Here is a 56,085-nt window from a genome sequence, read left to right as displayed (position 1 = left end):
TGCCGTGGCTTCCAGCGATGTCCGCATCCTTAGCCCCATCCCGGGCAAGTCCGCCATCGGTATCGAGATTCCGAACACAGACCGTGAGACTGTGTCCCTCGGCGACGTCCTCAGGAGCCAGAACGCGCGGCGCACGGACCACCCCATGGTCATGGGCGTGGGCAAGGACGTCGAGGGTGGCTACGTCGTGGCCAACCTTGCCAAGATGCCCCACCTCCTGGTCGCCGGTGCCACCGGTGCGGGTAAGTCGAGCTTCGTGAACTCCATGATCACTTCCATCCTTATGCGGGCCACGCCGGATGAAGTGCGGATGGTCATGGTGGATCCCAAGCGTGTGGAACTCACGGCCTACGAAGGCGTGCCACACCTCATCACGCCCATCATCACCAACCCCAAGAAAGCCGCAGAAGCATTGCAGTGGGTTGTCCGCGAGATGGACGCCCGCTACGACGACCTCGCCAATTACGGCTACAAACACATTGACGACTTCAACAAGGCCGTCCGCGCGGGCAAGGTAACGCCTCCGGTGGATTCGAAGAGGGTCATCAAGCCCTATCCGTATCTGCTGGTGATCGTGGACGAACTCGCCGACCTCATGATGGTGGCACCGCGCGACGTCGAAGACTCGATCGTCCGCATCACCCAGCTGGCCCGCGCTGCTGGTATCCACCTTGTACTGGCCACCCAGCGACCGTCCGTGGACGTTGTCACAGGTCTCATCAAGGCGAACGTGCCGTCGCGCATGGCTTTCGCCACGTCGTCGGTCACCGACTCCCGTGTTGTCCTGGACCAGCCGGGCGCCGAGAAGCTTATTGGCCAAGGTGACGCACTGTTCCTGCCGATGGGTGCCTCGAAGGCCATGCGTGTCCAAGGCGCGTGGGTTTCGGAATCGGAAATCCATAAGGTCGTGGAGCACGTCAAGGGGCAGCTGCAGGCTGTCTACCGTGACGATGTCGCGGCCGAAGCCCCCAAGAAGCAGATCGACGACGACATTGGAGACGACCTCGAAGTCCTCCTGCAGGCCACCGAGCTTGTGGTGACCACGCAGTTCGGCTCGACCTCAATGCTGCAACGCAAGCTGCGTGTTGGCTTCGCGAAGGCCGGCCGCCTCATGGACCTGTTGGAGTCCCGCGGCGTGGTGGGTCCGTCAGAGGGCTCCAAAGCCCGTGACGTCCTGGTCAAGCCGGATGACCTTGCCGCCGTCCTCGCTGCGATGAAGGGCCAGGAGTCACCCGCTGCTCCTGACGCCCATACGGCGGCATTGAGCGATAACGCGAACTCGAACATCGCCGTCGGCGGCTTTGCGGAGGACCTGGTGCAGGCCGACCTGGACAACCGGACGCAAGCCATTGACTACTACGACGGTGCGGACTCTTCCGGTGACGACGACGAGGGCGGCGAGGACGCCTGGTCGCTCACCGGGCGGTAGCCCCAAGAGCGTCACGCCGAGACGGTAGCCTAGAGGGGTGACTACAGCCGAGGGCGACAACGCTACTTCCAGCAGTTCCGACGTCTGGAACCTGCCCAACATCCTGACGATGCTGCGCATCGTCCTGGTGCCCTTTTTCGTATGGTTCCTGTTGGCCGACAACGGCGAGTACGGGATCTGGCGGTGGGCTGCGGTGGTGGCCTTTGCGGTTGCGATCTACACGGACAAGCTCGACGGCGACATCGCCCGGGCGCGCGGCCTCATCACGAACTTCGGCAAGATCGCCGACCCTATAGCGGACAAGCTGCTCATCGGCTCAGCGCTGGTGCTGCTGTCCATCCTGGGGGAGCTGCCATGGTGGGCCACCATCCTCATCCTGGTTCGCGAATGGGGCATCACGGCGCTGCGTTTCGTGGTGATCCGCTACGGCGTCATGCCTGCCTCGCGCGGCGGCAAACTCAAGACCGTGGTTCAAACCGTCGCAATCTTCCTCTACGTGCTTCCCCTCAAGGCCATTGCTCCCTGGCTGGGTGACATTGCGTTTTTGGTCATGATGGTGGCCCTGGCCATCACGCTGTGGACCGGCGTCGAATATGTCATCCAGGCCATGAGGCTTCGTGCTGCCGGGCGTCGTCGGTGATGGCCGGTGACGCCGCCTCCGGCATTGCGACGACGGCCGTAGGGATCGCTGTCAGCAACGGAATGACTGTTGCCACGGCCGAGTCGTTGACTGCCGGGCTTGTTGCAGCAACGCTCGCCAACACTCCTGGCGCCTCCGGCATGTTGCAGGGCGGCGTCATCGCCTACCAAAACTCCGTCAAGGCTGGAGTTTTGGGCGTTCCCGAAAAGCTTCTCGCGGAGGTCGGTTCAGTTGACGGTGGCGTCGCCGAGGCGATGGCCGACGGCGCCCGCCGCGCTTGCGCTGCCGACATCGGAATATCTACCACTGGCGTCGCCGGACCCGACCCGCACGACGGCAAGGCTGTAGGCACCGTGTTCGTGGGTGTCGCTTCGCCGTTGGGTGCGGCGTCGTTCGAGTACAGCTTTGCCGGCGACCGGCAGTCCATCCGCGAACAGGCCTGCGAGGCTGCCTTGGCGCGTCTGCTTGCTGCGCTGGCTGACGTTGGTTACCGTTCGTAAAGTAGTCGGGAACAAAAACTCATTGCCAATAGTTGTGTCATTGTGTCGCTTCGGAAGAGCCGAGGCGCCTAGGATGTAAAAACATACCCGGTCCGCCACCCAGCGAACCGGACCAACGAGGGAGCATGGCGATACAGATGGTAAAGCAGCCCGTATCCGTAAACGGCGTTGTCCGCTGGAAGGATGTGGGCTTGGCTGATCAGGCACAGAGCGAACAGAAGGAGCGCAAAATGGTTGTACTACGCCACGAGATCGGTGATGTACTGCGCGATGTCCGCCAGCGTCAAGGCCGTACTCTTCGCGAGGTTTCGCACAGCGCCCGCGTCTCACTTGGTTACTTGAGTGAAGTGGAACGTGGCCAGAAGGAGGCTTCCTCCGAGCTCCTGTCTTCTATCTGCACAGCCTTGGACGTTCCGTTGTCCCACATGCTTCGCGAAGTCAGCGACCGCGTGGCCGTCGCAGAAGGTGTTGCCGTTCCGGACACCGTCCCGCAGGAATTCTCGCAGCGCTACGGCCGCGATCTGGACCTCACGGACGACTTCCCCCAGGGAATGCTCTCCGGAGCCCGGTAGAACGCCCTTTTCAGGCAACGAAGAAGGTCCCCAGCCTCAGGCTGGGGACCTTTTTTCTTGGCGCAGATTTTCCGGGCGCCGACCACTTGGGTGGCTGATCGCTGGTCAGTCTCTGGCTGTTGTGTCCGCGTTGTCGACTCCGGCTTCCTTGGGGCCAAGGTCCTTTAGGGCACCGTCACCGTAGATGGCGTTGAGGCGTCCCATGTAGTCGGCCAATGTTTGAACATCTTCCAAGGGCCACTCGCCGAGCCGCTCCCGAAAGACCTGGCGGCGTGCATCCTGGACAAGGTGCATCTTTTCCTCGCCCTTGTCCGTCAGGCGGATGGCCTGCGCGCGGCCATCCTGGGGATCCGCCTCTTTGTAGACCAGACCGATGCTCTCCAGGAAGGCTATCTGGCGGCTTACGGAGGGCTTGCCCACGCCGATGCAGGTGGCCAGATCCGTCAGCCGGATCGGACCTTCCCTGCGGATGACTGTCAGCAGGCCGTAGGCAGCCGGCTCCATGTCCGGATGAACCTGGCGGGACAACTGATGGGAGATCGAACGGGCGCGGCGCCAGAGCAGGCTCAGCTGGTGTTCCACCTGCTGGAGGGCGTCGTCGACGTCGTCGCCTGGCACGGCAGAACCTGGCGTGCTCTGGAGAGGATTGCTCATGGCAACCATTCTAGAGTCGATAGCCATGAGAGACTCTATCCGTGAGGGCAAGTGACTTTTGGCGATTGATGGACGACGAATTCGGGGCAGGCTACTCCCGCGTCCTGGCCAACTCGCTGGTACTGGCAGGCGTCGGCGGCCGCACGGCCGTGGAGGCTTTGGCGGCCGGATACCACCCCCGCGAGGTATGGCTGGCCGTGTGCGAGGTGCAGGACGTGCCTCCCGAACGCAGGTTGGGAAGGGACATCAAGCCTGCTTCGAACTGAACTGGCAAGCCACATTGGCGTTGCCGGGAGCGAGGGACACGCCGCGGCGTTGTTCGAATATCTGTTCGGATAGGGATATGCTCCTGTGAGAGGAAAATTGATTCCGTAGGACGCATTCCCCAGCTTCCGGCAGCCAGGTTATCCACATAGCCGTAGCCGGCAACTAAAAATGTCAGGCCGTCGTAATAGCGTCTGAGATGACAGGAAAGCGGCCTATCGGGCCACTCCACAGCGAGAAAGCATCAGAGGTGTGAACCATGGCGGCAACCCCGGATCGTGAGAAGGCGCTCGAAGCAGCGCTTGCCCAGATCGACAAGCAGTTCGGCAAAGGCTCCATCATGCGCCTGGGTGATGACACCCGTGCGCCCATCGAAGTCATTCCCACCGGTTCCATTGCGCTGGACGTGGCCCTTGGCATTGGCGGCCTGCCCCGTGGCCGCGTCGTGGAAATCTACGGCCCGGAATCCTCGGGTAAGACCACCGTTGCGCTGCACGCCGTTGCCAACGCACAGCGCGCCGGCGGCATTGCGGCGTTCATTGACGCCGAGCACGCGCTTGACCCGGACTACGCAGCCAAGCTGGGTGTAGACACCGACGCGCTCCTCGTCTCCCAGCCGGATACGGGTGAGCAGGCCCTGGAAATCATGGACATGCTGGTGGGTTCCGGTTCGCTGGACATCATCGTCATCGACTCCGTGGCCGCCCTTGTTCCCCGGGCCGAAATCGAAGGCGAGATGGGCGACTCCCACGTTGGCCTTCAGGCCCGCCTCATGAGCCAGGCATTGCGTAAGATCACCGGTCGATTGAGCCAGACCAAGACCACCGCGATCTTCATCAACCAGCTGCGCGAGAAGATCGGCGTCTTCTTTGGATCGCCGGAGACCACCACCGGTGGTAAGGCCTTGAAGTTCTACGCATCAGTCCGCATCGACGTCCGCCGCATCCAGACCCTGAAAGAGGGCGCGGATTCCGTTGGTAACCGCACCAAGGCCAAGATCGTCAAAAACAAGATGGCTCCGCCCTTCAAGATCGCTGAATTCGACATCATCTACGGTCAGGGCATCTCCCGCGAGGGCGGCATCATCGACATGGGCGTTGAGCACGGCATCATCAAGAAATCGGGTTCATGGTTCACCTATGACGGCGATCAGCTTGGCCAAGGCATGGAAAACTCGCGGCGATTCCTGCGGGACAACCCCGAGCTTGCCCAGGAGCTGGAGCGCCTGATCAAGGAGAAGCTCGGCGTCGGCGTCAAGCCGGAGGAAGACTCCCCGAAGCTGAAGGCCGTTGACGGCTAGAACCGGGCCGGACCCGGAATCTGCAATAGCTGCAGATTCCGAGCCCGACCCCGAATCCGTGGCACGCGCCATCGTCCTTCGACAGTTGACGACGGCGCCACGGAGCCGGCTGCAGCTCTCCCGCAAACTGGCCGAGCGCAACGTTCCGGAAGAAGTCGCAGAGGCAGTGCTGGACCGCTTCGAAGAAGTTCAGCTCATTGATGACGCTGAGTTCGCCAGAATGTGGGTTCGAAGCCGTTCGCAGAGCAAGAAGCTTGCCAAGAGTGCGCTTCGGCGCGAACTGTCGGACAAGGGCATCGACCTCGAGTCGGCAGAAGATGCGCTCTCGCAGCTTAGTGACCAGGATGAAGAATCGGCAGCCCGCGACCTCGTGGAACGCAAGCTTCGCCCGGGCATGAACCTCTCGGATCGGGCTGAGCGGGACAAGCACACCCGCAGGCTGGCTTCGATGTTGGCGCGCAAAGGCTACGCCCCCTCTTTGGCGTTCAGGATCGTCGGTGAGGTGCTTGCAGAAGCCGGTACCCTTGAGTAGTGAGTTTGACCATTCCTTCCCCAACAGCAGCCACCAGTCCTTCTGCTGAGCCCAGGACCTACCAGGTCCGGACCTTCGGCTGCCAGATGAATGTCCATGATTCGGAGCGCATGGCGGGCCTGCTTGAGGACGCCGGCTACGTGCCTGCCGACGGCGACCTCGCCGACGTTGTGGTCTTCAACACCTGCGCCGTCCGCGAGAATGCGGACAACAAGCTCTACGGGAACCTGGGCCAACTGCGGCAGGTCAAGGAAGCCAACCCCGGTATGCAGATCGCCGTTGGGGGATGCCTGGCCCAGAAGGACCGCGAAACCATCGTCCGGAAGGCGCCATGGGTTGACGCTGTTTTTGGCACCCACAACGTTGGAGCGCTCCCGGCCCTCCTCAACCGCGCCCGGCACAACAATGAGGCCCAGCTCGAGATTCTGGAATCCCTGGACGTTTTTCCGTCCACGCTTCCTACCAAGCGCGAATCCGTGTATTCGGGGTGGGTTTCCATTTCCGTGGGATGCAACAACACGTGCACGTTCTGCATCGTGCCTTCCCTCCGCGGCAAGGAGAAGGACCGGCGTCCCGGCGAGATCCTTGCCGAGATCCAGGCCCTCGTTGACGACGGAGTAGTTGAAGTCACCCTTCTCGGACAGAACGTCAACTCGTACGGTGTCGAATTCGGCGACCGTCAGGCGTTCTCCAAACTGCTGCGTGCCTGTGGGGATATTGAAGGCCTTGAGCGGGTGCGTTTCACGAGTCCCCACCCCGCGGCGTTCACGGACGACGTCATTGAGGCCATGGCTGAGACCCCCAACGTTATGCCCCAGCTTCACATGCCCCTGCAGTCGGGATCTGACAAGGTACTCAAGGACATGCGCCGTTCGTACCGCTCCAGCCGGTTCCTGGGCATCCTGGACAAAGTGCGGGAGCGGATTCCGCACGCCGCCATTACAACAGACATCATCGTGGGCTTCCCGGGTGAGACCGAGGAAGACTTCCAGGCAACGTTGGACGTCGTAGAGAAATCCCGGTTCTCCTCGGCGTTCACGTTCCAGTACTCCAAGCGTCCGGGTACACCGGCAGCCGAACTGCCGGACCAGTTGCCCAAGGCGGTTGTCCAGGAGCGCTTTGAACGGCTCACGGCTTTGCAGGACCGCATCGCCGCCGAGGAGAATGCGGCACAGCTTGGACGCCAGGTCGAGGTGTTGGTGACAGCCCAGGCGGGCAGGAAAGCCGGGGAGACCCATCGTCTTTCCGGGCGATCGAAAGACCAGAGGCTCGTGCACTTTTCCGTGCCGAACGGTGCGGAGGCTCCGCGCCCCGGTGACTTTGTCACCGTGACCATCACGGAGGCTGCGGCGTTCCACTTGGTGGCCGACCCCGCAACAGCCAGTGATTATGTCCTGCGGCGTTCGCGTGCTGGAGATGCCTGGGACCGGTCCCAAGCCGACTCCTGCGGCGTCCCCACCCTCGGCGCTTCCAGCGGCAAGACCGGAGTGTCCTTGGGCATGCCGGCGCTGCCTGCCCGCCGCGCCTGACCGGGTCCGGAATCCATGTCGCATTCCCGGGACGCCCGGAACTCCAAGCACGCCCGGCCGGTCATCGCCGTCGTGGGGCCCACAGGTTCAGGCAAGTCGGATCTTGGCGTCAACCTAGCCCTGGCCCTCGATGGAGAAGTCATCAATGCCGATGCCCTGCAGTTCTACCGGGGCATGGACATTGGCACAGCCAAGATCAGCATGGAGGAGCGCAGGGGAGTTCCACATCATCTCCTGGACACCCTCGACGTGACTGAGGAGGCCAGCGTGGCTGACTTCCAGGCCGAATGCCGCGCAGCCATTGACGACGTACACTCCCGGGGAAAACGTGCCATCGTGGTGGGCGGGTCCGGCCTCTACGTGCGCGCTGCATTGGACATCCTTGAGTTTCCGGGCACGGATCCCGCTTTGAGGCAGAGCTTCGAGCAGGAGTACGAAGCAAAGGGACTTGCTCCACTGAGGGCCCGGCTGGAGGAAGTGGATCCGGTATCGGCCGCACGCCTTGGCGACGCGCGAAGGGTAATCCGCGCCCTCGAGGTTTTCGGACTCACGGGTCGCCCGTTCAGTTCCTTCATGCCCCAGCGCGAGTACTACCAGCCCGCCGTCCAGATCGGCTTGTCCGTGGACCGTGAAGAACTCAGGGAGCGCCTTGCCCACCGCGTGCACCGGATGGTGGAGGCAGGCCTCGCCGAAGAGGTGCAGCGCCTCGACGCCCAGGGTTTGCGACAGGGAAAAACGGCGTCGCGGGCTTTGGGCTATGCACAGTTCCTCCGGGTCCTGGACGGCGACATGGACGTGCCGGATGCAGTAGAGGAAACCATCGTCTCGACCAGGCAGTTTGCCCGCCGCCAGCTCACCTGGTTCCGCGCTGATCCGCGGATTTCCTGGCTGGACTGGAAGGACCCCGATATCGTCTCCAAGGCGGTGTCGCTGGTTCACACCCACGGCTAGCTTGGCAATTTCTGGCCGAACAGGCGTGGAAGGTAGCCTTGATTCCATGGATGCAAACGCCGCAGTTCCCACCCGCCAGCCCTCGGCTGCCGAGACAACCAATGCCACATCGAGCCTGGCCGGATTTGCGTTTTCCAAGGGGCATGGAACCGGCAACGACTTTGTCCTGATTGCAGATCCCGGGGACGCACACGAAATCACTGCCGAGCAGGTCGCTCAACTGTGCAACCGCCACACGGGCATCGGTGGCGATGGCCTGATCCGCGCCGTTCCTTCCCGGTTCCTCCCGGAAGGCCGGGCGTTGCTGGAGGTGGATCCCGCAGCAGAGTGGTTCATGGACTACCGCAACGGCGATGGCTCCCTGTCCGAGATGTGTGGCAATGGCGTGCGGGTCTTTGTCCACTTCCTCAGCGAACAGGGCCTGGTGGACCTTGGCCCGGGTGGGATCCTGACGATCGGCACCCGTGGAGGTGTCAAGAAGGTGGTTCGAACCGCCAACGGGTACGCCGTGGACATGGGTCCTTGGGAGTTCATCTTCCCTGACGAGGCAACGAGCAAGGCGATGGACGCCCTGGTCAGCGCCGACGGCCTCGAAGTGGCCAGGCCAGGCCTCTCGGTCAGCATGGGCAACCCGCACACGGTTGTGGCCTTGGCTGAACTCAGCGAGCTCTCGGCTACACAGCTGTTCAAAGCCCCCGTGGTCGATCCCAAACCGGTCAATGGCACGAATGTTGAATTCGTCGTCCCCGCCGAACCGCTGGTGGAGGACGGAGTGGGAACCATCACCATGCGCGTGCATGAGCGCGGCGTGGGGGAGACCCAGTCCTGCGGCACCGGAGCCTGTGCAGCGGCAGTGGCGATCCGTCACTGGGCGGGCAGCACGGCTCCCAACGATTGGCATGTAAAGGTGCCTGGCGGCGTCGTCGGTGTGAAATTCTTCCCCGGCGCAGGTGGCCGTGAACACGTAGAGCTCAGTGGCCCTGCCGTCATTGTGGCTAGCGGGACGCTTTCCTGACACGAAGGATCCGGAAGGACTTGGAGGTGCTTTCACGGGAAACCGTGAACGACTCGTCCAGTTCAGCTGCCAGCCAACGCTGCAGGGAGTCCGAACCCAGGTTCTTCTGAACCACCAGCCACGCGTTGCCGCCGGGAGCGAGGCGGGGCAGCCAGGTGAGCAGCAGGGAGTGCAGCTCGTCCTTGCCGATGCGGATCGGAGGATTGGACCAGATAGTGTCGAACTCGACGGCGGGGTCCACCTCATGCGGCAAGCTTGCCGTCACGTTGTCCAGGCCAAGGGCGGCGGCATTCTCGTTGGTAAGCACCACGCAGCGTTCATTGACATCCACGGCGTAGACACGGGCATTGGGTGCCTTCAGCCCGAGCGTCAGGGCAATAGGACCCCAACCGCAGCCGATGTCCAAAAGGTTGCCGCGGGGGGACGGTGGCGGGACATCCGACAGGAGGATCGCCGTACCCTTGTCGATACCGTCAGGACTGAAGATACCTGAGGAGGTCTGCAGGTGGCGGGTAGCACCGGCGAGCTCCACCGTGAGCGGCTTGCGGGTGAACGGTCCAGCCGGTTGGGCGGTGAAATAGTGTGCAGACTCCATAATTTGCCAGATTAGTTGGCTATCGGCGCCTTGGGAAACTGCCATTGACCGGGGGCCGGTTTGACAGGGCTGATAGTATTTAATCCATGTTCTTGATCTTTGAGTAATTCGCCGAATCCGCGCCTGGACTGCCAGGCGTTCGACGGCACCGCCCGCGATGCAGGCCCGGCTTGGCTCCAATGCCCGGCCCACGGCCTTTCCGCCAGGCAGGTCCCACCGGCAACAGTCCGCCACTACCACTTCGTGGTGCCGGACGCTCAGAAGATCACTCCCCGCCCTGCTTCCAGGATCACTTCGCCAGACGGCAGATCCTGTGGGGCAGTACCAGGACTTCCGACACGCCGAGGCCTTCCCGCGGATCCACCCGCCAGAACACCGACGCCAGAGCCCAGTGAGCCATCGGCGTCCAGCACACAGGAGACCATTTTGGCCCAAACCGGTCAGCCCAGCGCGAAGAGCGCCCCATCCAGCAACAAACAGCACTATTCTGGAATTGCCGAACAGTCTAAGGAGACCATGACCACCCAGAATCATTCCGGATCCGATTCCGACGCCCAGGACATGAGTCCTGAACAAATCCAGGCCGTCATCGACCGGATTCTTTCCAAGGATGTCCCCGCGCAGGCATCCGATGACAACGACGCCAATGGCGTGTTCGGCAAGGCACAGGCCATTTCGACCCTGGACCAAGAGCACAGCATTTTCGACGGCGACCAGGAAGACCTCGCCGAACGCCGCGCCCTGCGCCGTACCGCAGGATTGTCCACTGAACTCGAAGACGTCACCGAAGTTGAATACCGGCAGCTGCGCCTTGAGCGCGTCGTCCTGGCCGGCCTTTGGACAGAAGGCACGTTGGCCGACGCGGAGAACTCCCTGCGTGAACTGGCGGCCCTGGCAGAAACCGCAGGCTCGGAAGTCCTCGACGGTTTGGTTCAACGCCGCACGAAGCCTGACCCCGGAACGTTCCTCGGCTCCGGCAAGGCGCAGGAACTCAAGGACATCGTCGCCGCCACGGGTGCCGATACCGTCGTCGTCGACACCGAACTGGCCCCGTCACAGCGACGCGGGCTGGAGGACATTGTCAAGGTCAAGGTGGTCGACCGGACCACGCTCATCCTGGACATCTTCGCCCAGCACGCCAAGAGCCGTGAAGGCAAGGCACAAGTGGAGCTGGCCCAGCTGGAATACTTGCTTCCACGCCTGCGTGGTTGGGGTGAATCCATGTCCCGCCAGGCCGGTGGCCAGGTCGGTGGTGCCGGTGCCGGCATGGGCTCGCGTGGTCCCGGTGAAACGAAAATCGAACTGGACCGTCGTCGAATCCGTACACGCATGGCCAAACTGCGGCGTGAAATCGCCGCGATGAAGCCGGCCCGCGAGACCAAACGTGCCAACCGCCGTCGTAATGCTGTTCCGTCCGTCGCGATCGCCGGGTACACCAACGCCGGTAAGTCCTCGCTGTTGAACCGCCTGACCGACGCCGGTGTCCTGGTGGAGAACGCCCTGTTCGCCACGTTGGATCCGACCGTCCGCAAAGCGCAAACCCCCGACGGCATCGGCTACACCTTGGCCGACACCGTGGGCTTCGTGCGTTCCCTGCCCACCCAACTGGTAGAGGCCTTCCGGTCCACGCTGGAGGAAGTGGCTGACGCGGACCTCATCCTGCATGTCGTGGACGCTTCGCACCCGGACCCCGAGGGGCAGATCGCCGCAGTGCGCGCTGTCTTTTCCGAGGTGGATGCGCGCAAGGTTCCCGAAATCATCGTCCTGAACAAGGTTGATGTGGCAGACCCCTTCGTGGTCGAACGCCTCAAGCAGAAAGAACCCCGGCACGCCGTGGTTTCCACCCGTACGGGCGAGGGAATCGCTGAACTGCTGGAGGACATCAGCCAGTCCATTCCGCGCCCGGGTGTTCGGCTCGAGCTCCTGATTCCCTACGATCGCGGCGAGCTGATCAGCAAGCTGCACAGCTCCGATTCGGAGATCCTCAGCATTGACCACGAGGAACACGGCACACGGATCGTGGTCATGGTCCGTGAAGGACTGGCAGCCGAACTGGAGTCATTCGTCAGCAATGGTTGAGAAGGTGGCGGCGGACGCCGTCGAGTCGGTGGGGGAGAAGACCACCCTCGAACTGTTGGACCGGGCTGTGGCCGGCATGGGCGGGCAAAGCCGTGCCGGCCAGCACGAAATGGCCAAGCACGTAACCCGGGCCATCGAAAACGGGGAGCATCTGCTGGTCCAGGCGGGAACGGGAACAGGTAAGTCCTTGGCTTACCTGATTCCGCTGATCGCGCATTCCATGGACAGCGACAAACCGACGCTCGTGTCCACCGCCACCTTGGCTCTCCAGACCCAGATTGTCGGCAGGGACCTGCCGCGGTTGCTGGAGACCATCAACCCCGCACTCGAGCGGCCGGTCAACGTGGCGCTCGTGAAGGGCCGTGCCAACTACGTCTGCCTGCAGAAGCTGGAGGGCGGCTTTCCCAGTGAAGAGCCGTCGGAGGGCCAACTGTTCTCCCTGGGCGAGGACACCAGTGTTCCGCACTTCGCGGCATCCATGGGAGGACCGCAATCACAACTGGGCAAGGAAGTTGTCCGCCTTCGTGAATGGGCTGAAAAGACAGCCACAGGCGACCGCGATGAACTGATGCCCGGCGTCACGGACCGGGCCTGGCGACAGGTGTCCGTGACGTCCATGGAGTGCCTGGGGGCCCAGAAATGCCCTCTCGCGGAGGAGTGCTTCAGCGAGCTCGCCCGGGCCCGGGCCGCTGAGGCCGACGTCGTCGTCACCAACCACGCCATGCTGGCCGTCAGTGCCTTCGAGGGACTGGCCGTCCTGCCCGAATACGATGTCGTGGTGGTAGACGAAGCCCACGAACTGCAGGACCGCGTCACCGGCGCGGTTACCGGGCAGCTGTCCGTGGCCATGGTCCATGCCGCAGCATCGAGTGCACGCAAACACACGGCCATTACGGTCGATGCCCTGAACGCGGCCGCGGACCGCCTTGATATGGCTATCGCGGGAGTTCCCAACGGGCTGCTGCCCGGCGGGCTCAACGACGAACAGCTTGACTGCCTGGACCAGCTGCGCGACGCCACACGTGCCGCACTGTCCGACTCGAAGACCGATGCATCCAACGCGGCCGACGGCGGCCGCCAACTGGCGCGCTCCCGGCTCATGCTCATCCTTGAGCTGTGTGAGCGGATGCTTGCCGCCAAGGAGAACCGAGAAGTGGTGTGGTTCTCCCGAAACAGCACCTTTGATCCCCAGCAGGGCTACTCACAACCAGACGAGACTGCTCCGGCGCTCATCAACATCGCGCCCCTGAGCGTGGCGGGCCGGTTGCGCGAGGGTTTGTTTGCAGGACACACGGTGGTGCTGACATCGGCGACACTGGCCATCGGCTCCGCTTTTGAGCCCGCCGCGGGTGGGCTGGGACTGATCGGCGACGGCGCCCCGAGCTGGACGGGAATCGACGTCGGCTCGCCTTTCGATTACCCCAAACAGGGGGTGCTGTACGTGGCTAAGCACCTTCCCAAGCCAGGCCGGGGTACATCCCCTGAGGCCCTTGATGAACTGGAAGATTTGATCCGGGCATCGGGTGGGGGAGCCCTGTGCCTGTTCTCATCACGGCGGGCAGCCGAAGAAGCGGCCGACGCCATGCGCCTGCGCCTGGACGTGGACATTCTCTGCCAGGGTGAGTCCACTATGGCCGCCCTGGTCAAGCAATTCGCCGATGAGCCGGATACGTGCCTTTTCGGAACCATGTCCCTGTGGCAGGGCGTGGACGTGCCAGGCGGTTCATGCCGCCTGGTGGTCATTGACCGGATTCCGTTCCCGCGGCCCGATGACCCCCTCATGACTGCCCGCTCCCGTGCGGTGGCGCAGTCCGGCGGCAACGGATTCATGGCGGTTTCGGCCACCCACGCTGCCATCCGGCTGGCGCAGGGCGCGGGGCGCCTGATCCGTTCAACGGGGGACAAGGGGGTAGTGGCCGTCCTGGATTCACGGCTCTCGACAGAACGGTATGGAGGGTTCCTGCGGGCCGCTCTGCCTCCCTTCTGGGCCACGACGGACCGTTCGGTGGTACGTGGGGTCCTGGAGCGCCTGGAATCCGCCCGGAAGGCCTGAGAGGCTAGATGGAGCGAAGTACGGACACGACCTTGCCCATGATGGTGGCTTGGTCGCCGAGAATGGGTTCGTACTGGGTGTTCTGGGGCAGCAGCCAGGTGTGTCCGTCCCGCTGACGGAACGTTTTCACGGTGGCCTCATCATCGAGCAGCGCCGCCACGATGTCGCCGTTGATGGCATCGTTCTGACGGCGGACAACCACCCAGTCGCCGTCGCAGATGGCGGCATCGATCATTGAGTCTCCTGCCACTTTGAGCATGAAGAGCTCACCGTGTCCCACGAGTTGCCTGGGCAGCGGGAGCACGTCCTCAACGGTCTGGTCGGCGAGGATGGGACCACCTGCTGCAATGCGGCCGACCAACGGAACCATGGCGGTGTCGCTGGCGCTTACCAGTTCGGTGACGGCCATGCCGCCGGCGCTTCGCAGCGTTGCCGGAGCCTCGACGCCCGGGATCGGGCCGCCGTCGAGGGTCAGGGGCATCAACACTTCCATGGCGCGGGGTCGTTTGGGGTCCCGGCGGAGGTAGCCAAGTTTTTCCAGCTGTGACAGCTGGTGCGTCACGCTGGACAGGCTGGCCAGTCCTACGGTGTCGCCAATCTCGCGCATGCTGGGCGGATAACCGTTGTCATTGACTGACCGCTGGATGGTCTCCAGGATCTTCTTCTGACGTACGGTCAGGCTCTTGGGAGTCTTTTGAGGCTGTTGGCTTCGCAGGGGTGCCCCGCCGCCTGTGGCTTTTGCTGCCATGTTCGCCAATGCCTTTCCTTCCGCCCCGAAGAGAGCCGGGGATGCAGGGCCTGGAAAAAATGTCAGACCCTCCTGTTCCACTGAAACAGTGCTGTTTCTTCACTCAAACGTAGGGCAGGCACAGGCGTTTATCAAACATTTGTTCTAGCGAGTCTCGACACCGTTCGTTGATAAGTGCTAAAAATGTCATAGCAAGGTTCGAATATGTGTTCTATAAACCTCGCGCTGACGGTGGATGTTCGAACAAGCCGTTCGAACATCCGGCGCCGCCGGGAGGAACACAATGAATTGGCAGCGCTGATCCGGGACTTCCGGAGCGGCGCAATAGCTCAGAAGGGCTCAGCTCATGTCCGCAATCACTTCGTTCGCTGATTTCCGCACCGCTCCGGCGCCCGCACGTCTCCGCCTCACCCGCCGAGGCCGCATGGTCTTCTTTGGTATCCCGGCCATGCTACTGGTGGCTGCTCTCCTTAGCCTCGCAGGGGTTATCACCTCGCCGGCAAAGGCTTCCGACTCCCAGGCGCAGTTGCAGCCGCCCGTTGCGGTGTCCGTGACAGTGCAGCCCGGCCAGTCGCTGTGGGGTATTGCCGGCGCTGCGGCTCCGGAGCGGGACCCGCGTGAAGTCATTGCCGAAATCATCCAGCTGAACGACCTCCGTGGTGGCCGGATCCTTCCAGGGCAGCAGTTGTTCGTGCCGGCCCACTGATGCCCGCAATACGCGTGTCTTTCCTCTGCCCGTACGTCACAGTTACTCGGCAGTCGCGGTGGCCCCTTAAACTGTTGTAGTGAGTGAGCAGCTTGAGCGACTTGACCGACTTCCCCTCCGGACCAACCTGCGTGGATTGAGCCCCTACGGCGCACCGCAGCTCGATGTCCCCGTTTTGCTCAACGTCAACGAAAACACCCATGGCGTCCCTGCTGATGTGCAGGCGGCCATTACGGAGGCAGTGGCCGCCGCCGCCACTGGCTTGAACCGCTATCCGGACCGCGAATTCACCGACCTTCGGGTAGCCCTGGCGGAGTACCTCGGCCACGGCCTTTCTGCGGACAACATCTGGGCTGCCAACGGCTCCAACGAAGTCCTGCAGCAAATTCTCCAGGCATTCGGCGGCCCGGGGCGCAAAGCCCTTGGTTTCCCTCCCACGTACTCCATGTACCCGTTGCTCGCCAGCGGAACGGACACTGAGTACATCCGTGGCGTTCGTGCCGACGACTACGGACTGGATGCGCAGTCGGCAGCCCAACAGGTCCGTGAGACCGGGGCCAACGTCGTCTTTCTGTGCTCGCCGAACAATCCAACGGGCACAGGTTTGACTCTGGATGTGGTTGAGGCTGTGTATGAAGCCGGCGAAGCAAGTCAGGCCATCGTGATCGTGGATGAGGCCTACCACGAGTTTGCCCACGACAACACTCCCAGTGCCCTGACCCTCCTGCCCGGGCGCGAGCGTTTGATTGTCTCCCGAACCATGAGCAAGGCGTTCGCCTTGGCTGGAGCACGCCTTGGCTACATGGCTGCGGCCCCGGAGGTAACAGACGCGATCCGGCTGGTACGACTCCCGTACCACCTCTCAGCCATCACCCAGGCCACCGCCCTCGCGGCCTTGACGCACCGCGAAGCCCTTATGGCCGACGTCGAAGACATCAAGGTCCAGCGGGATCGCATCGTGACCGAACTTCTCCGCATGGGACTCAAGCCCGCGGCGTCGGACTCCAACTACGTCTTTTTCGGCGGGCTGGAGGATCCTCACACGATCTGGCAGGGCCTGCTCGATGCCGGCGTGCTGATCCGCGATGTCGGCATCCCCGGGCACTTGCGCGTCACGGCCGGAACCGAGCCGGAAACCACTGCCTTCCTGGAGGCGCTGGAAGCCCTCCTGGACGGCGCGGTTTCCCAGCGCGCCTAAACTTGTCAATAGACCAACCCATCCTCCCTGTAGAAGGACGTTCCCCAATGAGCGAAACCGGCGCTACGCCGTCCGCTGCCCGCACTGCCCGCATGGAGCGCACCACCAGTGAGTCTTCCGTGCTGGTGGAGATCAACCTGGATGGCTCCGGCATTTCGGACATCAGCACTTCAGTACCCTTCTACGACCACATGCTGACCGCCCTGTGCAAGCACTCGCTGATCGACATGACCGTCAAGGCCACCGGTGACACCCACATCGATGCCCACCACACCGTGGAAGACGTCGCCATTACCTTTGGCGAGGTCCTGCGTACGGCCTTGGGCAACAAGGCAGGCATCCGTCGTTTTGGCGAGGCCACCGTGCCGCTGGACGAGGCCTTGGCGCACGCCGTCGTGGATGTTTCCGGCCGCCCCTACCTGGTGCACGGCGGTGAGCCTGCCGGGCAGGAGTACCACCTCATCGGCGGCCACTTCACAGGTTCACTGACCCGGCACGTCTTCGAAGCGATCACTTTGCACGCGGGAATTTGCCTGCACATGAACGTTCTCGCGGGCCGCGATCCGCACCACATTGTCGAAGCCCAGTTCAAGGCGTTCGCGCGTGCACTCCGTGCGGCCGTTGAGTCCGATCCCCGTGTTGAGGGAATCCCGTCCACCAAGGGGGCCCTGTGAGCGGCCAGTTTTTGAAAGACGGAGCAGTGGCCGACGCCACCGCTTCGGTGAAGCCGGAGTCGCCGGAGGGCAAGCCCACGGTGACAGTTCTGGATTACGGATCCGGGAACGTCCGTTCCGCCGTCCGCGCCCTCGAAAGGGCAGGAGCGCACGTGCTGCTCAGCTCCAAGCCGGAGGACGTGCTCAACGCCGACGGACTGGTTGTTCCCGGAGTCGGTGCCTACGAGACCGTGATGAAGGAACTCAAAGCTGTCGATGCCATCCGCATGATTGGTCGTCGTGTCGCCGGCGGGCGTCCGGTGCTTGCTATCTGTGTGGGCCTGCAGGTGCTCTTCGAAGCCGGCGTCGAGCACGGCACCGAGTCCGAAGGCATGGCTGAATGGCCCGGCAAGGTGGAGCTGCTTCCGGCTCCCGTGGTGCCGCACATGGGCTGGAACACCGTGGACGTCCCGGAAGGTTCCAAACTCTTCGCAGGGGTCGAGCAGGAACGTTTCTACTTCGTGCACTCGTATGGGGTGCAGGAGTGGAACTTCGATGTTGTCCAGCCCCGCATGGAGCCCCCGAAGGTTACCTGGTCCGAGCACGGCGCACGGTTCATTGCCGCCGTCGAGAATGGTCCCCTCTGCGCTACCCAGTTCCACCCCGAGAAATCAGGGGATGCCGGAGCAAGGCTCCTGCGCAACTGGGTCGAGGGCCTGCGGAAGCCCGCTCCGGAATCGTCCGGGAGCGGTGCTGCCTGAATGTGGTCTGTAGTCCTTATGGGCCTGGCGGGACTGTTGGTGGGTGGGGGACTTTCCTTCCATCAACAGAAGAAGCCCCGCTGGGTTTCCATTTCTTTTTACGTGCTGGCCGGGATGTCCCTGCTGGCTGCCTACCTCCTGACACTTCCCGCCAACTGAATCGCGGCGTGGTACGCCGGCGAACCCTCACACTGCAAGGACCCTCATGACCACCTCCTCCCAGTCCGTCCTGGAACTCCTGCCTGCCGTCGATATTGTCGACGGCCAGGCGGTGCGCCTCCTGCAAGGAGAGGCAGGTTCGGAAACCAGCTATGGAACTCCCCTCGAGGCAGCCCTCAACTGGCAGAATGCCGGGGCGGAGTGGGTTCACATGGTTGACTTGGACGCCGCTTTCGGCCGGGGAAACAACGCCGCGCTCATCAGCGAGGTTGTTTCGCAGCTCAACGTCAAAGTCGAGCTGTCCGGCGGCCTGCGGGATGACGAATCCCTTGAGCGTGCCCTCGAACTGGGCGTTGCGCGGGTGAACCTTGGCACGGCTGCATTGGAGAACCCGGACTGGACCAAGCGGGCGATCGAGCGTTTTGGTGACCAGATCGCCGTCGGGCTTGATGTCCGGGGTACCACCCTTGCCGGCCGCGGCTGGACGAAGGAGGGCGGGGACCTCTGGGAAGTGCTGGCCCGGCTCGAGGACGCAGGATGCGCCCGTTACGTTGTGACGGATGTGACCAAGGACGGCACCTTGCAGGGCCCCAACGTGGATCTGCTGCGCCAGATGGTGGAGAAGACCGGCAAGCCGGTTGTGGCTTCGGGCGGTATCTCCAGCCTGGAGGACCTCCGGGTCCTGCGCGAACTGGTGCCGCTCGGTGTTGAGGGTGCGATTGTCGGTAAGGCCCTGTATGCGGGCGCCTTCACCTTGCCCGAAGCGCTGGACGTGGCCGGCCGCCGCTGATGGGCCGTCACACAGCCGGGCAGGAGGCACACCAGCCGGAAAAGCGTGAACTGCCGGGTCATATAGCGGCGGCGTTGGCCGGTGCGGGCGGGGCGACGGACTCGGCGGGCCAGCCGTGGGCCGGTAGGAGCCTTGCCGGTGACGACGCCAAGATTCACAACTTCGAAGATGATGACGGAAGCGCGGACGCCGGCTACCTCGCTGCCATAGCCGGGCTGTTTAACGGCACCGGCGGCGAAGCCGAAGTGGTAGCCTCCCTGGCTACGGCCCGGGTCTTTGTTCCGGTCGTGGCCCAGCTGGCCGAGGAAGCCGAAGGCGTTGACGGGCTGCATGCCGACAAACAGGCCGATATGGCATTGGTCACACTCAAGGCACCCGATGGCCGTACGGCAATGCCTGTGTTCACCTCCGCGGCTGCTCTGGAACTGTGGCATCCGCAGGCGCGCCCGGTGGCTGTTTACGCCGCGCGGGCGGCGCTTTCGGCAGTATCGGAAGGCGCCCAGCTGCTGGTTGTGGATCCCGGTTCCGACTTCGCCTTCGTGGTCCGGCGACCGGCCCTGTGGGCTCTGGCCCAACAGAAGGACTGGACGCCGTCATACCTGGATGATCAACTGGAGACTGCTCTCGTTTCGACAATTTCAGCTTTCCCCGCGGTCCGGCGCCTTGAGACGCGGGCCGGAGGTGGCGTTGCGTCCCTCACGGCCGACGGGCGCCAGGTGCAAGGCGGCGGTCCGGGTCCGGAACTGCGTGTGGTGCTCTTCCTTGAGGACGGGCTGGACGCCGCGGCGGTGCAGACGCTTGTCGGCCAGTTGAACGAAGCATGGGCAAGCATGGACTCCTTTGCCGAGGGTGTCGATTCCATGGAGATCAAACTGCAGCGCGCAGCACAGGAGCCCGCGCCGCACTAATGGCAGGTCCGGTTCCCCGGGGTTGCCCGGGGAAAAGAGGATTGAGTGAACTTCGCTCTCTATAAAGAGATGCTGTCCATCCGGCCTGTCCGGCGTCTGCTGGTGGTGGGCATGATTGCCCGCATTCCACATTCTGCCGCCGGGGTGCTCCTCACCCTCCACATTGTCCTGACGCTTGGGCAAGGTTATGCCGCCGCTGGAGCGGCGGCCGCGGTCATGACCATCGGCATCGCCCTGGGTGCACCGTGGCGTGGCCGCAGGGTGGATATGGTGGGGCTGCGGAAGGCCTTGATCCCTTCCGTCATTTCCGAGACCGTGATTTGGTCGATTGTGCCGCACGTTTCCTACCAGTGGCTGCTGCCGCTGGTTTTTATAGGCGGCCTTTTCACCTTGCCGATCTTCAGTGTTGTCCGACAATCGTTGGGTGTTTTGGTGGATGGGGAACAGCGCCGTTCGGCGTTCGCCCTGGACTCCATTGCCACCGAGGTTGTGTTCATGATCGGTCCGGCCGTGGGCGCAGTGGTGGCCACGAGCGGCTATTCGGCTCTCGGCCTCACTGCCGTGGGTGTCTCCGTTTCCGTGGCGGGACTATTCCTCATGTGGTTCAACCCGCCCACCCGGAGCGATGTCGCGTGCACGCCGGAGGAATCTGCCGACCGGGAGTCGGCCGACCTGGCTGCGGCGGAGGCTGCGATGGTGGCTTCTGCCCCCGCGCACGTCCAGGAAGCGGCTTCCGAAATGGCGTCCGTCACCTCACGCACCTCAGCACTGAAGAACCGGGTGGCCAGGAACTTCACCTGGTTTACGGTTTCCGTTGCCGCGCTCTTCGCAGTCGCCGCTGGTTCCGGCATGGTGCTCAGCGGCTCCGACGTCAGCATTGTGGGGCTGCTGGAGCGGGGCGGGCACCAAAATGAAATCGGCATCGTCTTCTTCTTCTGGTGCGCGGCCTCGGTGGTCGGCGGCCTGATCTACGGCTCAATGAAGCTGTCCGTTTCGCCCATGATCCTCCTGCTGGGCATGGCCGCTTTGACCATTCCGATGGGCTTCGCCCATGACACCTGGACCCTTGCGTTCCTCTCGCTCCTCCCGGGACTGTTGTGTGCCCCGGTCCTGTCCGCGTCCTCCGAGAAGGTAGCGGATCTGGTGGACGAGGATCGTCGCGGCGAAGCCATGGGCTGGTACGGCTCTGCCCTCACCGCCGGTGTCGCTTTGGGTGCACCCTTGGCCGGGGTTTTCATCGACACTGTCGGCCCGTCCGGGGGATTCGCGGCGGTGGGGATTGCCGGCGTCGCGCTGTGCGCCATGGGACTGGTTCTTACATCCATTCGTCGCCGGGCTGCCAAGGTCTAGGCGTAACAGGGAGTGAACAGACGACGACGGCGGGCCGACCAATGTGGTCGACCCGCCGTCGGTGGTTATGCAGGCAGTACGCGGCTAGTTCACCGGTCCGGTGAACTTTTCGCCCGGGCCCTTGCCGGGCGCGTCCGGGATGATGGAGGCTTCGCGGAAGGCCAGCTGCAAGGAGCGCAGGCCATCGCGCAACGGTCCGGCATGCTGGGATCCAATTTCGGGGGCCGCGGCCGATACCAGTCCGGCAAGTGCGGTGATCAGCTTGCGGGCCTCGTCAAGGTCCTTGAGGTCTTCTGCGTTGGGGTCGTCGGCAAGACCAACCTTGACGGCTGCAGCGCTCATCAGGTGAACGGCGCCGGTAGTGATGACCTCCACGGCCGGAACCTCGGCGATGTCGCGGATCTGCTGGGAGACCCCGGCGTCAGCGGAGGGGGCGTCTCCGCCGAAGGAGTTGCGGGAATTGCTGTCTTCAGTGCTCATACTGGTAAGCTTGTCACAGACCGACTGGAAGTCGTTATTCACCAGGATTTTCACCATGGATATCCGCGGTGAGATCTATAGCCAACAGTCCCGCCACCGCAATGTGCGCTTGGCGGGTTGTTTCTGTAGAATTGTCTTTCAGTTTGCAAGCGGAGTTCTCTCCCACCCGCGTCAGCCGTTTCCCTCCGGGGACAGGATTCCCTTACGGGACAAGAGGTTGCCGGGTACCTGGTCGGACACTCCGGGGTTATCCCCGGCTGTGCGTACTTTCCCGTTGGGGAAGTGCAGCCGATCTTCGAGGCCTTCGATTGCACCAGCAATTGGGGGCCTTCTCTTATTGCCGGTGACACCACCACAACCACAGGAGCTTTAACATTAGCGAGCCAAGAATCAATGAGCGTATCCGCGTCCCCGAGGTGCGGCTGGTCGGTCCTGCCGGCGAACAGGTAGGAATTGTCCGCATCGAGGACGCACTGCGTCTGGCTGCAGAATCCGATCTCGACCTCGTTGAAGTTGCGCCGCAGGCTAAGCCTCCTGTTTGCAAGTTGATGGACTTCGGCAAGTACAAGTACGAAGCCGCAGTCAAGGCGCGCGAAGCCCGCAAGAACCAGACCAACACGGTTCTCAAGGAAATTCGTTTCCGCCTCAAGATCGACAAGCACGACTACGAAACCAAGCGTGGGCACGCTCTGCGCTTCCTCGGAGCCGGTGACAAGGTCAAGGCCATGATCCAGTTCCGTGGCCGCGAGCAGCAGCGTCCTGAAATGGGCATCCGCCTGCTGCAGCGTTTCGCTGAAGATGTGGCCGAGGTTGGCGTCATTGAGTCCAGCCCGCGCATCGATGGCCGCAACATGGTCATGGTGATCGGACCGCTGAAGAACAAGGCAGAGGCCAAGGCCGAAGCCCGCCGTGCCAGCCAGCGCGCAGAAGCCAAGGCCCAGAACGAAGCCAAGGCCGCAGCGCGCGTGGACACCACGGGGGAGCAGGCTCCGCTGACGCAGAGCATTGCTGACCTTCTGCCCGAAGGCTTCAAGGTTTCTGAAGAGGAAACCAAGCAGGAAGCTCCGGCGACAGCAACCGAGGCGCCCGCAGCTGAAGAAGCGCCGGTCGTCGAAGAAGTTGCCTCTGAGGCTCCGGTTGCCGAAGAGGCGCCTGAAGCAGCAGAAGAAGCACCCGTTGCCGAGGAAGCTCCGGCTCCCAAGGCAGCGCCGGTAGAGGCGGCTCCCAAGCCTGCTGTTCCGGCCGCGGCTCCGAAGCCTGCAGTTCCCTCGGCTCCCAAGCCTGTCGCCAAGCCGGCGGCTCCCAAGCCCGCAGCCCGGCCTGCGGCCCCCAAGGCCGCTCCGAAGCCTGCAGCCCGCAAGACCACTTAGTTCAACGCCGCGGAGGCCTCGCCTCCACCGGCAAGCAACCAGCACGTCGGCCCCCGTTGGCCGGCTGCGCGAAAGAATCGCGGACTTGTCCGTGGATACGTAAGGAGATCGGTTCCCATGCCGAAGATGAAGACCCACAGCGGTGCTAAGAAGCGCTTCAAGCTGACCGGTACGGGCAAGCTGAAGCGTCAGCAGGCCAACCGCCGTCACTACCTGGAGCACAAGTCCTCCAGGCTGACCCGTCGCCTCGCCGGCGACAAGCTCGTCTTCAAGGGTGACGCCAAGGTCATCAAGAAGATGCTCGGCCTCTAAGTTCCAAGTTCTTTGGTTACTGCCATCCGGCAGGAACCGACTACACCAAAAGCCTTCTCAGGCCGGCCGGGATTCCGGCAGTAGCAGCTTGGGATAAAGATTTCTGAAGGAGTACGCACGTGGCACGTGTGAAGCGGGCGGTAAACGCCCACAAGAAGCGCCGGGTTGTCCTCGAACGCGCCAAGGGTTACCGCGGTCAGCGTTCGCGCCTGTACCGCAAGGCAAAAGAGCAGCTGCTGCACTCGTTTGTGTACAGCTACGGCGACCGCCGCAAGAAGAAGGGCGACTTCCGTCGCCTCTGGATCCAGCGTATCAACGCTGCATCCCGCGCCAACGGCCTCACCTACAACCGTCTCATCCAGGGCCTGAAGGCTGCTGAGGTTGAGGTTGACCGCCGTATGCTGGCTGAACTGGCTGTCTCCGACGCCAACGCTTTCGCCGCCCTGGTGAACGTTGCCAAGGGTGCACTCCCGGCTGACACCTCCGCTCCGGCTGCCAAGGCTGCCCCGAAGGCCAAGGTTGCTCCGGCTGTTGCTACCGCTCCGGCTGTCAAGGCTGTCGTTTCCGAGAAGCCGGCCATCGACGGCGCAGTTGCCGCTGACGGTGACGAGGCTCCGGAAGGCTACGCCATCAAGGGCAACGCCGAGTCCAAGAAGTACCACGTGCCGGGTTCCACCTGGTACAACACCACCGCTGCTGAGTACTGGTTCTCCACGGTCGAAGCTGCAAAGGCTGCCGGTTTCGAGCCGGCCGGCGGCGAAGCCCGCCAGCAGATCAAGAACTAGTCGCAACTGCCACTAAAGTTCTATATATGAACGAAACCGGGCGCCCGCAAGACTTTACGATGACCAACCCCCGAGCAGATCGGGTGAGGGATGTCGCCAAGCTTGCCGGGCGCCCGGCGCGTTTAAAACGCGGACGGTTCCTTGCTGAAGGTCCGCAGGCGGTGCGTGAGGCGTTGACCCTGCACCGTGAGCGCACGGCGGCCGGAGGGGCCGCCGTCGTGCATGAAGTTTTTGCCAGCGAGGCGTGTCTCGACCGCCTGCCCGAGCTCGCCGACCTGGCGCAGGGTACGTTGCTCCGGCTGGCGAGCGATGACGTTCTGTCCGCCATGGCGGACACAGTCAACCCCCAAGGGATCGTCGCTGTCTGCAGTTTTGTGGACGTCAGCCTCGAGTCAGTGCTCGACGCCGGTCCCCGGCTTCTCGCGGTCATGTGCCAGGTGCGTGACCCCGGCAATGCCGGCACCGTCCTTCGTGCCGCTGATGCGGCCGGAGCGGACGCTGTTGTCCTGACCGGTTCCAGTGTGGACATCTACAACCCGAAGGCTGTCCGCTCCACTGCCGGTTCACTCTTTCACCTTCCAGTGGTCCTGGGCGTGGACGTCGAAGAACTTGTGGCCCGGTGCCGGGAACGCGGGATCGGAATCCTGGCCGCTGACGGCTACGGAACCCTCAACCTGGACAAGCTCCAGGACGAAAATGCCGCGCGGCGGCTGGGCAATGGCTCCGTGGCGTCCGACTACGCCCTGGAAGCCCCTACCGCGTGGCTCTTCGGCAATGAGGCCCAAGGCTTGTCGGACGAAGAGCTGGCACTGGCCGACCACCGTGTCGCCGTGCCCGTCTACGGGGCAGCGGAAAGCTTGAACCTGGGCACCGCCGCCACTGTTTGTCTTTATGCCAGTGCGCGTTCGCAGCGAGGCGCCCGAGTGGAGAATGTGTAAATACCGCGCCGCCGGGTACGGTATTGCTTGCAAGATCAGACGATGACGACTCTTCTTGGCCTTTCCCATACTTTCCCATACCCGAAGAGGTGAAGCTTTCGTGGCTGCAGGTGGCGGTACCAAAGCGATTGTGGCGGCACTTGCCGCCAATCTGACCATCGCTGTTCTGAAGTTCATTGCGTTTTTCCTGACAGCGTCATCGTCCATGCTCGCAGAGGCAATCCACTCTGTGGCCGATTCCGGCAACCAGGTCCTGTTGCTGGTTGGAGGCAAGCGTTCCAAGCGGGCCGCCAGCCCGGAGCATCCTTTTGGCTATGGCCGGGAACGCTATATTTACGCTTTCATCGTTTCCATTGTGTTGTTCAGCGTCGGTGGCCTGTTTGCCCTCTATGAGGCCTGGGAGAAGTTCCAGCATCCGCACGGCATCGAGGGCAGCTTCTGGTGGGTGCCCCTGGCTGTTCTGGTGGGGGCGATCATCGCTGAAGGTTTCTCCTTCCGCACGGCAATCATCGAATCGAACCACGTCCGCGGCAAGCAGAGCTGGGTCAAGTTTGTCCGCAACGCCAAGCAGCCCGAACTTCCCGTCATCTTGCTCGAAGATTTCGGCGCCCTGCTTGGTTTGGTCTTTGCGCTCTTCGGCGTCAGCATGACCCTGGTCACCGGAGACGGAGTCTGGGACGCCCTCGGTACCGCGATGATTGGCTTGCTGCTGGTCGCCATCGCTGTGGTTTTGGCCATGGAAACCAAATCGCTGCTGTTGGGGGAGTCTGCCACGAAGGAAGACGTCCAGCGCATCTCCGAAGCTTTGCAGGCCGACGGCACCCGGATCATCCATCTCAAGACCCTGCACCTCGGTCCGGATGAGTTGCTGGTTGCCGCCAAGATCTCCATGGGAGCTTCCGAGACCGGCGAAGAGATCGCGAAGGGAATCGACGACGCCGAGCAACGGATCCGTGCGGCGGTTCCGATCGCTCGGGTCATCTACCTTGAACCTGACATTGAGCGTGTCCAGGCCCAGGCCTAGCGACTTCATTAAGCCTGTGAATTCAGGTGATTAACGACGAATGGCTCCGCGGATGCGGAGCCATTCGTCGTTTGATGCCACTGGCGATCAGGAGGTCAGGGTGGTCCTGCGTTCCACGATGCCACTGATGACAGCAACGCCCAAGCCGAGGAGGGCGAGAACCGCACCTACCAGGGCGGGGGCGACGTAACCCCAGCCCCAGGCAATGACCGTGCCACCGAGGAAGGCACCCAGGGCGTTGGCGATGTTGAGGGCTGAGTGGTTCAGCGACGAGGCCAGCGAGGCGGCGCCCGGGGCTGAGTCGAGGAGCCTGGTCTGCAGTGCCGGCGTCAGCATCGAGCCGATACCGCCGACCACGAAGGCCATCAGGAAAGCCGACCAGGCCCAGTGGGCTGCGATGGCGTAGACCACCAGCGCAGCGGCGATACCGGGCATGACCCAGTAGATGGTACCCATCACGGACTTGTCCGCCAGCCGGCCACCGATGATGTTTCCGACAACCATGCCGAGTCCATAAAGGGCAACGACGGCGGGAATGAGGTACTCGGGGAGGCCGGCCACGGACGTCATGGTGTGTGCGATGTAGGTGTACACGGCGAAGAAGCCGCCGAAACCGATGATGCCGATCAGGAGGGCCAGCCACACCTGAAGCCTCTTCAGCGCTCCAAGTTCCCGGCGGATGCTGGCGTCCGGGTGCGCAGCTTCGAAGGGGACAAACTTCCACATCATGGCAACCGTGAGCAGGCCGATGGCGCCGACGATGACGAAGAGCAGGCGCCACCCAAAGGTCTGGCCCACCCACGTAGCCAAGGGGACTCCGATGACATTGGAGACCGTCAGGCCCGCCATGACCATGGAGATGGCCCAGCCGCGTTTGGTGGGAGCCACAAGGCCCGCAGCGATGACGGCTGCCACCCCGAAGAACGCTCCATGCGGAAGGCCCGAAGCGAAGCGGGAGAGCAGCATCAGGCCGTAGTCCGGAGCAATGAAAGACGTCAGGTTCGCTATCGCCAGGAACAGCATGAGACCCAGTGCCAAGTGCTTGCGGGGCAACTTCGCTCCCAACGCAGCGAAGACAGGGGCTCCGATGACTACACCCAGTGCGTAGGCCGAGATGAGGCTGCCCGCTTGTGGGGTGCTGATCCCCAGGCCCGTCTCGACCTCCTTCAACAGGCCCATCATGGCGAACTCTGTGGTGCCGATGGCAAACCCGCCCATGGCCAGGGCCAGGATGGCCAAGCCAAGGTGGCGCCCCGACTTCTTGACGGCGACGGGCTGGAACACGGTGGTAGACATAGACCTGTTTCTGGGGCGGCGTTTGAGCTGGGAAAAATGGAAGAAAATCCGATAACAAGTCTAGTTTGCTGTTGGGATCAGGGGTTACTCCTGTGACCATGCCCACGGTCCGGCCCATAGACTGTTGCCGTGACTGCAGTGATAAACGTCGTTGGTGCGGCCATCGTCGACTCTTTGGTAGCCCCTGGAAATTTGCTGGTAGCCCGTCGTACGGCCCCACCCCAATTCGCGGGCATGTGGGAATTCCCCGGCGGCAAGGTTGAACCAGGTGAAACCCCGGAAGCGGCATTGCACCGCGAACTCGCGGAGGAGCTGGGAATCGAGGTTCAGCTCGGCCCGGAGCTGGAATCAGGGAGCGTGGCAGGCTGGGCACTCAATGAGCGGGCCAGCATGCGGGTGTGGTTCGCTGAAGTGACAGCGGGCCAACCCGTTGCGCTTGAAGACCATGACGAACTCCGCTGGGTCCCGTTGGCCGATCATGGGGAAGCTCTGGCTCTTCCGTGGATTCCTGCGGACCTTCCCATCGTCCGGGCCTTGCTGGAGCGGGTCTCCACACCCGCCTGAGTGGCGAGCAAGCGAAGTTTAGAACAGTGACTGTTGTCCCGGCAGGGGAGCGGCTGCTGTTCCGGCCGGCGAGGGTGCCTGTGCCGCTGTATACCGCGCGTTGCGGTGGCTGAATCCGGAGCTCCCGGTGAAACCGTATTTGGCCTTGAAGTGGTTGGTCCGTCCAGACAACCATGCGCGGTACTCCTTGGAGGCGTATGAGCCGTTCCCGTAGAGCCGCCGGTACCTGCCCACCAGCCCGGGGTGTTCGGCAGCAAGCCACTTCATGTACCACTCGCGGGTGCCAGGCTTGAGGTAGAGGGCGCCGGCGGAGACACCCGTGGCTCCGGACCGGGCCAATTCGGAGAACAGGGAATCGAGGGCTTCGTCGGAATCAGTGAGCCACGGCAGGATGGGCATGGCCATGACGCCGCAGCCCAGGCCTGCATCCCGGAGGCGGGCAATGAGCTTCAATCGGGCCTTGGGGGAGGGAGTTCCCGGCTCGATGAGGGCCGCGAGGTCCTGGTTGGTCATTGCCAATGAAATGCCTAGGTCCACGGGAACCAGGGTGGCTGCGTGCTTCAGCAGGGGGATGTCCCTGGCCAACAGCGTGCCTTTGGTCAGGATGGAGAACGGTGTGCCCGAATCGGCAAGGGCCCGGATTATGCCTGGCATCAAGGCATAACGGCCTTCGGCCCTTTGATAAGGGTCCGTGTTGGTGCCCAGGGCTACTTGGTGGCGTCCCCAGGAAGGCTTGGCCAGTTCTTTCCGGAGTACCTCGGCTGCGTTGATCTTGACGACCACCTGGGAGTCGAAGTCGCGGCCGGCATCGAATTCCAAATACGTGTGGGTCTTGCGTGCGAAGCAGTAGACGCAGGCATGGCTGCACCCGCGGTAGGGGTTGACCGTCCACTCGAACGGCATATTGGAACCCGAAGGCACCTTGTTGAGCACTGACTTTGCGGTGACCTCATGGAAGGTGACTCCGGAGAATTCGGGTGTAGAGACGGAACGCACAAGCCCGGCCAAGGGCAGCAAGGCATCCATTGCCGGGGCAGGGCTTGGAGCCGGACTGCCGGCTGTTTCCGGAGCCGGTTCACGCATCGGTGAAAGTGCTTGTGCGTCCCATCTCATGGACTCTATTCGAATGTATGTTCGAATCAATGTCAAGGCCTTCGAATCCGGTGCCGCAAGATTGGGGATCAGGCGTTGCTATGGTTGGCCCATGATTCTGCTTACGGGCTTCGAACCGTTCGGCCAGGAAACCGTCAATCCCTCCTGGCTTGCTGTCCAGCGTGCCCGGCAGTCGCTACGGGCTGAGGGGCTCGCCGTTGAAGCCCTGGAGCTGCCCTGCGTTTTTGGCGAGTCGGTGATGGTTCTCAATGACGCCGTATCCCGTTTCAACCCGGACGTTGTGGTGTCCGTGGGCCTGGCAGGTGGCCGGGACCGGATATCGCTTGAACGCGTGGCCATCAACTGCGATGACGCAAGGATTCCGGATAACAAAGGCCAGCGGCCCATCGACGAGGAAGTCGTTCCCGGGGCGCCCGCCGCGTACTTCTCCAGCCTGCCCATCAAGGCCGCGCTCAGGAATCTCCAGATTGCCGGTATCAGGGGTGAGATCTCCCAGACGGCCGGTACCTACGTCTGCAACCATCTCTTCTATGGTCTGATGCATTCTTTGGCGAACCGGTCCGGTGTTCGGGGCGGCTTCATCCACGTCCCCTATTTGCCGGAGCAAGTGCCTCCTGGTGGGACGGCCCCGTCAATGCCGCTGGAACTGACCGCCCAGGGGATAGCGGTGGTGGTTCGGACCGCGCTAAGCACTCAGCAGGATTCCAAGCTGGGTGCAGGAGCAATCCATTAGATCAATTCCCATTGCACGGTGACACTGGCCGAGACGGCAGACTCACCCGCCTCGACCGGCAGCGCCTCAGCGGCGAAGGAGGCGCGGACCATTCCACCCAAGGGAATGGGGGCGCCTTGAACCGGCTGCTGGGAGATGGAGAGCACGGAACCAAGCCGGGCAGAGGCAAGGCCAGCGTACTGTTCGGCGCGGGCCAGGGCGTCCCTCCATGCCGCTTCCTGCGCCTGTGCTGTGACAGCTGCTGGGTCCGCCAGGCCCTGCTCCAAGCCATTGATCCGGATGTCGTCACCGCCGGCGGCGACCGCCGCAGCGATGGCGGCGGGCGCCTCGCCGTGCGACCGTATCCCCACGTGCAGGGTCGTGGAAGCCACATAGGCCGTCACCTTCTGGCCCTGCCCTTCTACCCACACGAGGTCGGCGCGCAGGTTCAATCCGGTCGTTCGCAGTTCGGCGTCTGTGACCCCCGCAGCGCGCAAAGCGGACGCGACGGCGGCCGCCGACCTGCCGGCGTCGTCATATGCTTTCGCTGCGGTCTCCCGGCGGGTCTCGACGCCGAGAGTCAATGTCACCTGGTCCGGTACCGCCGTCGCGGTTCCGGTCCCCGTTACTGTGATGGTTCGTTCCATGCCTAAGCCTCGATTCGATCGTCGGTGTGCCGATGCTGCCCGCAGTTGGGTGACTCCACGTACCCGCCTGCCTCCAGTCCGGCCTGGCGCTCGAAGAAGTTCGCCTTTCCAGGATTCCCGGTGCGAACCATGGACCAGCACGCCGCCGCTCCATAGAGGGCAAAGAAGGGCAAGCCGAGGCAGTACGCGTACTGGGTGCTGTGGCGTTCTTCGTGGCCCAGGAGCACTGGGTCGCTTCCCGCAGCGCCGTGCGGTGCCCGGTACAGGATGACGTTACCCACGGTAAAAGCGCCGGCGAAAGGAAGCTTCCAGCTGTATCCGGCCGCTATCAGGAGGCCCCGCGGTCCCTTCGATAGCGTGGAGCGGGACGCAAAGGCCACCGCAATACCCAAGGGCGTGGACAGATTCAGCACGTTGGCGAACTGCCGAAGGCGTTGACCGGGAGTCATGAAGCCATGCTAGTCCCGTTGCGTGTGGCGGTGGCCGGCAGGCGGGGATACGCTGATCCAGCACTCACTCGTGCATGGGGATGAATGGGGGAAAGAAGAAATGAACGTCAAACGCGCCGTGGGCGTAATCGGTGTGCTGATAGCCGTGATGGTGGCCTTGACCGGATGCGTCAAGCTCAACATGGCAGTGAAGGTCAACAACGAAAAAAGTGTCGACTACGAGGTCGTCTACGCGATCCAGAAGTCCGTTCTCGGCGACAAGTCCTTCGACGAATTCATGAAGTCCAACGGCAGCGGCAGCCAGGAGATGGATATTCCTGAGGGTGCCACCGTGGTGGACTACGAGGACGACAAGTACAAGGGCAAGCGAATCACCGCGGTGAACCTCGACCCGGCCAAGCTGTCCGAGTCGTCCAGCTCAGAGAACCCTTTCGACTTGAAAAGGGAGGGCGACTTCTACGTCATGTCCATGGGCAGTGTCACGGGCGCTGACGCCAGTGATCCCCAGGCCTCCAGCATGGCCAAGTCCATGTTCGACGAAGCCTCCGTCAAGTTCACCTTCCCCGGGAAGATCGTGGAAGCCAAGGGCGCCGTTGTTGACGGCAATACGGCAACCTTCGACATGCTGTCCATCAACGAAACAGCGGTGCAGGTGAAAGCCGAGGCCAACCCTGGCATTCCCATGTGGATCATCTGGACCCTGGTGGCTGTTTTGGTGGTCGCCGCGGCCTTGGTCCTGCTCTTCGTGCTGTTGCGGAGGAACTCCGCCCGCAAGTCGCCGGCGCTCGCAGGCGCCGCGCCGGACGGCCAGGTCTGGAACGGCCAGCCCCAGCAGGACTGGGCAGGCCAGGGCTACCGGCCCGATGCGCAGTCGGCGCCCCAGGCACGCGGCGCGCACGACGACGGCCACGTACCTCCGCCGCCCACCGCGCCGCCCGCTTCGGGAGCCTAGGAACGCAGGCGGGTGCCGCCGTCGAACTCTTGACTTTCGGCGGTTAAACCACGCCGGTGCGCTTCAACTAGACTGAAGGGTAGTGCCCGCCGTCCGCGGTGAGCACTGCCCTTTCGTTTTGCAGGCCTGCCTTGCCGGCCGCTCCCAACTCGTAGCTAAGAACAGTAGATGACTGACACTTTGCCAGGCGCCGCCATCCCGAATCCGCTGGATGAGGACGCCATCAACGCCGCCGTCGAGGACGCCATCGCCGCTATTGGGGCAGCTTCCTCCCTTGATGAACTCAAGGCTGTCCGCCTCGCCCACACGGGCGAGAAGTCGCCACTGAGCCTGGCCAACCGCGAAATCGGCGGCCTGGCCAAGGAGCACAAGGCGGCAGCCGGTAAGCTCATGGGCTCCTCGCGCGGCCGGGTCAACCAGGCGCTCGCCGCAAGGACCCAGGTTCTTGAAGCAGAGAATGACGCCCGCATCCTGATCGAGGAAACGGTCGACGTCACGGCGGCACCGCGTCGGCGTCGTGCTGGTGCGCGCCACCCGCTGTCCACCTTGCAGGACCGGGTGTCGGACATCTTCGTGGGCATGGGCTGGGAAATTGCCGAAGGCCCGGAGGTCGAATCCGAGTGGTTCAACTTCGATGCGTTGAACTTCAAGCCGGACCACCCGGCACGCGAAATGCAGGACACGTTCTTCGTGGAGCCCCCTGAGGCCCACCTGCTCATGCGCACCCACACCTCCCCGGTGCAGGTCCGGTCGATGCTGGAGCGCGAGGTGCCCATCTACGTGCTGTGCCCGGGCAAGGTGTTCCGCACAGACGAGCTGGATGCTACACACACGCCCGTCTTCCACCAGTTCGAGGGCCTGGCCATCGACAAGAACCTCAGCATGGCGGACCTGCGGGGCACGTTGGAGCATTTCGCGCGCCAGATGTTCGGCGATGAAGCGTCCATCCGCCTGCGTCCCAACTACTTCCCGTTCACGGAGCCCTCTGCGGAGCTGGACATCTGGCACCCCGGTGCCAAGGGTGGCCCGCGGTGGATCGAGTGGGGTGGCTGCGGCATGGTCAACCCCAACGTCCTCCGGGCAGCAGGCATTGACCCGGACGTCTATTCAGGATTTGCCTTCGGCATGGGCATTGAGCGCACGCTCATGTTCCGCAACGAAGTTGGCGACATGCGCGACATGATCGAAGGCGATGTACGTTTCAGCGAGCACTTCGGGATGGAGATCTAACAGTGCGTATCCCACTTTCCTGGCTGCGTGAATTCGCGCAGGTACCGGCCGAAGCAACGGCCGAAGACGTCATGGCGGACCTGGTCAAGGTCGGGTTCGAAGAGGAAGGCGTTCACCGTCCCACCGACGAACTCAAGGGTCCGATCGTGGTTGGCCAGGTCCTGAGCCTGGTCAAGGAACCGCAGACCAACGGCAAGACGATCAACTGGTGCCAGGTCCGCGTTGTTCCGGAAGGACAGGAGCAGACCCTCACCGGCAAGGGCATCGACCCCTCGGGTGTGCAGGGCATTATTTGCGGTGCCCACAACTTCGTTGAAGGCGACAAGGTAGTAGTTACCCTGCCTGGTGCTGTCCTGCCCGGGAACTTCCAGATCTCCGCGCGCAAGACCTACGGACACCTGTCTGCGGGAATGATCGCTTCCGTCCGCGAACTGGGCATCGGTGATGACCACGACGGCATCCTCGTCCTTTCCCGCATCGGGCTTGACCCGGAAATCGGCACTGACGCGATGGAACTGCTGGGTCTGTACGACCAGGCGGCCGAAATCAACGTCACGCCGGACCGTGGTTACGCGTTCTCCATCCGTGGTGTCGCCCGCGAGTACGCCCACGCCACAGGAACGTCCTTCGTGGACCCCGCGTCGAAGGTGAACGCCCCTGCCTCCCTCCAGGGTGGCTACGGGGTGAAGCTTAACGACGACGCGCCCATCTACGGCAAGCCTGGCTGCGACCGCTTTGTTGCACGCACCGTGCGGGGTGTGGATGCTTCCCGTCCCACGCCGCCGTGGATGTCCTCCCGCCTCCGCCTGGCCGGTATCCGGAGTATCTCGTTGCCCGTGGATATCTCCAACTACGTCATGTTGGAACTCGGCCAACCGAACCACTGCTACGACCTCGACAAGCTCGCGGGCGACATCGTGGTCCGCCGGGCCGTAGCGGGGGAGAAGATCACCACCCTCGACGACAAGGTGCGCACGCTCGACGTCGAGGACCTGTTGATCACGGATGACTCCGGTGCCATCGGCATTGCCGGTGTCATGGGCGGTGCCCACACGGAGGTGTCCGATTCCACCACGAACATCCTGGTGGAGGCCGCCCACTTTGATGAAGTATCCATAGCCCGCTCACGCCGCCGCCACAAGCTTCCGTCCGAGGCGTCCAAGCGCTTCGAACGTGGCGTTGACTGGCACGTGGCTGACGTTGCCGCGCAGCGTGTGGTTGACCTGCTGGTGGAGCTCGCAGGTGGAACGGCGGACCAGGCTGGTACCGACGTCGGGACCGCGCCTGACGCCGTCGTGATCGAGCTGCCTGCAGGTTTCGCGTCGGCCCGGATCGGCATCGACTTCACTGAGGAGCAGATCACCACGTCCCTGGAGGACTTGGGAGCCGTGGTGGAGAAGACCGGCACCGGATACCGCGTGACCGCTCCCAGCTGGCGCAACGACCTTGAAACCAAGGAAGACCTCTCCGAGGAAATCGCACGCCTTGTGGGCTATGACAACATTCCGGCGACCTTGCCCGTGGCTCCTCCGGGACGTGGCCTGAACCGCACGCAGCAGCAGAAGCGGCGCGTGGTGCAGGCGTTGGCTGATGCCGGATTGACTGAGGTTTTGTCCTATCCTTTCGTCACCAAGGCTGCCAACGACACCTTTGGCGTGGCGGAGGAAGGCGCGCCGCGTCCTGCTCTGAAGCTCGCCAACCCGATCAGTGAGGAACACGGCTACCTCCGTACGTCCATCCTGCCGGGACTTATTGAGGTCGCCCGCCGCAACCATTCACGTGGGTTCCGCGATCTGGCGCTCTATGAAGCCGGTTCGGTGTTCCTTCCGGGCGAGAAGCTTGGAACGGAATCCATCCCGCCCCTGGGTGTGAAGCCGAGCGATGAGGTTCTTGATGCACTGTACGACGGCGTTCCTCACCAGCCGCTGCACATCGGCGCTGTCCTCACCGGCCATGACTCTCCGGCTGCTGCCACGCACAAACCGCGCGCCTGGGATTGGGCGGACGCCGTTGATGTCGCGCGGCTGATCGCCGATGTCCTTGGTGTCGAACTGGTTGTCAGCCAAGGCAGCCACCAGGCGTTCCACCCGGGCCGTGCTGCCCAGCTCGCGCTTCGCAATGGCGACGTGGTTGGTTTCGCAGGAGAACTCCACCCCAAGCTCCTGGCGTCGCATGACATGCCGGCCCGTTCCGTGGCTGTCGAGGTCAACGTTGAGGCGTTGTTCGAAGCTGCCGCCGATGTGATTGTCGCCAAGCACATCTCCGGGTTCCCGGTGGCAACGCAGGACGTCGCCTTGGTGGTTCCGCAGGACGTGCCTGCTGACCAGGTTCTGTCTGCGCTCCGGGAAGGCGCCGGGGAGCTGCTCGAGGACGTTGCGTTGTTCGATGTCTATGTTGGTCCGGGCATCGACGACGGTAAGAAGTCGTTGGCCTTCGGCCTGCGCTTCCGTGCGAACGACCGGACGCTGACGGCTGACGAGGCATCCGAAGCCCGCGCCGCCGCCGTGGCCGTGGCGGCTGACCGCTTTGGCGCCGTCCAGCGCTAGTTTCTTTCCTGTAAAACCCCGGGACTTCGGTCCCGGGGTTTTCTTTTTGGGCCAGAGGTTGGCGAACTACTGACATCAGTGAAGTAGCCCGGCTGGGTTAATCCGCGTGCGCAGTGTTCTCCGCACCCAACGTGCTGCGGGGAACACTGGCACTACGATGGCCATCTGCGCAGTGTGCTGTTGACGAGGCCGATGAGCACCGCAGTCCACCAGCAGGCCTGTGAGATCCCCGCCGTCACCATGAGCCGGATCTTCAGTCGCCTGCCCAAGTCCACATATCGCGTTCCCGGGGCCAAGGTGAACAGTTGTCGGAGCACGGGGTGCATGAACACGCCATTGAGCATCAGGATAAGGATGCACACAAGCTTGACCCAGGTGAGCGCGCTGCCGGGATCGGGCCGGATCAATGCCCCGGATAGCAGCAGCAATGCCAGTCCTCCCCAAATCAGGGGTCTGGCCGCCGACTCCAGTGTGGCCGCCACCTGCAGCGGGGTTTTTCCGAAGAGCCAAAGGGTGCCAAGCCAGTCGACCACCAGGATGGCTCCGAAGGCCACCACCAGTGACAGAATGTGCGCGGCAAGACCAACGCGCTGAATATCGGGACCGAAATCAAAGGCGTATCCAACCAGCAGGGAGTTGGCCCAGGCCAAGGAGCAAAGGACTGCAGGCAACAAGGGATTGAACGTTGGTTGCCCTAGGTACCGTAGCTCCGATGTGGCCGCCACATCAGCTTGGTTTTCGCGCCAGTTCAGGAAGCCGGTAGGGCCGATCGTGGGTTCAAGTTGTACGGTGCGGTCGTACTTCCGCTGGGCGTCGGCGACAAAGAAGGCATCTGTAGTCACGCGCACGGTCTTAATGATCTTGTCCTCTCTGAAGAAGACAAACAAAGCCGGTGATGTCGTATGGACTTCCCGGCTTTCCGGCGCCTGACCGAAGGCATGCTCGATTGCGTGGTCAGTCCCAGCCCCGGTAACAAAGCCCACGTGGTCCCACGCGAAATCCGTGACGTCGCTGAGCTTTAGTGTGGTCCCGGTGTTGGCAGCTTCAAGAACAACTGCGTTGAGTAGCCTGTCTGTTTCGAGCAATTCACATGCCTTCTGTTAAACCAAATGGTGCGTCAACCAAGAGGTGCGCAGAACGCACACCATTTATACATGTGTGCCAGTTCCACGTTCGTGACGCGTGATGGCCGATCGCAAGGGTTTGGGGCCCAAACAGAGGAGGGTCATAATTGGTGTGCCCCACTACGGGGAAGCTGAGGCAGGTGGCAAGCGGTGCGGGACATCGAATTCGATGAGCGTGATCTGCGGTTGTTGCACGCCCTGCAAGTACGGCCGCGCGCCCCGTGGACCGCGTTGTCCTCCATCGTCGGAGCGGATGCAGTCACTTTGACTCGTCGCTGGGCCGTTCTCCAGGAAACAGGCCTGGCGTGGATGACGTCCTATCGCGGCGCGGGGGCCAGGTCCGTAGGGGCGGTGGTAGAGATCAGCTGCATCCCGTCGACGTTGGTTGGGATTGTTAATGCCTTGGCCCGGGAGCGGGTTGTCATCACCATTGATCAGACGGCCGGAAGCCAGGACCTGGTGTTGTGCGTCCTGTGCACGTCGGAGGCCGAGCTGACAATGTTTCTCCTGGAACGGCTGCCCACTTTTGCGGGAATTACCAGCACCCGGACCCACCGGATCATCCGGATTCTCACGGATGCTCAGAATTGGCGGTTGAAGTCGCTGCACGAGAACGAAGTCAGGGCCTTGGAACGGGCTGTGCCTCCGCCGCACGCCGGTAAGTCCTTGGTTCCGGACTCCGTGGAGGACGATCTTACGCGCATTCTCCTCATCGACGGGCGCGCATCAGTCTCTGACCTGGCTCAGTGGCTTCGCATCAGCCCGGCGCGGGCCAAAGGGGCGCTGTCGAACATCCTGGGTGCCCAGCGGGTGGTGGTGCGGCTTGATATTGCGCGCACTTTCTCACCGTGGCCGGTCAGCGTCTGGTATTTCCTGCGGGTGCCTCCCGCAAAGGTCGATTCTGTCGCCGCTGGCTTGGCGGGGCTGGATGTGGCACGGTTCGTCGCCACGACCGGAGGTCAGTATTCCTTGGTGTTGTCGGTGCGGCTCAGGCGCGTCGAAGACATGGCCGTCTTGGAGAGGCAGCTGGGCGAACGCTTGCCTTCTGTTGAGATCGGTGACCGGTCCATAGTTCTCCGTACGCCCAAGCACATGGGCAAACGCCTGTATCCGGATGGCAGGAGGATAGTCTGAAGCTGGTCCAGTCCAAAAACCTCTGGCGTGGAGGAGAATTGCAAAGGAGATCCGTGGGTAACCCCATGGTGGAGTTGCGCAAGCTCAGCGACGTGCCCCTTCCGGCAATCATTCCCGCGGAGCTGGGCGAACGGGCCCGCCAGCGGGCCCACCGCTTCGCCAACCCGGCAGACCGGGACGGGTTCGTCGCCGGCAGGATCGCGCTCCAGCAATTTGCCGCCTCGCTCCTTGGCGTCAACTCCACGCGGCTCACGCCCGATTACCGCTGCCCGCAGTGCGGTCCCGGCCAGGACCACGGCAGGCCCGGTTTCATGCTCGACGGCGGTCGGGCTCCTTTGGCGCTCAGCGCCTCCCGGGCATCGGGCTGGGTGCTGCTGGCCGGCGTCGTACATCCTCCGCAAGGTTTCCTGCTGGGAGTGGACCTTGAAGTGGTCGGTGCCACGGATTTCGTGGGCTTCAACGACGTCGCCCTGACGGAACAGGAGAAAGAATTCATGGCCGCAATCCCCGGCGCCCAGCAGAGTAGGCAACGCACCCGTCTTTGGGCACGCAAGGAGGCCTGGCTGAAGATGACAGGGGAGGGCCTGCGTCGAAACCCCGCGGAAGTGGACGTGCTCGAGAGAGACGGATTATCGGATTTGGACTTGTCAGCCCACGACGAGATGGACCTGGTGGGGGCGATCGCTACCGGTTGGACGGGGGCATTGGAGGCAGCGGACCCTCGTACAACCACGGGTTGAGGATTTCCGCGGCGTCGAGGCCGGGAATGAAGGCATCCGCTGCTGCAATGAACGACTCCGTGGACACCGACCCGTGCCGGTTCCCGGCTGTCCAATGCTGCAGGAAAGCGAAGAACGCCTCATCCCCGGCTGCCATGCGCAGGGCATGAACAGCCAGAGCCCCACGCTTGTAGACCCTGTCATCGAACATGAGCTCAGGCCCGGGGTCCCCGACCAGCAGGTCCTGGGCCCCGGCGTCGAGCTTCTTCCATGCAGCCGTAGCGCGTGCGGCAACAGTCATGGTCCCGGACTCCTCGGACCACAGCCATTCGGCGTAGCAGGCGAATCCCTCGTGGAGCCAGATGTCTTTCCAGGTGCTGACTGTCAGCGAATTGCCGAACCACTGATGGGAAAGCTCATGGGCGATCAGCCGCTGCGAATCCCAAGCTTCCTCCATGTGGTTCCGCCCGAAAATGGAGACCGTCTGGGCTTCCAACGGTATTTCGAGTTCGTCTTCCGTGACCACGGATGTGTAGTCGACGAACGGGTAGGGGCCGAAGCAGTCCTCGAAAGTTTTCATCATGTCCGGCTGGCGCCGCAGGCCTTCCAAGGCATCCCCGGCCATCCCGGCTGTCACAGCGACGAACTGGGGAACCCTTTGATGGGTATCCTCCGCGCGGAGCGGGACCTTGATGTACCGGCCAATTTGAACGGTGGCCAGATACGTTGCCATGGGCTCGACTTGCTCGTAGACCCAGGTTTCACGGCTCGACTTGCGGGAGTGGGACACCAGCTTGCCGTTGCAGACCGGCCGGTAGTTCTCGTCGGTGGTTACGGAGATGAGGAATGTGGACTTGTAGCGCGGGTGGTCATTGCAGGGGAACCAGGATGCGGCGCCGTTCGGCTGGCCGGCAACCAGTACGCCGTCGTTGAGTTCCTCCCACCCGACATCTCCCCACAGTCCACGGCGGGGCTGCGGGTTCCCCTCATAGCGGATATCCAGTGTGAACCGTTGCCCGGATTTGATCGCGGACGCGGGGGTGAGCACCAGGTGCTCGGCCCGTTGGCTGAATTTCTGCAGTTTTTTGCCGTCCAGCTGGATCTTGGATGCCCGCAACCCCACAAGGTCCAGCACCACCTGGGTGGTCGCCTGAAGAGCCGTGCAGTGCAGGACAGCCCTGCCGATCAGTTTGTTGCTGCCCAGCCTGACGTCGAGGTCCAGTTCATACCGGTTTACCCGGTAGCCCGTGCTGCCGTGATCCAAGGTGTAGGGGTCGGTACTGGGGGTGCTGATGGGTGCAGTCATTAGCTCCCAATCTACTTGAGGCGGGGCGGTTCTGCTGTCGGACCCACCCAGGGGCTCACCGGGTTGCCCATCCAGTACGTCCCCGCCGGGACGGTCTCCCCGCGCATCACCAACGACGCCGGTCCAACCGTTCCGCCGTCGCCGATGCTGGCGGCGGGAAGGATGACGCCGTGTGGGCCCATCGTTGCCCCCTTGCCCAGCGTCACCGTGTCCAGGCTCATGACGCGATCGTGGAACAGGTGGGTTTGGACTACACAACCCCGGTTGACGGTGGAGTTCTCGCCGAGCGTTACGAGGTCGGCTTCGGGCAGCCAGTAGCTTTCGCACCAGGTCCCGCGTCCAATCTTGGCGCCGAGCCCCCGCAGCCACCACACCAAGGCTGGTGTTCCGGCGGCAGAGCGGGCAAACCACGGCGCACTGACCATTTCGATGAAGGTGTCCACCACCTCGTTTCGCCAGATGAAGGAGCTCCACAAGGGGTGTTCGCCGGACCGAATGCTTCCTACCAACACCCACTTGGCCACCACCGAACTCAGTGCTGCTACGCCGCCTGCGGCCAGCATCACCACACCGCCCAGGAGGGCAGCGATCCAATAACCCCAACCGCGGGCAATGAAGTCAAGGACCACCATGACGGCGACGGCAATGGCGACGGTGAGGACAACGGGCACCAAACGGCACAGCTCCCAGAGAGCACGGGCCAGCTTCAGTTTGAACGGCGGCTGGAAGGTGCGGCTCTGGTCGGCGTCGACGGCGGTGCGGCGCAACCGGACCGGCGGACTGCCGAGCCACGACGTTCCGGACTTTGCCTTCGCGGGGGTGGCGGAGAGCACCGCTACGAGGGAATTCTTGGGAACATTGCGTCCTGCCGCAGTCATGCCGGAGTTGCCCAGGAACGAGCGCTTGCCGATCTTTGCCGGAGCGATCTTCATCCAGCCGCCGCCAAGTTCGTAAGAGGCCACCATGGTGTCATCGGCAAGGAAAGCGCCATCACCAATGGTGGTCATCTTGGGTACCAGCAGCACAGTGGAGGCTTCCACGTTCCTGCCCACCTTGGCTCCCAGCAAACGAAGCCAGACGGGGGTAAACAGGCTGGCGTAGATGGGAAACAGGAGATCACGGGCCATGTCCAGCAACCGCTCAGTGGCCCACACCTGCCAGCCGACCCTGCTGCGGACCCGGTAATAGCCCTCTTTGAGGCCCAAGCCAAGGAGCCGGGCCACGATCAGGATCAAAACCAGGTTCCCTAGGAACCACACCAGTGCTGCCAAGGGCACGGACAGGGCAATCTGCGGCACTGCAGTTTCCAAGGAATCATGGCCCCGGATAAAGGTCAGAACCACCAGGGCGCCGGCGAAGGCAGAGATGTAGGGGATCAGGGACAGCAAGGCCGAGGCGCCCGCGAAGGCAGCCAGCCACAAACGATCCACAGCAGAACGACGCGTTACCGCCTCCGGCCACTCGTGCTTGGCTTTACCTCGCCTTTGAGCAGGTGACCCTGCCACCAAATGTCCCGCTTTGACCTTGCCGAAAACTGCGGAGCCGGGCTCTACGTGGGCCCCGGCGCCGATGGTTGCCCCGGGCATGAGCGTGCTTCGCGACCCCACCACCGCACCCGCTCCAACGTGGACATGGCCGATATGGACCCAATCGCCATCCACCCACCAGCCGGATAGGTCCACTTCCGGCTCAATGTTGGCCCCGTTTCCCAAGGACAGGAGCCCGGTGACAGGCGGCAAGGAGTGCAGGTGCACATCCTTTCCGATCCGCGCGCCGAGTGCCCGGGCGTAGTAGGGCACAAACGGTGCGCTGGCCAGGCCAATGGCGCCGGAAAGATCCTGGATCTGTTCGGCAAGCCACAGCCGCAGATGTGTCTTGCCGGAACGCGGATAGGTCCCCGGTTCGACTCTTCCGAGCAGGACCCGCGCTGCCAGCACGGAAATTGCCATTCGACCCAGGGGGCTGACGAAGACCAGCCAGGACAACCCGATCCACCACCACGACACCTCGGGGGCCGCGGAGAAACCGGCAAAGGCTGCCAGCAAGTTGTTGGCCGCCATGAGGTAGGTGAGCCACCGCATTGCCACCAGGATGTGCAACGGCACTCCCATGAGCACCTGGAAAATCTGCGACTTCAAGGCGGTGGGCCGGACGGTGCGCTCTCCAGCGGGAGCCGGCATGCCGCCGTCGGGCAGGGACTGCCGGGCCGCTTCGATCAATGCCCCGACGCGCGGTGTCGCGTAGATGTCGGCCACAGTGATGGTGGGATAGCGGACGCGAAGAGCGGAGACGAGCTGGGCAGCGGCCAGGGAACCGCCGCCGTAGGCGAAGAAGTCGGCATCGAGTGACCCGACCGGGCTGCCAAGGACGGACTCCCACTGGTCGACAATCCAATGGGCGTCATCGGGAAGGTTCAGTGGAGCCTTGCCGGCATCGGCGTCAGCGGCGCCGGCCAGCGGCCAGGGGAGTGCATGGCGGTCAACTTTGCCGCTGGTCTTGGTGGGCAATGAATCCACCACCGTCAGCAGGGGAATCAGTGCCGCAGGCAGGGTGCCGGAGAGCAGCGTTCGGGCGTCATCGAGGTTGAGCTCCACGCCGTCTGCGGGCGCCAGGTAGCCCACCAGAATCTGGTTGCCGGCAGCCGTGGTCTGAACGGCTGCTGCGGCGCCCGCCACTCCCGGCAGAGACTGGAGCGCGGCATCGACTTCACCGAGCTCGATCCGGCGGCCACCGAGCTTCACCTGCTCATCGGCCCGGCCCATGAAGATCAGGCCCTCGGCTTCGTACCGCACCAGGTCCCCGGAGCGGTGCGCGCGGTCCCAAGCCAAAGTCGGCATGGGGGCGTACTTCTCGGCATCCTTGGCCGGATCGAGGTAGCGGGCCAGGCCGACTCCGCCGATGATCAGTTCGCCGATTTCGCCTTCTTCCACCGGGATGCCGTCGGTATCGACGACGGCGAGGTCCCATCCATCAAGCGGCAGACCGATCCGGACGGGGCCGGGTCCGCCGAGGGGAGCGGCGCAGGCTACGACCGTGGCTTCCGTGGGTCCGTAGGTGTTCCAGACTTCGCGACCGTCAACGGCCAGCCGCTCAGCCAGTTCAGGTGGGCAGGCCTCGCCGCCGAAGATGAGCAGCCGGACATTTTCCAACGCCTCGGCCGGCCACAGGGCCGCAAGGGTGGGCACAGTGGAGACTACTGTGATGCCGTGGTTGATCAGCCATGGTCCCAGGTCCATGCCGGTCCGCACCAACGCGCGGGGAGCGGGTACGAGGCATGCACCGTGGCGCCAGGCAAGCCACATCTCTTCACAGGAGGCGTCAAAGGCAACTGACAGGCCCGCGAGTACGCGGTCCTGGGGACCAATGGGTTCGGCCTGAAGGAATATCCGGGCTTCGGCGTCCACGAAGGCAGCTGAGGAACGGTGTTTGACGGCCACACCCTTGGGGGTGCCGGTGGAGCCAGAGGTAAAGATGATCCACGAATCGTCATCCAGGCCCGGCTTGCTGGACCCTTTACCAGCTGCCCCGGCAGCTTGGGAAAGCTGGACGTCGAGTCCTGCACCAATGACAGCCGCCACCTTGGCTTCGCCAAAGACCAGGCGCGCGCGTTCATCGGGATCGTCAGCATCCACCGGCACATAGGCGGCTCCGGCCATGAGGATGCCGAGGATGGCGATGTAGAGCTCGTTGGTTCCGGACGGGATGCGGACGCCGATTTTCGCACCGCGTCCCAGTCCGGCCGCGTTCAGGGTGCGCGCGAAGAACTTCACCGAGGCGAGCAGCTCGTTGTAGCTCAGTGACTTATGCCCGTCGTCCAGCGCCGAGGACTCCGGGAAGGACGCCGCAGTGGCCTCCAGGATGTCCACCAGCGTGCGTTCGGCAGGTGCTGCAGTGCCACCTGGCAACTGCGGGCGATAGGTAGTCAGGGCAGGTGGCTGCCCGGCCCCCACGGGATGTTCTGTGCTCACAGGGTCAGCTTTTCCCAGGAAGGTGAACAAAAGGTGTCGATGGTTTCCTCCACGTCACATTCCGTTGTTCTGCTGTTGGCTTGGGAGCTACCAGGAGTTGGGGCGCCGGGCGCTGGCCTTAAGGCAGCAGCAGGACCTTGCCGGTGGTCCGGCGGCCCTCCAGATCACGGTGTGCTTGGGCAGCCTCAGCCAAGGGGTACGTGGCGCCGACCCTGACCGCAAGCGTGCCGTTGGCGGCGGCGTCGAAAATTTCGGCGGAGCGCCACCGGCGTTCCTGGGCGTTCTGAACGAAGTGGGCCATGGTCGGCCGGGTCAGGGTCAGCGATCCGGCTGCGTTCAACCGCTGCGGGTCAAAGGGCGGCACGGGTCCCGAAGCGGCGCCGAAAAGCACCATGGCGCCGCGGATCCGCAGGCTCTTCAAGGAATCGTCGAAGGTGTCCTTGCCGACGCCGTCGTACACCACGTTGACGCCCTCACCGTCGGTAAGTTCGCGGACTTTGTCGGCGAAGCCCTCATAGCGCAGGACCTCATCGGCACCGGCCAGGGTGGACAGATCGGCCTTCTCGTCACTGGACACCGTGGTGATGACGCGGGCTCCGCGTGCCTTCAGCAGTTGCGTCAACAGCAGGCCCACCCCGCCGGCTCCAGCGTGCAGAAGTACTGTGTGGCCGGGCTCTACCCGGAAGGAGGAGTTCATCAGGTAGTGGGCCGTGATTCCCTGCAGTGGCAGGGCGGCTGCTGTGTGGTCGTCGACGCCGGCGGGCACGGGCAGCGCTTTGGCCGCTTCGACGAGGGCGTACTCGGCGTACGTCCGGGTCCCTTCGGCCGTTGCGATGCGGTCGCCCACGGCAAATTCTTCAACGCCTTCCCCGACCGCTTCCACGACGCCGGCTGCTTCGGCGCCGGGAGTGAAGGGGTAGGCCACTTTGTAGGTGCCGTTGCGCTGGTAGGTTTCGATGAAGTTGACCCCGGTCGCGGCGACTTTGATCAGCAGCTGTCCGGGGCCCGGTGCCGGTACTTCGACGGAAGCATACTCAAGGACCTCGGGTCCTCCCGCTTGCTGTGCAATGATGGCGTGCGTCATGGTGGCTCCTAACTCCGGGGCGGTCCTTCCGGTGCCCGGTTCCAGAATCCATCCTAGGGAGGTTGGGGCCTTCCTTGTCGAACGCCTAGAAGCGTCCGTGCGTCGAAGCTACGGGGCAGTCGAAGCCACGGCCGGCTGCCAGGCCCACGTCATTGAGATACCGGACCACGATGCCGTAAGACTGCACCAGGGTTGTTTCGGTGTATGGGATGGAATGCCTGGCACAGAATTCGCGCACTATCGCTGATGCTTTGTGAAGCTGGGGCCGCGCCATATCCGGGAACAGGTGGTGCTCCACCTGCCGGTTGAGGCCGCCAAGGAGGAAGTCCATGAAGCGTCCGCCGGAAATGTTGCGGGAAGTGAGGATCTGACGGTTGAGGAAGTCCACCCGGCTGTCTTTCGGAAGGACGGGCATGCCCTTGTGGTTTGGTGCGAACGAGGCCCCCATGTAGAAGCCGTAGACCATGATCTGAACCCCGAGGAAGGCGAAGGCCATTCCAATGGGGAGGAACGTGAAGGCCAGCACGGGGAGGGCACTAAGCCTGGCCACCAGGATGGGAGTCTCAACCCAGCGGTGGCGTACTTTCTGCTTTCCGAAGACAAAGCGCAGCGAATCGAACTGGAGGCTCAGTCCAAGGAGAGTCAGAAGGGGAAAGAAGAACCAGCCCTGTTTCTTCGTCAGGAACGCCAGACGGCCCTTTCGTTCAGCTGCAGCGTCTTCATGGAAAACCAAGGCATTATTCCGGATGTCGGGGTCCTTGGAAATGACATTGGGATGGTTGTGGTGTGCGCCGTGCTTCTGTTCCCACCAGGAGTAGCTGATGCCGGCCACTCCGGTGGCAAGGAGTCGGGCCGACCAGTCGTTTGCGCGGCGCGAGGCAAAGATCTGTTTGTGTCCTGCCTCATGGGCAAGGAAGCTCAGCTGCGTGCAAAGGATGCCGACGGCGGCAGCGATCAGGAGTTGATACCAGGACTCGCCGATCAGGGCGAAGCCGAGCCAAGTTCCGGCCATGAGAAGCATGAGGGCTACGAAAACCCAGATGTAGAAGCCGCTGCGACGCTCAAGAAGGCCTGCTGCTTTGACGCTCTTGAGGAGCTCTGAGTAGCTCTGTACAACGGGATTTGGCTGAATTGCGCGTGCTTTTGGGCGCTCAGCGGTGGACGTGGGTGCCATGAATGTGCCCCGTATCGCTAACGGGCAACGCTGCAGCCGACGTTCGGACTGCACGGTCTGGATCACCCTTCATCAAGCATACGCTGACGGACAGGGTGAAATGAGACAGCTCACATAGGCATGCATAAATATCGGACAGCATGAATAATCTTGCTGTACAGTGGTGTCATGACTATTTCTGTTGCCGTCTCCGGTGCCAGCGGCTACGCCGGGGGAGAAGTGCTGCGCCTGCTGGCGAACCATCCCAACGTCACCATCGGTGCGATTACCGCGCACAGCAACGCCGGTTCCAGACTAGGTGAGTTGCAGCCACATCTCCATGGTTTGGCCAGCAGGATCCTGGAAGAGACCACCGTGGAAAACCTGTCCGGTCACGACGTCGTGTTCCTGGCCCTGCCGCACGGAACCTCCGCCGAGATCGCGGCGCAGTTGCCCGAAGGCACGGTAGTCATCGACGCCGGGGCGGACCACCGCCTGCAGGACGCCTCAGCCTGGGAAAAGTTCTACGGCTCCGAGCACGCGGGCACCTGGCCCTACGGGCTGCCGGAACTTCCGGGCCAGCGTGAGGCGCTCAAGGGCGCCAAGCGGATCGCAGTTCCCGGCTGCTATCCGACGTCTGCCCTGCTCGCCTTGACGCCCGGGTTCGCCAACAGCCTTCTCCTGACGGACGACGTCGTCATCGTTTCCGCCTCCGGCACCTCGGGCGCCGGCAAGGCGGCCAAGGTCAACCTGATCGGTTCGGAGGTCATGGGTTCCATGAGCCCCTACGGTGTGGGTGGCGGTCATCGCCACACACCGGAAATCGAACAAGGGCTCAGCAACGTCGCCGGCGAACCCGTCACGGTGTCCTTCACTCCGACCCTCGCCCCCATGAGCCGCGGCATCCTCACGACGGCCACTGCCAAGGTCGGGCACGGCGTGACCGAGGCCGAGCTTCGCCAGGCGTGGGCAGATGCTTACGACGACGAGCCGTTCGTCCACCTGCTGCCCGAAGGCCAGTGGCCCACCACCAAGTCGGTGCAGGGATCCAATCACGCCGTCATGCAGCTTGCGTTCGACGCCCACACGGGCCGCGTGATCGTCACCTGCGCCATTGACAACCTCACCAAAGGAACTGGCGGCGGAGCCGTGCAGTCCATGAACATTGCCCTCGGCCTGGATGAAACAGCCGGCCTGAACCTGCAGGGAGTTGCACCGTGACCATTACCGCCCCCAGGGGATTCCGCGCCGCTGGCATCAAGGCCGGCATAAAGGCCTCCGGCAACCCGGACCTGGCCCTTGTCGTCAACGATGGCCCTTCCAAGGCCGCCGCCGCAGTTTTCACCTCCAACCGGGTGGCTGCGGCCCCCGTGCACTGGTCCCGCCAGGTGGTCAGTGATGGCCGCGTGGATGCCGTGGTCCTGAACTCCGGTGGTGCCAACGCCTGCACCGGCCCCCAGGGCTTCCAGAACACCCATGCCACGGCCGAGAAAGTGGCAGAAGTGCTGGGAGTCTCAGCTTCCGACGTCGTGGTGTGTTCAACCGGACTGATCGGCGAGCAACTGCCCATGGACAAGATCCTTCCGGGCGTCGAGTCTGCCGCGAAGGAGCTGTCCGAGGACGGCGGTGCCGCTGCCGCAACGGCCATCATGACCACGGACAGCGTCTCCAAAGAAGCTGTCTTCACCGGCAAGGATGCCGAAGGGAAGCCCTTCACGGTGGGCGGGATCGCCAAGGGGGCGGGCATGCTCGCCCCCGGGCTGGCCACCATGTTGGTGGTGCTGACCACTGACGCCGAGGTTCCTGCCAACGAGCTCGATGTCGTGCTGCGGGACGCCACGCGCGTCACCTTTGACCGGGCCGATTCGGACGGGTGCATGTCCACGAACGACACCGTGGTGCTGTTGGCCTCGGGCGCCTCCGAAGCACTGCCGTCGGCAGAGCAACTGACCGAAGCGGTGACCGCTGTGTGCGCCGAACTGGCCCGCAAGCTGATTGGCGACGCAGAAGGTGCCAGCCACGACATCGCCATCCGGACCTTCAATGCCGCCAACGAACGTGACGCGGAAACCGTAGGACGCTCAGTGGCCCGCTCCAACCTCTTCAAAGCCGCGATCTTCGGCAAGGACCCCAACTGGGGCCGGGTGCTGTCCGCGGTAGGAACCACGGACGCCGTGTTCGAAGCCGACCAGCTCAACGTTGCCATGAACGGCATCCAGATCTGCCGCAACGGTGCCATTGGCGATGACCGCAACCTGGTGGACCTGGAGCCACGCGAAGTTCTCGTGGAAATCGATTTGCAGGCCGGCGACGCCGAGGCGACCATCTGGACCAACGACCTCACGCACGACTACGTGCATGAGAACAGCGCGTACTCGAGCTGAGCGGAATGACCATGACTGCGCAGACCCGCGAGAACACGTCCATGAGTGCAGCCCAGGACAAAGCGGCAACGTTGATCGAGGCCTTGCCGTGGATCCAGCGCTTCGCCGGAACCACCATGGTGATCAAGTACGGTGGCAACGCGATGGTGAACGATGACCTCCGCCGCGCCTTTGCCGAGGACATCGTCTTCCTCCACCACGTCGGCATCCACCCCGTGGTTGTCCACGGTGGCGGCCCCCAGATCAACTCCATGCTTGGCCGGCTCGGCATCGAGTCCGAGTTCAAGGGCGGCCTGCGGGTCACCACCCCCGAAGCCATGGATGTTGTCCGCATGGTCCTCACTGGCCAGGTCGGCCGCGAACTCGTGGGCCTGATCAACTCCCACGGTCCGTACGCCGTCGGCATGTCCGGCGAAGACGGCGGCCTTCTGCGTGCCGTCCGCACCGGCACCGTGGTGGACGGCGAAGAAGTGGACCTGGGCCTTGTTGGCGAAGTCGTGGGCGTGGATCCAGCAGGCATCAAGGACATTCTCGACGCCGGCCGCATCCCCGTGATCTCCACCGTCGCCCCGGAAATCACTGAGGACGGCAACGGGTTCCAGACCACCGGCCAGGTCCTCAACGTCAACGCTGACACCGCCGCAGCTGCGGTCGCGTCAGCCTTGGGGGCCTCCAAACTGGTCATCCTGACCGACGTCGAAGGTCTTTACGCGAACTGGCCGGACAAGTCCTCGCTGATCTCCTCGCTGACCGCAACAGAGCTCCGCGACATGCTCCCCAAGCTCGAATCCGGAATGATCCCCAAGATGGCCGCCTGCCTTAAGGCCATCGACGAAGGCGTGGAGCGCGCCCACATCGTCGACGGCCGACTGGCCCACTCGATGCTGCTGGAAACTTTTACGACGGCGGGCATCGGCACCCAGGTAGTACCCGACGAGGACGTGAACGCATGAGCACCAACGAAGCAGCAGTGGTCGAAACCCCGGCCGATGCCATCACCGGCCACAGCACGGGTGCCGACTGGCTGGCCCGTTACTCGACGTCCCTGATGGGAGTCTTCGGCACCCCGCAGCGGGTCCTGGTCCGTGGCGCCGGCTGTCTCGTGTGGGACGCTGACGGCAAGGAGTACCTGGACCTCCTCGGCGGCATCGCTGTGAACGCACTGGGACATGCCCACCCGTTCGTTACCTCGGTCATTTCCAGCCAATTGGCCACACTCGGCCACGTGTCCAACTTCTTCACGAGCCCCACGCAAATCGCACTGGCCGAAAAGCTGCTGGAACTGGCCAAGGCTCCTTCCGGTTCAAAGGTGTTCTTCGCCAACTCCGGTACGGAAGCCAACGAGGCCGCCTTCAAACTGGCCCGCCGGAACAATGGCGATGGAAAGCGCACCAAGATCATCGCGCTTGAAGGCGCGTTCCACGGACGGACCATGGGTGCCCTCGCGCTCACGGCGAAAGAGGCCTACCGCGCGCCCTTCGAGCCGCTGCCCGGTGGCGTGGTCCACGTTCCGTTCGGTGACATCGAAGCCCTGCGTGCCGCCGTCGACGATTCCACGGCAGCCGTGTTCCTGGAACCGATCCAGGGCGAAGCGGGCGTCCGGCCGCTCAGCGCCGAATACCTGCGGGCGGCACGCCAGGCAACCACCGATGCCGGAGCTCTCCTCATCCTCGACGAAGTCCAGACAGGCATCGGCCGGACCGGCAAGTGGCTGGCAAGCGAAGACGCCGGGATCGTCCCCGACGCCGTCACGCTCGCCAAGGGCCTTGGCGGCGGGTTCCCGATCGGCGCCTTGGTCACGTTCGGAAGTACGACGTCGGCCCTGCTCACCGCCGGGCAGCACGGCACCACTTTCGGTGGGAATCCGGTGGCCACCGCGGCCGCACTGGCCACGCTGCACGCGATCGAGAGCCAGGGCGTCCTGCAGCATGTCACCTCGGTGGGCACGTACCTTCGCGAGGGGATTGCCGCCGTCGAGGGCGTTACCGAAGTCCGTGGCGAAGGTTTGCTGATCGGCTTCGACGTCGACGCGGACATCGCCCCCGCCATGGTGACTGCCGGCCTCGACGCGGGCTTCATCATCAACAGTCCCGGTCCCCGGACCATCCGCCTGGCGCCGCCGCTCATCCTGACCACCGAACAGGCTGACCGTTTCCTGGCAGCCCTGCCAGCCTTGATCGCTATGGCCACCGCCACCACCGCTAAGGACGCACAGTGAGCATTTCCACCCGTCACTTCCTCAAGGACACTGACCTCAGCCCAGCCGAACAAGCCGAAGTGCTTGAGCTGGCCGTCCGGATGAAGGCAGCGCCGTACAGCGTGCAGCCTTTCGCGGGCGAAGGCAACGGCCGCAAGACGGTCGCCGTGATTTTCGACAAGACCTCCACCCGCACGCGTGTCTCTTTCGCGACCGGTATTGCCGACATGGGTGGCAACGCCCTCATCATCAACCCAGGTGAAGCCCAGATCGGCCACAAGGAGTCCGTAGAGGACACCGCTAAGGTCCTGGAGCGCATGGTGTCCACCATCGTGTGGCGCACCGGCGCCCACTCGGGTCTGGTGGCAATGGCGGAGAACTCCAAGGTCCCCGTCATCAACGCGCTGTGCGACGACTACCACCCCTGCCAGCTCCTGGCCGACCTCCTGACCGTCAAGGAACACAAGGGGGAGTTGGCCGGACTGACCATGGCCTACCTTGGCGACGCCGCCAACAACATGGCGAACTCGTACCTGCTGGCCGGTGTCACAGCAGGCATGCACGTCAGGATTTCCGGCCCGGAAGGTTATCTCCCGGCTCCCGAAATCGTCGCGGCAGCGGAAGAACGGGCTGCCGAGACCGGTGGGTCCGTGCTGATCACAAGTGACGCTGCCGAGGCCCTCAAGGGCGCCGACGTCGTGGCCACGGACACGTGGGTGTCCATGGGCCAGGAAGCGGAGAAGGAAGCCCGCCTGCAGCTGTTCCGCGAGTACTCGGTGGACGAGGCAGCGATGGCCCAGGCGGACCCTGACGCCGTCGTGCTCCACTGCCTCCCGGCCTACCGCGGCTACGAGATTTCGGCGGGCGTCATCGACGGTCCGCAGTCCATCGTCTGGGACGAGGCCGAAAACCGCCTCCACGCCCAGAAGGCGCTCATGGCCTGGCTGATGCACCGTTCCGGACTTGCGTTCGTCGAGGGCCTCGCCCCCGTCGAAGGAACCGGCGAGAGCACGTTCTAGTGACCACCAATCCCTCCGTTCCGGGCGCCAGCCCGGCCACCAAGACTGCCCGACAGGCCCGCATCACGGCGATCCTGACGGGCGAGTCCGTGCGTTCCCAGGCAGAGCTTGCAGCCCTGCTGGCAGACGACGGCGTTCAAGTCACCCAAGCCACGCTCTCCCGCGACCTCGTGGAACTTGGCGCTGTGCGGGTCCGTGGCAAGGATGGAGCATTGGTGTACGCCGTCCCGGGGGAGGGCGGCGACCGGAACGCCAAGAGCGGCGTTACCCAGGAAATCCTCGATGCCCGGTTGACAAGGCTTTGCGGCGAACTCCTGGTCACTGCGGAGGCTTCGGGCAACATCGCTGTGCTCCGTACGCCTCCGGGGGCCGCCAACTTCCTGGCACTTGCGATCGACCACTCCGTGATGCCGTCGGTATTGGGTACGATCGCAGGCGACGACACTGTGATGTTGGTGTCCAGGGACGCCGACGGCGGGGCGGAACTGGCGGCCCGCTTCCTGCAGATGGCCGAGGAAGCCGGCCCCGGCAACTAACTGATTTATACGGCACTGATCCACACAGCATTAGATTCAAATGAACCAAGCAACAACAAAGGAGCACTCTCGTGACTGAGCGCATTGTTCTGGCCTACTCCGGTGGCCTTGATACGTCCGTAGCCATCGGCTGGATCGGTGAAGCCACCGGCGCCGAGGTCATCGCTGTGGCCGTCGACGTCGGACAGGGCGGCGAGTCCCTGGAGACCATCCGCCAGCGCGCCCTTGGTTGCGGCGCCGTCGAGGCCTACGTCGCCGACGCCCGCGACGAGTTTGCCAACGAATACGCGATGCCCACCCTGAAGGCCAACGCCCTCTACCAGGGCCACTACCCGCTGGTGTCGGCCATCTCCCGCCCGGTCATCGTGAAGCACCTGGTCAAGGCGGCCCGCGAGTTCGGCGCCACGACGGTTGCCCACGGTTGCACGGGCAAGGGCAACGACCAGGTCCGCTTTGAAGTCGGCATCCAGACCCTCGGCCCGGACCTGAAGTGCATCGCACCTGTCCGGGACCTCGCCCTGACCCGCGACAAGGCCATCGCCTTCGCCGAGGAAAAGGGACTGCCGATCGAGACCACCAAGAAGAACCCGTACTCGATCGACCAGAACGTCTGGGGACGCGCCGTCGAGACCGGTTACCTTGAGGACATCTGGAATGCGCCCACCAAGGACATCTACGACTACACCGCCACCCCGGAGTTCCCGCCGGCACCGGATGAGGTCATCATTTCCTTCCAGGCAGGCGTGCCCGTAGCGATCGACGGCGTCAAGGTCACCCCGCTGCAGGCCATCCAGGAACTGAACCGCCGTGCAGGTGCCCAGGGTGTTGGCCGGATCGACGTCGTAGAGGACCGCCTCGTGGGTATCAAGTCCCGCGAGATCTACGAAGCCCCGGGTGCCATGGCGCTGATCACCGCGCACAAGCACCTCGAGGACATCACCATCGAGCGTGAGCAGGCCCGCTTCAAGGCCACGGTTGGCCAGCGCTGGGCCGAACTCGTGTACGACGGACAGTGGTTCTCCCCGCTCAAGCGTTCCCTGGATGCCTTCATCGAAGACACCCAGAGGTACGTTTCCGGCGACATCCGCATGGTCCTCCACGGTGGCCAGGCAATCGTCAACGGCCGCCGCTCAGACACCTCGCTGTACGACTTCGACCTCGCCACCTATGACACCGGCGATACCTTCGACCAGTCCATGGCCCGCGGCTTCATCGAGCTGTGGGGAATGTCCTCCAAGGTTGCCTCCGGCCGCGACCTGCGGGTTGCTGGACAGTAATGACGTCGGCAACAAACGAAGGTGCACTGTGGGGTGGCCGGTTCGCCGGCGGCCCCGCGGATGCGCTGGCCGCACTGAGCAAGTCCACGCACTTTGACTGGAGGCTTGCCCGTTACGACATCGCCGGTTCCAAGGCACATGCCCGCGTGCTGGCCAAGGCCGGACTGCTCGATGACGCCGAGCTTGAGGGCATGTTGGCGGCGCTGACGCAGTTGGATGAGGATGTCGCCAGCGGCGCTTATCTTCCTGCCGAGAGCGACGAAGACGTCCACGGCTCCCTCGAACGTGGACTGATCGAACGCGCAGGGACACAACTTGGCGGCAAGCTCCGCGCCGGCCGCTCCCGCAACGATCAGGTGGCCACTCTTGGCCGCATGTTCCTGCGGGACCACGCCCGGATCATCGCCCAGGGTGTGCTCGCCACGGTTGATGCCTTGGTGGAGCAGGCCAAGGCACATCAGGGCGTGGCAATGCCGGGCCGCACGCACTTGCAGCATGCCCAGCCGGTGCTGCTCGGCCACCACTTGCTGGCGCACGCCTGGGCGTTGTTGCGTGATGTTCAGCGGCTCCAGGACTGGGACAAGCGTGCCGGTGTCTCACCCTACGGCTCCGGTGCGTTGGCGGGATCCTCGCTGGGCCTCGACCCGGAGGCAGTCGCCGCGGACCTCGGCTTCTACTCGGCCGTGCACAACTCGATCGATGGCACTGCCTCCCGCGATGTCTTCGCCGAGTTCGCCTGGGTGTGCTCGATGATCGGCGTCGACCTGTCCCGGATCTCCGAGGAAGTCATTTTCTGGGCCACCAAGGAGTTCTCCTTCGTCACCCTGCATGACTCGTACTCCACGGGGTCCTCGATCATGCCGCAGAAGAAGAACCCGGACGTTGCTGAGTTGGCCCGCGGTAAGGCAGGACGCCTCATCGGCAACCTGACCGGGTTGCTGGCCACGCTCAAAGGCCTGCCGCTCGCGTACAACCGCGACCTGCAGGAGGATAAGGAACCCGTGTTCGATGCCGCGGACACCCTGGAGCTGCTGCTCCCGGCCGTGTCGGGCATGATCGCCACGTTGACGTTCAACACCGAGCGCATGGAGTCGTTGGCACCGCAGGGCTTTGCGCTGGCAACCGACATCGCCGAGTGGCTTGTCCGTCAGGGCGTTCCCTTCCGCGAAGCCCACGAACTCTCCGGCGCTGCCGTCAAGCAGGCCGAGAGCCGCGGGGTGGAACTGTGGGATCTCACGGACGAAGAATATGCGGCGATTTCGGAGCACCTGACTCCCGAAGTCCGCACTGTCCTCAGCACTGAGGGTTCCCTCAACAGCCGCAACTCGCAGGGCGGAACGGCACCGGCCGCCGTCGAACGCCAGCTTGCAGCACTTGAAGCCGAACTGCAGGCCGCGCGCTCTTACGCGTCGTAGCCTTCGCTTCAGCAGAGCGGGATGGTGCCTTCGGGCGTCATCCCGCCCTCCGTTTAAGGGTGCACTAGCATGGGGCTATGACCCTGATCACAGCAGAGGCGCTGCCCGCAGAGCTTCACAAAGCCGCCGGCAACCTCACCCGCCTCCTCGCCAAGATGGACGAATCATCCGTCACTGAACCGTCTGAACTTCCCGGCTGGACGCGGGGCCACGTGCTGGCGCACCTCACCGGCATTGCCAATGCCATGGCACGGCAGCTGGAGTACGCGCGGCGGGGAGAAAAGATCGAACTGTACGACGGCGGCATGGAGGGCCGGACCAAAGCCATCAACCTCGCCGCCGGTCACAGCCTGGACGAGCACACGGCGTCCGTCACCACAGCGGTTGATTCGGCGATTGCAGCGTTCGATGCTCTGGATCCGGACGGATGGCAGGCGCGCATCAGCTACAGGGACGGAACAGTGCTCGACGGCGGCCTGGCACTGTGGCGCGAACTGACCATCCATGCCTCTGACCTTGGTTTGGGTTTCGGGCCGGAGACCTGGAGCCGGGCCTTCTGTGAGCACCTGTTCGACTTCCTCACTGCAAGGGTCCCGGGGGAGTACAAGTTCGTGCTGCAGCCTACCGGTCTGCCGCCACGGACACTTGGCAGTGGAGGAACGTCCATCGCGATCACGGGCATGATCACGGATATCGCTGCGTGGCTGGCGGGCAGGGAGCCGAGCCTGGGTTCGCTCCGCGCCACGGCAGCCGCCGACGGCGTGGACCTGCCCGAGCTCCTTCCTTGGCCCGCTGGAGTCCCCGCAGAGCCAACCACCCGGTAATCCCGCACCCTCTCTCACGTTCCCGGGGTTGGGTGGGCACGCTCGCTCACGTTCCCGGGGTTGGGTGGGCACGCTCGCTCACGTTCCCGGGGTTGGGTGGGCACGCTCGCTCACGTTCCCGGGGTTGGGTGGGCACGCTCG

54 protein-coding genes (1 of these 54 only partly in view) are annotated in these 56,085 nt (G+C 63.6%); 41 read left to right on the top strand and 13 right to left on the bottom strand.

Translation table 11 applies throughout. The features are described 5' to 3' along the window. The 4 genes from ACFUOZ_RS14610 to ACFUOZ_RS14595 form a co-directional block, all read left to right on the top strand. On the top strand, positions 1-1,429 hold the end of the coding sequence (locus tag ACFUOZ_RS14610) for a DNA translocase FtsK (protein WP_377549359.1). Its footprint begins 1,436 nt before the window's first position; 1,429 of the gene's 2,865 nt are visible here — the last part of the coding sequence; its start codon lies off the left edge, out of view; it ends in the stop codon at positions 1,427-1,429. A 37-nt stretch (positions 1,430-1,466) separates the two neighbouring features. After that, entirely contained in the window at positions 1,467-2,069 is a 603-nt protein-coding gene (gene pgsA, locus ACFUOZ_RS14605; protein ID WP_377549357.1) for a CDP-diacylglycerol--glycerol-3-phosphate 3-phosphatidyltransferase, read from the top strand. Next, the gene (locus ACFUOZ_RS14600) at positions 2,069-2,569 is read left to right on the top strand and encodes a CinA family protein (protein WP_377549467.1); all 501 of its coding nucleotides are present in this window, start codon (positions 2,069-2,071) and stop codon (positions 2,567-2,569) included. Before pgsA ends, ACFUOZ_RS14600 begins: the two co-directional genes overlap by 1 nt. A 137-nt stretch (positions 2,570-2,706) precedes the next feature. Then, complete coding sequence (locus ACFUOZ_RS14595) at positions 2,707-3,141, top strand: helix-turn-helix domain-containing protein (protein WP_014921288.1); 435 nt, start codon at positions 2,707-2,709, stop codon at positions 3,139-3,141. Positions 3,142-3,246: 105 nt separating this feature from the next. Here ACFUOZ_RS14595 and ACFUOZ_RS14590 read toward each other — a convergent pair whose 3' ends face one another. Further along, positions 3,247-3,795, bottom strand: a complete 549-nt coding sequence (locus ACFUOZ_RS14590; protein ID WP_377549355.1) for a MarR family winged helix-turn-helix transcriptional regulator — start codon at positions 3,793-3,795, stop codon at positions 3,247-3,249. Positions 3,796-3,863: 68 nt separating this feature from the next. Here ACFUOZ_RS14590 and ACFUOZ_RS14585 point away from each other — a divergent pair, with 68 nt between their 5' ends. From ACFUOZ_RS14585 to dapF, 6 genes are all read left to right on the top strand, one after another. Further along, on the top strand, positions 3,864-4,061 hold the full coding sequence (locus ACFUOZ_RS14585; protein WP_018779074.1) for a DUF3046 domain-containing protein: 198 nt from the start codon (positions 3,864-3,866) through the stop codon (positions 4,059-4,061). Between the two features lie 257 nt (positions 4,062-4,318). After that, a complete protein-coding gene (recA, locus tag ACFUOZ_RS14580; protein WP_018779075.1) occupies positions 4,319-5,359 on the top strand; it encodes a recombinase RecA in 1,041 nt (346 codons plus the stop codon). After that, positions 5,349-5,891 carry a regulatory protein RecX gene (locus ACFUOZ_RS14575; RefSeq protein ID WP_377549353.1) on the top strand — a complete coding sequence of 181 codons (543 nt, stop codon included), beginning with the start codon at positions 5,349-5,351 and terminating at the stop codon, positions 5,889-5,891. The genes recA and ACFUOZ_RS14575 overlap by 11 nt, the downstream gene beginning before the upstream one ends. Continuing rightward, positions 5,891-7,420, top strand: coding sequence for a tRNA (N6-isopentenyl adenosine(37)-C2)-methylthiotransferase MiaB (gene miaB / locus ACFUOZ_RS14570; protein ID WP_377549351.1), 1,530 nt, complete (start codon positions 5,891-5,893; stop codon positions 7,418-7,420). Before ACFUOZ_RS14575 ends, miaB begins: the two co-directional genes overlap by 1 nt. Before the next feature lie 15 nt (positions 7,421-7,435). Then, positions 7,436-8,371: a tRNA (adenosine(37)-N6)-dimethylallyltransferase MiaA gene (gene miaA / locus ACFUOZ_RS14565; protein ID WP_377549349.1), complete on the top strand. Its 936-nt coding sequence runs from the start codon at positions 7,436-7,438 to the stop codon at positions 8,369-8,371. A 46-nt stretch (positions 8,372-8,417) separates the two neighbouring features. Beyond that, the gene (gene dapF, locus ACFUOZ_RS14560) at positions 8,418-9,386 is read left to right on the top strand and encodes a diaminopimelate epimerase (protein WP_377549347.1); all 969 of its coding nucleotides are present in this window, start codon (positions 8,418-8,420) and stop codon (positions 9,384-9,386) included. Here the strand turns inward: dapF and ACFUOZ_RS14555 are convergent. Continuing rightward, a complete protein-coding gene (locus ACFUOZ_RS14555; RefSeq protein ID WP_377549345.1) occupies positions 9,367-9,981 on the bottom strand; it encodes a class I SAM-dependent methyltransferase in 615 nt (204 codons plus the stop codon). The two genes, dapF and ACFUOZ_RS14555, sit on opposite strands and share 20 nt — an antisense overlap. Positions 9,982-10,497: 516 nt before the next feature. Between ACFUOZ_RS14555 and hflX the strand changes: the two genes are divergently transcribed. Together hflX and ACFUOZ_RS14545 are read left to right on the top strand one after the other, a co-directional pair. Continuing rightward, the gene (gene hflX, locus ACFUOZ_RS14550) at positions 10,498-12,060 is read left to right on the top strand and encodes a GTPase HflX (protein WP_377549343.1); all 1,563 of its coding nucleotides are present in this window, start codon (positions 10,498-10,500) and stop codon (positions 12,058-12,060) included. Further along, positions 12,053-14,113: an ATP-dependent DNA helicase gene (locus ACFUOZ_RS14545; protein ID WP_377549341.1), complete on the top strand. Its 2,061-nt coding sequence runs from the start codon at positions 12,053-12,055 to the stop codon at positions 14,111-14,113. The genes hflX and ACFUOZ_RS14545 overlap by 8 nt, the downstream gene beginning before the upstream one ends. 4 nt (positions 14,114-14,117) lie before the next feature. Here ACFUOZ_RS14545 and lexA read toward each other — a convergent pair whose 3' ends face one another. Continuing rightward, positions 14,118-14,861 carry a transcriptional repressor LexA gene (lexA, locus tag ACFUOZ_RS14540; protein ID WP_377549339.1) on the bottom strand — a complete coding sequence of 248 codons (744 nt, stop codon included), beginning with the start codon at positions 14,859-14,861 and terminating at the stop codon, positions 14,118-14,120. Between the two features lie 346 nt (positions 14,862-15,207). On the opposite strand from lexA, the gene ACFUOZ_RS14535 reads away from it, so the two are divergent. From ACFUOZ_RS14535 to ACFUOZ_RS14500, 8 genes are all read left to right on the top strand, one after another. Continuing rightward, the gene (locus ACFUOZ_RS14535; protein WP_377549337.1) at positions 15,208-15,567 is read left to right on the top strand and encodes a LysM peptidoglycan-binding domain-containing protein; all 360 of its coding nucleotides are present in this window, start codon (positions 15,208-15,210) and stop codon (positions 15,565-15,567) included. Between the two features lie 79 nt (positions 15,568-15,646). Then, positions 15,647-16,765: a histidinol-phosphate transaminase gene (locus ACFUOZ_RS14530; protein ID WP_377549335.1), complete on the top strand. Its 1,119-nt coding sequence runs from the start codon at positions 15,647-15,649 to the stop codon at positions 16,763-16,765. 47 nt (positions 16,766-16,812) lie between these two features. Next, the gene (gene hisB, locus ACFUOZ_RS14525) at positions 16,813-17,439 is read left to right on the top strand and encodes an imidazoleglycerol-phosphate dehydratase HisB (RefSeq protein WP_274262556.1); all 627 of its coding nucleotides are present in this window, start codon (positions 16,813-16,815) and stop codon (positions 17,437-17,439) included. Continuing rightward, positions 17,436-18,179 (top strand): imidazole glycerol phosphate synthase subunit HisH, encoded by a 744-nt coding sequence (gene hisH / locus ACFUOZ_RS14520; protein WP_377549333.1) that lies wholly within the window; start codon positions 17,436-17,438, stop codon positions 18,177-18,179. The genes hisB and hisH overlap by 4 nt, the downstream gene beginning before the upstream one ends. Continuing rightward, on the top strand, positions 18,180-18,338 hold the full coding sequence (locus ACFUOZ_RS14515; protein WP_377549331.1) for a hypothetical protein: 159 nt from the start codon (positions 18,180-18,182) through the stop codon (positions 18,336-18,338). It begins immediately after the preceding gene. 46 nt (positions 18,339-18,384) lie between these two features. Then, positions 18,385-19,128, top strand: a complete 744-nt coding sequence (priA, locus tag ACFUOZ_RS14510; RefSeq protein ID WP_274262558.1) for a bifunctional 1-(5-phosphoribosyl)-5-((5-phosphoribosylamino)methylideneamino)imidazole-4-carboxamide isomerase/phosphoribosylanthranilate isomerase PriA — start codon at positions 18,385-18,387, stop codon at positions 19,126-19,128. After that, a complete protein-coding gene (locus ACFUOZ_RS14505; RefSeq protein WP_377549329.1) occupies positions 19,128-20,036 on the top strand; it encodes an SseB family protein in 909 nt (302 codons plus the stop codon). The genes priA and ACFUOZ_RS14505 overlap by 1 nt, the downstream gene beginning before the upstream one ends. Positions 20,037-20,081: 45 nt before the next feature. Next, the gene (locus ACFUOZ_RS14500; protein ID WP_377549327.1) at positions 20,082-21,386 is read left to right on the top strand and encodes an MFS transporter; all 1,305 of its coding nucleotides are present in this window, start codon (positions 20,082-20,084) and stop codon (positions 21,384-21,386) included. A gap of 84 nt (positions 21,387-21,470) precedes the next feature. On the opposite strand, the gene ACFUOZ_RS14495 is transcribed toward ACFUOZ_RS14500, so the two are convergent. Next, positions 21,471-21,866 carry a DUF1844 domain-containing protein gene (locus ACFUOZ_RS14495; RefSeq protein ID WP_377549325.1) on the bottom strand — a complete coding sequence of 132 codons (396 nt, stop codon included), beginning with the start codon at positions 21,864-21,866 and terminating at the stop codon, positions 21,471-21,473. 416 nt (positions 21,867-22,282) lie between these two features. On the opposite strand from ACFUOZ_RS14495, the gene infC reads away from it, so the two are divergent. From infC to ACFUOZ_RS14470, 5 genes are all read left to right on the top strand, one after another. Next, on the top strand, positions 22,283-23,236 hold the full coding sequence (gene infC / locus ACFUOZ_RS14490; protein WP_377549323.1) for a translation initiation factor IF-3: 954 nt from the start codon (positions 22,283-22,285) through the stop codon (positions 23,234-23,236). A 117-nt stretch (positions 23,237-23,353) separates the two neighbouring features. Further along, positions 23,354-23,548 carry a 50S ribosomal protein L35 gene (gene rpmI, locus ACFUOZ_RS14485; protein ID WP_262278075.1) on the top strand — a complete coding sequence of 65 codons (195 nt, stop codon included), beginning with the start codon at positions 23,354-23,356 and terminating at the stop codon, positions 23,546-23,548. A gap of 119 nt (positions 23,549-23,667) precedes the next feature. Next, entirely contained in the window at positions 23,668-24,333 is a 666-nt protein-coding gene (gene rplT, locus ACFUOZ_RS14480) for a 50S ribosomal protein L20 (protein ID WP_144663063.1), read from the top strand. Positions 24,334-24,359: 26 nt separating this feature from the next. Beyond that, on the top strand, positions 24,360-25,271 hold the full coding sequence (locus tag ACFUOZ_RS14475) for a TrmH family RNA methyltransferase (RefSeq protein WP_377549321.1): 912 nt from the start codon (positions 24,360-24,362) through the stop codon (positions 25,269-25,271). A 100-nt stretch (positions 25,272-25,371) separates the two neighbouring features. Next, positions 25,372-26,295, top strand: a complete 924-nt coding sequence (locus tag ACFUOZ_RS14470; protein ID WP_377549319.1) for a cation diffusion facilitator family transporter — start codon at positions 25,372-25,374, stop codon at positions 26,293-26,295. Between the two features lie 87 nt (positions 26,296-26,382). Here ACFUOZ_RS14470 and ACFUOZ_RS14465 read toward each other — a convergent pair whose 3' ends face one another. Further along, the gene (locus ACFUOZ_RS14465; RefSeq protein WP_377549317.1) at positions 26,383-27,591 is read right to left on the bottom strand and encodes an MFS transporter; all 1,209 of its coding nucleotides are present in this window, start codon (positions 27,589-27,591) and stop codon (positions 26,383-26,385) included. 129 nt (positions 27,592-27,720) lie between these two features. On the opposite strand from ACFUOZ_RS14465, the gene ACFUOZ_RS14460 reads away from it, so the two are divergent. Next, on the top strand, positions 27,721-28,155 hold the full coding sequence (locus ACFUOZ_RS14460; protein ID WP_377549315.1) for a (deoxy)nucleoside triphosphate pyrophosphohydrolase: 435 nt from the start codon (positions 27,721-27,723) through the stop codon (positions 28,153-28,155). Positions 28,156-28,173: 18 nt separating this feature from the next. On the opposite strand, the gene ACFUOZ_RS14455 is transcribed toward ACFUOZ_RS14460, so the two are convergent. Beyond that, the gene (locus tag ACFUOZ_RS14455) at positions 28,174-29,268 is read right to left on the bottom strand and encodes an Rv2578c family radical SAM protein (protein WP_377549313.1); all 1,095 of its coding nucleotides are present in this window, start codon (positions 29,266-29,268) and stop codon (positions 28,174-28,176) included. Positions 29,269-29,359: 91 nt separating this feature from the next. Between ACFUOZ_RS14455 and pcp the strand changes: the two genes are divergently transcribed. Then, positions 29,360-30,001 (top strand): pyroglutamyl-peptidase I, encoded by a 642-nt coding sequence (gene pcp, locus ACFUOZ_RS14450; RefSeq protein WP_377549311.1) that lies wholly within the window; start codon positions 29,360-29,362, stop codon positions 29,999-30,001. On the opposite strand, the gene ACFUOZ_RS14445 is transcribed toward pcp, so the two are convergent. Together ACFUOZ_RS14445 and ACFUOZ_RS14440 are read right to left on the bottom strand one after the other, a co-directional pair. Beyond that, entirely contained in the window at positions 29,998-30,627 is a 630-nt protein-coding gene (locus ACFUOZ_RS14445) for an SIMPL domain-containing protein (protein WP_377549309.1), read from the bottom strand. The genes pcp and ACFUOZ_RS14445 overlap by 4 nt on opposite strands. Positions 30,628-30,629: 2 nt before the next feature. Continuing rightward, positions 30,630-31,076, bottom strand: a complete 447-nt coding sequence (locus ACFUOZ_RS14440; protein WP_377549307.1) for a hypothetical protein — start codon at positions 31,074-31,076, stop codon at positions 30,630-30,632. Between the two features lie 100 nt (positions 31,077-31,176). On the opposite strand from ACFUOZ_RS14440, the gene ACFUOZ_RS14435 reads away from it, so the two are divergent. From ACFUOZ_RS14435 to pheT, 3 genes are all read left to right on the top strand, one after another. After that, positions 31,177-32,028: an LppM family (lipo)protein gene (locus ACFUOZ_RS14435; protein ID WP_377549305.1), complete on the top strand. Its 852-nt coding sequence runs from the start codon at positions 31,177-31,179 to the stop codon at positions 32,026-32,028. 168 nt (positions 32,029-32,196) lie between these two features. Beyond that, positions 32,197-33,258, top strand: a complete 1,062-nt coding sequence (pheS, locus tag ACFUOZ_RS14430; protein WP_377549303.1) for a phenylalanine--tRNA ligase subunit alpha — start codon at positions 32,197-32,199, stop codon at positions 33,256-33,258. A 2-nt stretch (positions 33,259-33,260) separates the two neighbouring features. Continuing rightward, positions 33,261-35,804 (top strand): phenylalanine--tRNA ligase subunit beta, encoded by a 2,544-nt coding sequence (gene pheT, locus ACFUOZ_RS14425; protein ID WP_377549301.1) that lies wholly within the window; start codon positions 33,261-33,263, stop codon positions 35,802-35,804. A gap of 152 nt (positions 35,805-35,956) precedes the next feature. Here pheT and ACFUOZ_RS14420 read toward each other — a convergent pair whose 3' ends face one another. Continuing rightward, a complete protein-coding gene (locus ACFUOZ_RS14420) occupies positions 35,957-36,889 on the bottom strand; it encodes a hypothetical protein (RefSeq protein WP_377549299.1) in 933 nt (310 codons plus the stop codon). 189 nt (positions 36,890-37,078) lie between these two features. On the opposite strand from ACFUOZ_RS14420, the gene ACFUOZ_RS14415 reads away from it, so the two are divergent. Both ACFUOZ_RS14415 and ACFUOZ_RS14410 read left to right on the top strand, forming a co-directional pair. Further along, the gene (locus ACFUOZ_RS14415; protein ID WP_377549297.1) at positions 37,079-38,062 is read left to right on the top strand and encodes an Lrp/AsnC ligand binding domain-containing protein; all 984 of its coding nucleotides are present in this window, start codon (positions 37,079-37,081) and stop codon (positions 38,060-38,062) included. A gap of 53 nt (positions 38,063-38,115) precedes the next feature. After that, positions 38,116-38,802 carry a 4'-phosphopantetheinyl transferase family protein gene (locus tag ACFUOZ_RS14410; protein WP_377549295.1) on the top strand — a complete coding sequence of 229 codons (687 nt, stop codon included), beginning with the start codon at positions 38,116-38,118 and terminating at the stop codon, positions 38,800-38,802. On the opposite strand, the gene ACFUOZ_RS14405 is transcribed toward ACFUOZ_RS14410, so the two are convergent. From ACFUOZ_RS14405 to ACFUOZ_RS14390, 4 genes are all read right to left on the bottom strand, one after another. Further along, positions 38,747-40,087, bottom strand: a complete 1,341-nt coding sequence (locus tag ACFUOZ_RS14405) for a M1 family metallopeptidase (RefSeq protein ID WP_377549293.1) — start codon at positions 40,085-40,087, stop codon at positions 38,747-38,749. The two genes, ACFUOZ_RS14410 and ACFUOZ_RS14405, sit on opposite strands and share 56 nt — an antisense overlap. An 11-nt stretch (positions 40,088-40,098) precedes the next feature. Beyond that, positions 40,099-44,055, bottom strand: coding sequence for a Pls/PosA family non-ribosomal peptide synthetase (locus ACFUOZ_RS14400; RefSeq protein WP_377549291.1), 3,957 nt, complete (start codon positions 44,053-44,055; stop codon positions 40,099-40,101). A gap of 118 nt (positions 44,056-44,173) precedes the next feature. Further along, entirely contained in the window at positions 44,174-45,139 is a 966-nt protein-coding gene (locus ACFUOZ_RS14395; RefSeq protein ID WP_377549289.1) for a quinone oxidoreductase family protein, read from the bottom strand. An 85-nt stretch (positions 45,140-45,224) separates the two neighbouring features. Further along, entirely contained in the window at positions 45,225-46,313 is a 1,089-nt protein-coding gene (locus tag ACFUOZ_RS14390) for a fatty acid desaturase family protein (protein WP_377549287.1), read from the bottom strand. A gap of 168 nt (positions 46,314-46,481) precedes the next feature. Here ACFUOZ_RS14390 and argC point away from each other — a divergent pair, with 168 nt between their 5' ends. From argC to ACFUOZ_RS14345, 9 genes are all read left to right on the top strand, one after another. After that, positions 46,482-47,513 carry an N-acetyl-gamma-glutamyl-phosphate reductase gene (argC, locus tag ACFUOZ_RS14385; protein ID WP_377549285.1) on the top strand — a complete coding sequence of 344 codons (1,032 nt, stop codon included), beginning with the start codon at positions 46,482-46,484 and terminating at the stop codon, positions 47,511-47,513. Further along, a complete protein-coding gene (gene argJ / locus ACFUOZ_RS14380; RefSeq protein WP_377549283.1) occupies positions 47,510-48,676 on the top strand; it encodes a bifunctional glutamate N-acetyltransferase/amino-acid acetyltransferase ArgJ in 1,167 nt (388 codons plus the stop codon). Before argC ends, argJ begins: the two co-directional genes overlap by 4 nt. 11 nt (positions 48,677-48,687) lie before the next feature. Beyond that, a complete protein-coding gene (argB, locus tag ACFUOZ_RS14375) occupies positions 48,688-49,629 on the top strand; it encodes an acetylglutamate kinase (protein WP_377549281.1) in 942 nt (313 codons plus the stop codon). Continuing rightward, on the top strand, positions 49,626-50,894 hold the full coding sequence (locus tag ACFUOZ_RS14370) for an acetylornithine transaminase (RefSeq protein WP_377549279.1): 1,269 nt from the start codon (positions 49,626-49,628) through the stop codon (positions 50,892-50,894). Before argB ends, ACFUOZ_RS14370 begins: the two co-directional genes overlap by 4 nt. Next, positions 50,891-51,892 (top strand): ornithine carbamoyltransferase, encoded by a 1,002-nt coding sequence (gene argF, locus ACFUOZ_RS14365; RefSeq protein ID WP_377549277.1) that lies wholly within the window; start codon positions 50,891-50,893, stop codon positions 51,890-51,892. The genes ACFUOZ_RS14370 and argF overlap by 4 nt, the downstream gene beginning before the upstream one ends. Further along, complete coding sequence (locus ACFUOZ_RS14360) at positions 51,892-52,428, top strand: arginine repressor (protein WP_377549275.1); 537 nt, start codon at positions 51,892-51,894, stop codon at positions 52,426-52,428. The genes argF and ACFUOZ_RS14360 overlap by 1 nt, the downstream gene beginning before the upstream one ends. A 71-nt stretch (positions 52,429-52,499) precedes the next feature. Then, the gene (locus tag ACFUOZ_RS14355; RefSeq protein WP_377549273.1) at positions 52,500-53,705 is read left to right on the top strand and encodes an argininosuccinate synthase; all 1,206 of its coding nucleotides are present in this window, start codon (positions 52,500-52,502) and stop codon (positions 53,703-53,705) included. Next, positions 53,705-55,120, top strand: coding sequence for an argininosuccinate lyase (gene argH / locus ACFUOZ_RS14350; RefSeq protein WP_377549271.1), 1,416 nt, complete (start codon positions 53,705-53,707; stop codon positions 55,118-55,120). Before ACFUOZ_RS14355 ends, argH begins: the two co-directional genes overlap by 1 nt. Before the next feature lie 77 nt (positions 55,121-55,197). Beyond that, complete coding sequence (locus ACFUOZ_RS14345) at positions 55,198-55,944, top strand: maleylpyruvate isomerase family mycothiol-dependent enzyme (RefSeq protein ID WP_377549269.1); 747 nt, start codon at positions 55,198-55,200, stop codon at positions 55,942-55,944. Positions 55,945-56,085: the final 141 nt, after the last annotated feature.

Source organism: Paenarthrobacter sp. NPDC057355, assembly GCF_042667405.1.
Lineage (GTDB): Bacteria > Actinomycetota > Actinomycetes > Actinomycetales > Micrococcaceae > Arthrobacter.
The sequence above is the reverse complement of the archived record's forward strand: the minus strand, read 5'-3'. Positions and strand labels throughout refer to the sequence as shown.

What these genes read in the sequence shown, in the direction of transcription:
- ACFUOZ_RS14600 (WP_377549467.1), top strand. Translation starts at nt 2,069, where the DNA reads ATGGCCGGTGACGCCGCCTCCGGCATTGCGACGACGGCCGTAGGGATC.
- ACFUOZ_RS14595 (WP_014921288.1), top strand. Translation starts at nt 2,707, where the DNA reads ATGGTAAAGCAGCCCGTATCCGTAAACGGCGTTGTCCGCTGGAAGGAT.
- ACFUOZ_RS14590 (WP_377549355.1), bottom strand. Translation starts at nt 3,795, where the DNA reads ATGAGCAATCCTCTCCAGAGCACGCCAGGTTCTGCCGTGCCAGGCGAC.
- ACFUOZ_RS14585 (WP_018779074.1), top strand. Translation starts at nt 3,864, where the DNA reads ATGGACGACGAATTCGGGGCAGGCTACTCCCGCGTCCTGGCCAACTCG.
- recA (WP_018779075.1), top strand. Translation starts at nt 4,319, where the DNA reads ATGGCGGCAACCCCGGATCGTGAGAAGGCGCTCGAAGCAGCGCTTGCC.
- miaA (WP_377549349.1), top strand. Translation starts at nt 7,436, where the DNA reads ATGTCGCATTCCCGGGACGCCCGGAACTCCAAGCACGCCCGGCCGGTC.
- dapF (WP_377549347.1), top strand. Translation starts at nt 8,418, where the DNA reads ATGGATGCAAACGCCGCAGTTCCCACCCGCCAGCCCTCGGCTGCCGAG.
- ACFUOZ_RS14555 (WP_377549345.1), bottom strand. Translation starts at nt 9,981, where the DNA reads ATGGAGTCTGCACACTATTTCACCGCCCAACCGGCTGGACCGTTCACC.
- hflX (WP_377549343.1), top strand. Translation starts at nt 10,498, where the DNA reads ATGACCACCCAGAATCATTCCGGATCCGATTCCGACGCCCAGGACATG.
- ACFUOZ_RS14545 (WP_377549341.1), top strand. Translation starts at nt 12,053, where the DNA reads ATGGTTGAGAAGGTGGCGGCGGACGCCGTCGAGTCGGTGGGGGAGAAG.
- lexA (WP_377549339.1), bottom strand. Translation starts at nt 14,861, where the DNA reads ATGGCAGCAAAAGCCACAGGCGGCGGGGCACCCCTGCGAAGCCAACAG.
- ACFUOZ_RS14535 (WP_377549337.1), top strand. Translation starts at nt 15,208, where the DNA reads ATGTCCGCAATCACTTCGTTCGCTGATTTCCGCACCGCTCCGGCGCCC.
- hisB (WP_274262556.1), top strand. Translation starts at nt 16,813, where the DNA reads ATGAGCGAAACCGGCGCTACGCCGTCCGCTGCCCGCACTGCCCGCATG.
- ACFUOZ_RS14515 (WP_377549331.1), top strand. Translation starts at nt 18,180, where the DNA reads ATGTGGTCTGTAGTCCTTATGGGCCTGGCGGGACTGTTGGTGGGTGGG.
- priA (WP_274262558.1), top strand. Translation starts at nt 18,385, where the DNA reads ATGACCACCTCCTCCCAGTCCGTCCTGGAACTCCTGCCTGCCGTCGAT.
- ACFUOZ_RS14505 (WP_377549329.1), top strand. Translation starts at nt 19,128, where the DNA reads ATGGGCCGTCACACAGCCGGGCAGGAGGCACACCAGCCGGAAAAGCGT.
- ACFUOZ_RS14495 (WP_377549325.1), bottom strand. Translation starts at nt 21,866, where the DNA reads ATGAGCACTGAAGACAGCAATTCCCGCAACTCCTTCGGCGGAGACGCC.
- rpmI (WP_262278075.1), top strand. Translation starts at nt 23,354, where the DNA reads ATGCCGAAGATGAAGACCCACAGCGGTGCTAAGAAGCGCTTCAAGCTG.
- ACFUOZ_RS14475 (WP_377549321.1), top strand. Translation starts at nt 24,360, where the DNA reads ATGAACGAAACCGGGCGCCCGCAAGACTTTACGATGACCAACCCCCGA.
- ACFUOZ_RS14465 (WP_377549317.1), bottom strand. Translation starts at nt 27,591, where the DNA reads ATGTCTACCACCGTGTTCCAGCCCGTCGCCGTCAAGAAGTCGGGGCGC.
- ACFUOZ_RS14455 (WP_377549313.1), bottom strand. Translation starts at nt 29,268, where the DNA reads ATGAGATGGGACGCACAAGCACTTTCACCGATGCGTGAACCGGCTCCG.
- pcp (WP_377549311.1), top strand. Translation starts at nt 29,360, where the DNA reads ATGATTCTGCTTACGGGCTTCGAACCGTTCGGCCAGGAAACCGTCAAT.
- ACFUOZ_RS14445 (WP_377549309.1), bottom strand. Translation starts at nt 30,627, where the DNA reads ATGGAACGAACCATCACAGTAACGGGGACCGGAACCGCGACGGCGGTA.
- ACFUOZ_RS14440 (WP_377549307.1), bottom strand. Translation starts at nt 31,076, where the DNA reads ATGACTCCCGGTCAACGCCTTCGGCAGTTCGCCAACGTGCTGAATCTG.
- ACFUOZ_RS14435 (WP_377549305.1), top strand. Translation starts at nt 31,177, where the DNA reads ATGAACGTCAAACGCGCCGTGGGCGTAATCGGTGTGCTGATAGCCGTG.
- pheS (WP_377549303.1), top strand. Translation starts at nt 32,197, where the DNA reads ATGACTGACACTTTGCCAGGCGCCGCCATCCCGAATCCGCTGGATGAG.
- ACFUOZ_RS14405 (WP_377549293.1), bottom strand. Translation starts at nt 40,087, where the DNA reads ATGACTGCACCCATCAGCACCCCCAGTACCGACCCCTACACCTTGGAT.
- ACFUOZ_RS14395 (WP_377549289.1), bottom strand. Translation starts at nt 45,139, where the DNA reads ATGACGCACGCCATCATTGCACAGCAAGCGGGAGGACCCGAGGTCCTT.
- ACFUOZ_RS14390 (WP_377549287.1), bottom strand. Translation starts at nt 46,313, where the DNA reads ATGGCACCCACGTCCACCGCTGAGCGCCCAAAAGCACGCGCAATTCAG.
- argC (WP_377549285.1), top strand. Translation starts at nt 46,482, where the DNA reads ATGACTATTTCTGTTGCCGTCTCCGGTGCCAGCGGCTACGCCGGGGGA.
- argB (WP_377549281.1), top strand. Translation starts at nt 48,688, where the DNA reads ATGACTGCGCAGACCCGCGAGAACACGTCCATGAGTGCAGCCCAGGAC.
- ACFUOZ_RS14370 (WP_377549279.1), top strand. Translation starts at nt 49,626, where the DNA reads ATGAGCACCAACGAAGCAGCAGTGGTCGAAACCCCGGCCGATGCCATC.
- argH (WP_377549271.1), top strand. Translation starts at nt 53,705, where the DNA reads ATGACGTCGGCAACAAACGAAGGTGCACTGTGGGGTGGCCGGTTCGCC.
- ACFUOZ_RS14345 (WP_377549269.1), top strand. Translation starts at nt 55,198, where the DNA reads ATGACCCTGATCACAGCAGAGGCGCTGCCCGCAGAGCTTCACAAAGCC.